Annotated in this window: 41 protein-coding genes and 1 pseudogene; 21 read left to right on the forward strand and 21 right to left on the reverse strand. The window is 70.6% G+C overall.

Annotated features, from left to right (window positions below):
• Positions 1-569 (reverse strand): sigma factor-like helix-turn-helix DNA-binding protein (locus ABZU32_RS37545; protein ID WP_354930633.1); only part of this gene is annotated, 569 nt, incomplete at its 3' end.
• A gap of 168 nt (positions 570-737) precedes the next feature.
• On the opposite strand from ABZU32_RS37545, the gene ABZU32_RS37550 reads away from it, so the two are divergent.
• The 3 genes from ABZU32_RS37550 to ABZU32_RS37560 all read left to right on the forward strand — a co-directional run bounded on the left by ABZU32_RS37550 (position 738) and on the right by ABZU32_RS37560 (position 3,668).
• The gene (locus ABZU32_RS37550) at positions 738-1,469 is read left to right on the forward strand and encodes a helix-turn-helix domain-containing protein (RefSeq protein ID WP_354930636.1); all 732 of its coding nucleotides are present in this window, start codon (positions 738-740) and stop codon (positions 1,467-1,469) included.
• A 33-nt stretch (positions 1,470-1,502) separates the two neighbouring features.
• Complete coding sequence (locus ABZU32_RS37555) at positions 1,503-3,104, forward strand: FAD-dependent monooxygenase (protein WP_354930639.1); 1,602 nt, start codon at positions 1,503-1,505, stop codon at positions 3,102-3,104.
• A gap of 111 nt (positions 3,105-3,215) precedes the next feature.
• Positions 3,216-3,668 (forward strand): hypothetical protein, encoded by a 453-nt coding sequence (locus tag ABZU32_RS37560; RefSeq protein WP_354930642.1) that lies wholly within the window; start codon positions 3,216-3,218, stop codon positions 3,666-3,668.
• 134 nt (positions 3,669-3,802) lie between these two features.
• Here ABZU32_RS37560 and ABZU32_RS37565 read toward each other — a convergent pair whose 3' ends face one another.
• On the reverse strand, positions 3,803-4,576 hold the full coding sequence (locus ABZU32_RS37565; RefSeq protein ID WP_354930645.1) for an SDR family oxidoreductase: 774 nt from the start codon (positions 4,574-4,576) through the stop codon (positions 3,803-3,805).
• 295 nt (positions 4,577-4,871) lie between these two features.
• Here ABZU32_RS37565 and ABZU32_RS37570 point away from each other — a divergent pair, with 295 nt between their 5' ends.
• Positions 4,872-5,750, forward strand: a complete 879-nt coding sequence (locus ABZU32_RS37570) for an RNA polymerase sigma-70 factor (protein ID WP_354930750.1) — start codon at positions 4,872-4,874, stop codon at positions 5,748-5,750.
• 40 nt (positions 5,751-5,790) lie between these two features.
• Here the strand turns inward: ABZU32_RS37570 and ABZU32_RS37575 are convergent, their stop codons facing one another.
• Positions 5,791-6,648, reverse strand: a complete 858-nt coding sequence (locus ABZU32_RS37575) for an NAD(P)H-binding protein (RefSeq protein WP_354930648.1) — start codon at positions 6,646-6,648, stop codon at positions 5,791-5,793.
• Positions 6,649-6,755: 107 nt separating this feature from the next.
• Between ABZU32_RS37575 and ABZU32_RS37580 the strand changes: the two genes are divergently transcribed.
• A complete protein-coding gene (locus tag ABZU32_RS37580; protein ID WP_354853122.1) occupies positions 6,756-7,211 on the forward strand; it encodes a MarR family winged helix-turn-helix transcriptional regulator in 456 nt (151 codons plus the stop codon).
• An 83-nt stretch (positions 7,212-7,294) separates the two neighbouring features.
• Here the strand turns inward: ABZU32_RS37580 and ABZU32_RS37585 are convergent.
• The 3 genes and pseudogenes from ABZU32_RS37585 to ABZU32_RS37595 form a co-directional block, all read right to left on the reverse strand.
• A pseudogene (locus ABZU32_RS37585) lies at positions 7,295-7,417 on the reverse strand (DUF2975 domain-containing protein); the annotation flags it as partial.
• 2 nt (positions 7,418-7,419) lie between these two features.
• Complete coding sequence (locus ABZU32_RS37590) at positions 7,420-7,575, reverse strand: hypothetical protein (protein WP_354930651.1); 156 nt, start codon at positions 7,573-7,575, stop codon at positions 7,420-7,422.
• A 152-nt stretch (positions 7,576-7,727) separates the two neighbouring features.
• Positions 7,728-8,399 carry a winged helix-turn-helix transcriptional regulator gene (locus tag ABZU32_RS37595; protein WP_354930654.1) on the reverse strand — a complete coding sequence of 224 codons (672 nt, stop codon included), beginning with the start codon at positions 8,397-8,399 and terminating at the stop codon, positions 7,728-7,730.
• Between the two features lie 136 nt (positions 8,400-8,535).
• Here ABZU32_RS37595 and ABZU32_RS37600 point away from each other — a divergent pair, with 136 nt between their 5' ends.
• From ABZU32_RS37600 to ABZU32_RS37610, 3 genes are all read left to right on the forward strand, one after another.
• Positions 8,536-9,456, forward strand: a complete 921-nt coding sequence (locus ABZU32_RS37600; RefSeq protein ID WP_354930657.1) for an SDR family oxidoreductase — start codon at positions 8,536-8,538, stop codon at positions 9,454-9,456.
• 320 nt (positions 9,457-9,776) lie between these two features.
• Positions 9,777-11,003 carry a monooxygenase gene (locus ABZU32_RS37605; protein ID WP_354930660.1) on the forward strand — a complete coding sequence of 409 codons (1,227 nt, stop codon included), beginning with the start codon at positions 9,777-9,779 and terminating at the stop codon, positions 11,001-11,003.
• A gap of 119 nt (positions 11,004-11,122) precedes the next feature.
• On the forward strand, positions 11,123-11,704 hold the full coding sequence (locus ABZU32_RS37610; RefSeq protein ID WP_354930663.1) for a DinB family protein: 582 nt from the start codon (positions 11,123-11,125) through the stop codon (positions 11,702-11,704).
• A gap of 45 nt (positions 11,705-11,749) precedes the next feature.
• Here ABZU32_RS37610 and ABZU32_RS37615 read toward each other — a convergent pair whose 3' ends face one another.
• From ABZU32_RS37615 to ABZU32_RS37625, 3 genes are all read right to left on the reverse strand, one after another.
• Entirely contained in the window at positions 11,750-12,814 is a 1,065-nt protein-coding gene (locus tag ABZU32_RS37615) for a ferritin-like protein (RefSeq protein ID WP_354930666.1), read from the reverse strand.
• Positions 12,815-13,259: 445 nt separating this feature from the next.
• Complete coding sequence (locus ABZU32_RS37620; protein WP_354930669.1) at positions 13,260-14,711, reverse strand: SMP-30/gluconolactonase/LRE family protein; 1,452 nt, start codon at positions 14,709-14,711, stop codon at positions 13,260-13,262.
• A gap of 353 nt (positions 14,712-15,064) precedes the next feature.
• The gene (locus tag ABZU32_RS37625) at positions 15,065-15,589 is read right to left on the reverse strand and encodes a CGNR zinc finger domain-containing protein (protein ID WP_354930672.1); all 525 of its coding nucleotides are present in this window, start codon (positions 15,587-15,589) and stop codon (positions 15,065-15,067) included.
• A gap of 88 nt (positions 15,590-15,677) precedes the next feature.
• On the opposite strand from ABZU32_RS37625, the gene ABZU32_RS37630 reads away from it, so the two are divergent.
• Positions 15,678-16,550, forward strand: a complete 873-nt coding sequence (locus tag ABZU32_RS37630; protein WP_354930675.1) for an alpha/beta hydrolase — start codon at positions 15,678-15,680, stop codon at positions 16,548-16,550.
• Between the two features lie 82 nt (positions 16,551-16,632).
• Here ABZU32_RS37630 and ABZU32_RS37635 read toward each other — a convergent pair whose 3' ends face one another.
• Positions 16,633-19,863: a BTAD domain-containing putative transcriptional regulator gene (locus ABZU32_RS37635; protein ID WP_354930678.1), complete on the reverse strand. Its 3,231-nt coding sequence runs from the start codon at positions 19,861-19,863 to the stop codon at positions 16,633-16,635.
• A 325-nt stretch (positions 19,864-20,188) separates the two neighbouring features.
• On the opposite strand from ABZU32_RS37635, the gene ABZU32_RS37640 reads away from it, so the two are divergent.
• Both ABZU32_RS37640 and ABZU32_RS37645 read left to right on the forward strand, forming a co-directional pair.
• Complete coding sequence (locus tag ABZU32_RS37640) at positions 20,189-20,707, forward strand: RICIN domain-containing protein (RefSeq protein WP_354930681.1); 519 nt, start codon at positions 20,189-20,191, stop codon at positions 20,705-20,707.
• A 254-nt stretch (positions 20,708-20,961) separates the two neighbouring features.
• Positions 20,962-21,861, forward strand: coding sequence for an aminoglycoside phosphotransferase family protein (locus tag ABZU32_RS37645; RefSeq protein WP_354930684.1), 900 nt, complete (start codon positions 20,962-20,964; stop codon positions 21,859-21,861).
• 42 nt (positions 21,862-21,903) lie between these two features.
• Here ABZU32_RS37645 and ABZU32_RS37650 read toward each other — a convergent pair whose 3' ends face one another.
• On the reverse strand, positions 21,904-22,965 hold the full coding sequence (locus tag ABZU32_RS37650; protein WP_354930687.1) for an NAD(P)/FAD-dependent oxidoreductase: 1,062 nt from the start codon (positions 22,963-22,965) through the stop codon (positions 21,904-21,906).
• Complete coding sequence (locus ABZU32_RS37655; RefSeq protein WP_354930690.1) at positions 22,962-23,825, reverse strand: NAD(P)H-binding protein; 864 nt, start codon at positions 23,823-23,825, stop codon at positions 22,962-22,964. The genes ABZU32_RS37650 and ABZU32_RS37655 overlap by 4 nt, the downstream gene beginning before the upstream one ends.
• 107 nt (positions 23,826-23,932) lie before the next feature.
• On the opposite strand from ABZU32_RS37655, the gene ABZU32_RS37660 reads away from it, so the two are divergent.
• Entirely contained in the window at positions 23,933-24,862 is a 930-nt protein-coding gene (locus ABZU32_RS37660) for an AsnC family transcriptional regulator (RefSeq protein ID WP_354930693.1), read from the forward strand.
• 166 nt (positions 24,863-25,028) lie between these two features.
• Here ABZU32_RS37660 and ABZU32_RS37665 read toward each other — a convergent pair whose 3' ends face one another.
• Entirely contained in the window at positions 25,029-26,204 is a 1,176-nt protein-coding gene (locus ABZU32_RS37665; RefSeq protein ID WP_354930696.1) for a hypothetical protein, read from the reverse strand.
• Between the two features lie 302 nt (positions 26,205-26,506).
• Between ABZU32_RS37665 and ABZU32_RS37670 the strand changes: the two genes are divergently transcribed.
• Both ABZU32_RS37670 and ABZU32_RS37675 read left to right on the forward strand, forming a co-directional pair.
• Complete coding sequence (locus ABZU32_RS37670) at positions 26,507-26,953, forward strand: MarR family transcriptional regulator (RefSeq protein WP_354930699.1); 447 nt, start codon at positions 26,507-26,509, stop codon at positions 26,951-26,953.
• Positions 26,954-27,079: 126 nt separating this feature from the next.
• Positions 27,080-27,910: an SAM-dependent methyltransferase gene (locus tag ABZU32_RS37675; protein WP_354930702.1), complete on the forward strand. Its 831-nt coding sequence runs from the start codon at positions 27,080-27,082 to the stop codon at positions 27,908-27,910.
• A 104-nt stretch (positions 27,911-28,014) separates the two neighbouring features.
• On the opposite strand, the gene ABZU32_RS37680 is transcribed toward ABZU32_RS37675, so the two are convergent.
• On the reverse strand, positions 28,015-28,476 hold the full coding sequence (locus ABZU32_RS37680; protein ID WP_354930705.1) for a VOC family protein: 462 nt from the start codon (positions 28,474-28,476) through the stop codon (positions 28,015-28,017).
• 170 nt (positions 28,477-28,646) lie between these two features.
• Here ABZU32_RS37680 and ABZU32_RS37685 point away from each other — a divergent pair, with 170 nt between their 5' ends.
• Entirely contained in the window at positions 28,647-29,642 is a 996-nt protein-coding gene (locus ABZU32_RS37685) for a YafY family protein (RefSeq protein ID WP_354930708.1), read from the forward strand.
• Between the two features lie 156 nt (positions 29,643-29,798).
• Here ABZU32_RS37685 and ABZU32_RS37690 read toward each other — a convergent pair whose 3' ends face one another.
• A complete protein-coding gene (locus ABZU32_RS37690) occupies positions 29,799-30,431 on the reverse strand; it encodes a TetR/AcrR family transcriptional regulator C-terminal domain-containing protein (protein ID WP_354930711.1) in 633 nt (210 codons plus the stop codon).
• Between the two features lie 360 nt (positions 30,432-30,791).
• Here ABZU32_RS37690 and ABZU32_RS37695 point away from each other — a divergent pair, with 360 nt between their 5' ends.
• Entirely contained in the window at positions 30,792-31,754 is a 963-nt protein-coding gene (locus ABZU32_RS37695; RefSeq protein ID WP_354930714.1) for a zinc-binding alcohol dehydrogenase family protein, read from the forward strand.
• 182 nt (positions 31,755-31,936) lie between these two features.
• Here ABZU32_RS37695 and ABZU32_RS37700 read toward each other — a convergent pair whose 3' ends face one another.
• Both ABZU32_RS37700 and ABZU32_RS37705 read right to left on the reverse strand, forming a co-directional pair.
• The gene (locus tag ABZU32_RS37700) at positions 31,937-32,893 is read right to left on the reverse strand and encodes a cyclase family protein (protein WP_354930717.1); all 957 of its coding nucleotides are present in this window, start codon (positions 32,891-32,893) and stop codon (positions 31,937-31,939) included.
• A gap of 99 nt (positions 32,894-32,992) precedes the next feature.
• Entirely contained in the window at positions 32,993-33,976 is a 984-nt protein-coding gene (locus ABZU32_RS37705; protein WP_354930720.1) for an AraC family transcriptional regulator, read from the reverse strand.
• A 307-nt stretch (positions 33,977-34,283) separates the two neighbouring features.
• On the opposite strand from ABZU32_RS37705, the gene ABZU32_RS37710 reads away from it, so the two are divergent.
• Together ABZU32_RS37710 and ABZU32_RS37715 are read left to right on the forward strand one after the other, a co-directional pair.
• The gene (locus tag ABZU32_RS37710; RefSeq protein ID WP_354930723.1) at positions 34,284-35,120 is read left to right on the forward strand and encodes an NADP-dependent oxidoreductase; all 837 of its coding nucleotides are present in this window, start codon (positions 34,284-34,286) and stop codon (positions 35,118-35,120) included.
• A 157-nt stretch (positions 35,121-35,277) separates the two neighbouring features.
• Positions 35,278-35,940, forward strand: a complete 663-nt coding sequence (locus tag ABZU32_RS37715) for a GNAT family N-acetyltransferase (protein ID WP_354930726.1) — start codon at positions 35,278-35,280, stop codon at positions 35,938-35,940.
• Positions 35,941-36,020: 80 nt separating this feature from the next.
• On the opposite strand, the gene ABZU32_RS37720 is transcribed toward ABZU32_RS37715, so the two are convergent.
• Positions 36,021-36,470 carry a MarR family transcriptional regulator gene (locus ABZU32_RS37720; protein ID WP_354930729.1) on the reverse strand — a complete coding sequence of 150 codons (450 nt, stop codon included), beginning with the start codon at positions 36,468-36,470 and terminating at the stop codon, positions 36,021-36,023.
• Between the two features lie 85 nt (positions 36,471-36,555).
• Between ABZU32_RS37720 and ABZU32_RS37725 the strand changes: the two genes are divergently transcribed.
• Positions 36,556-37,488, forward strand: a complete 933-nt coding sequence (locus tag ABZU32_RS37725) for a zinc-binding alcohol dehydrogenase family protein (RefSeq protein ID WP_354930732.1) — start codon at positions 36,556-36,558, stop codon at positions 37,486-37,488.
• 263 nt (positions 37,489-37,751) lie between these two features.
• Here ABZU32_RS37725 and ABZU32_RS37730 read toward each other — a convergent pair whose 3' ends face one another.
• On the reverse strand, positions 37,752-38,546 hold the full coding sequence (locus ABZU32_RS37730; protein WP_354930735.1) for a hypothetical protein: 795 nt from the start codon (positions 38,544-38,546) through the stop codon (positions 37,752-37,754).
• Between the two features lie 492 nt (positions 38,547-39,038).
• Between ABZU32_RS37730 and ABZU32_RS37735 the strand changes: the two genes are divergently transcribed.
• Positions 39,039-40,085 (forward strand): helix-turn-helix domain-containing protein, encoded by a 1,047-nt coding sequence (locus ABZU32_RS37735; protein ID WP_354930738.1) that lies wholly within the window; start codon positions 39,039-39,041, stop codon positions 40,083-40,085.
• A 391-nt stretch (positions 40,086-40,476) separates the two neighbouring features.
• Here ABZU32_RS37735 and ABZU32_RS37740 read toward each other — a convergent pair whose 3' ends face one another.
• Together ABZU32_RS37740 and ABZU32_RS37745 are read right to left on the reverse strand one after the other, a co-directional pair.
• On the reverse strand, positions 40,477-40,743 hold the full coding sequence (locus tag ABZU32_RS37740; protein WP_354930741.1) for a hypothetical protein: 267 nt from the start codon (positions 40,741-40,743) through the stop codon (positions 40,477-40,479).
• Between the two features lie 1,184 nt (positions 40,744-41,927).
• Positions 41,928-42,578 (reverse strand): TetR/AcrR family transcriptional regulator, encoded by a 651-nt coding sequence (locus ABZU32_RS37745; RefSeq protein WP_354930744.1) that lies wholly within the window; start codon positions 42,576-42,578, stop codon positions 41,928-41,930.
• Between the two features lie 91 nt (positions 42,579-42,669).
• Between ABZU32_RS37745 and ABZU32_RS37750 the strand changes: the two genes are divergently transcribed.
• The gene (locus ABZU32_RS37750) at positions 42,670-43,629 is read left to right on the forward strand and encodes a 2-dehydropantoate 2-reductase N-terminal domain-containing protein (RefSeq protein WP_354930747.1); all 960 of its coding nucleotides are present in this window, start codon (positions 42,670-42,672) and stop codon (positions 43,627-43,629) included.
• The last annotated feature ends 300 nt before the right edge of the window (positions 43,630-43,929 follow it).

Raw genomic sequence — 43,929 nt, forward strand, 5'->3', positions numbered from 1 at the left:
GAGCGGATGTGCCGGGTGATGTGCGCGCGCAGCAGCCGCGTCGGCGACTCCGCCCACGACCTCACCAGCCCCGGCAGCACCGAACACCGCGGCTCGGCGCCCCTGGCGTCCATGACCGCCGCCAGCCACTGCTCGGCATGACGCCGCCCCGCACGCGCCGCCGACTCAACCGACTCCACCGAGATGTCCAGCACCCGGGCCACCTCGTCGGACTTCAACCCATGACGAAGCGTCAGATCAAGGATCTCCCGCTCACGCGGCTCCAGGCTCGCCAGCACCTCCAGCGCGACCTCCGGGGCGCCGTCGCGTCCCCGCCGCGCGGAGGCGCCCTTGTGCCCCATGCCGTCCTGCCGGGCCTGGCACTCGGCGCGGGCCAGCGAGTACAGCCACGCGCGCAGCCGCGTCGCGTCGGGCAGCCGATGGGAGTGGGCGAGGGCCGCCTGCAACGCCCCGGCCGTCGCCGCGAGGGCTTCGTCGTCGTCCAGCGCCGATCGGCAGTAGTCGTGGAGACGATCGCCGTACTCCTGGCACAGCCGCTCGTACGCGGCCGGATCGTCCCTACTGAGCACAGGGATCAACACTCCTGACGTAGACCAGGACGCTAATGAAACTAGCAAATGAGCGCCGACATCGCCCGGTTCCCGGCCGGTGGATCCTTCCGGCCGTACGGCGGCGTCGCATGCCAGTGTGGGCTCATGCCATTGTTAGTACCAGTACAAAGATGGTACGGTACCACCATGGAGGACAACGCAGGCGGCGCCGGCCGGGCGCAGCCACAGGAGGCGTCCGCGCCGTCCCGGCACGAGCGGCGGCGCCGTGAGACCAGAGACCGCATCGCCCGCACCGCGCTGGCCCTGTTCGCCGGGCGAGGGTACGACGCGGTGACCATCGCCGAGATCGCCCAGGCCGCCGACGTCGCCAAACAGACCGTCGTCAACCACTTCCCGGCCAAAGAGGACCTGCTGCTGGCCTGGCACCGCCCGGTCGAGGCCGATCTGATCGACATGATCGACCAGCTCCCGCTGAGCACCCCGCTGCCGGAGTTCCTCAAGCGGGAGCTGCCGCGCATGTTCGCCCACCTGCCGCCGCTGCCGGAGGCGCCGCACGGCGAAGACCCGCGGGCCGCGGCCGACGACCGGCTCGCGGGCGTCTTCGCCATCATCCAGAACAGTCCCACCCTGCAGGACGCCCTGCGGCTGCGCGGCGCCCGCTACCAGGAGGACCTGGCGGCGATCCTGTCCGACCGGGTGCCCGCCCACCTGGGGCCCGTCGCGGCACGGGCCATCGCCGCCTACATCCTGACCACCGTCGGCGCCATGATCGAGGAGGCGACCCGGCTGCGCGGCGCGGGAGCCTCGCCGGAGCGGATCGCCGCCACCCTCACCGACACCGTCGGCCGGGCGCTGGAGATCCTGCACACCGGCCTCGGCGACGCGGCCCGGCCAGAGAGACCGTCCGGCAACCCCTGACGGTTCACCCACCCACGCGGGCCGAGGAGGGTCATGCGAACGGAAGAGACATCGGTGCTGGTCGCCGGCGGCGGGCTGGTCGGCCTGTCGGCGGCGGTGTTCCTGTCCTGGCACGGGGTCCCCACGCTGGTGGCCGAGCGCCATGCCGCGAGCTCGCCGCACCCACGTGCCGTCGGCTTCACGCCACGCACGATGGAACTGCTCCGGGCGGTCGGCCTGGGCTCGCACGTGCCGCAGGTGCCGCCCGGCGCGCGGCTGCGCCGGGCCCGGGTCCAGAGCCTGGCCGGGCCGTGGTCGGAGGAGACCCCCTGGACTCCGCGCGGCGATGACGGGCCCCCGGATGAGGCGCCCGCGATCGAGTACTCGCCGTGCAGAGGCGCGGCGATCGCCCAGGACCGGCTCGAACCCCTGCTCCGCGACAGGGCCGCCGAACTCGGCGCCGACCTCAGGTTCGGCACGGAACTGCTGACCTGGCGCCAGGACGACGACGGGGTGCTCGCCGTGCTGCGCACCGGCGACGGCGACGAGCGTCAGGTGCGGGCCGGCTACCTGCTCGCCGCCGACGGGACCCGCAGCCCCGTCCGGGAGGCGCTGGGGATCGGCCGAGGCGGCCGGGGCCACCTCGGCACCTCGCGCAGCGTGCTGTTCAGGGCCCCGCTGGAGGAGTACCTGGAGTCGGGGGTCAGCCAGTTCCAGATCGACCAGCCGGGACTCCAGGCGTTCCTCACCACCTACGGCGACGGCCGCTGGGTGCTGATGTTCGCCGACGACCGGGAACGCGACCCGGACACGCTGAAGTCCACGGTGCTCCAGGCGATCGGCCGGACCGACCTTCCGGTCGAGCTGATCACCACCGGCCGCTGGGAGCTCAGTGCCCTGGTGGCGGACCGCTTCGCCTCCGACCGGGTCTTCCTCGCCGGGGACGCCGCGCACACGCTGCCCCCCTCCCGCGGCGGCTACGGCGCCAACACCGGCATCGAAGACGCGCACAACCTCGCCTGGAAGCTGTCCTCGGTGCTCTCGGGCGTGTCGGCGCCCCGGCTGCTCGGCACCTACGACGCCGAGCGACGCCCGGTCGCGTGGCTGCGCCACGACCAGATCTTCGCCCGGGCCGACCACCGCCGGTTCACCGAGACTCCCGGCGACGCCGGTACGCCGATCCTCGACGAGGAGGCCATGGAGTTCGGGCAGTTGTACCGGTCGGCCGCGGTGCTGACGGCCGGCGAGGAGCTGCCGCCCGCGGCGCGGCCCGAGCGGTGGGCCGGGCAGCCCGGCACCCGCGCGCCGCACCTGTGGCTGAGCGGAGACGGCGAGCGGCTGTCCACACTGGACCTGTTCCAGCGCGGGTGGGTCCTGCTGGCCGGCCACGACCATTGGGCCGCCGCGGCCGAGCGGGCGAGCGAACGGACCGGCGTATCCGTGAAATGCCGGCGGATCGGCGACCGGCTCCGGCCGCGGGAGCCGGAGGAGTTCCTCCGCGCCTACGGCGTCGGCCAGGACGGCGCGAGCCTGGTCCGGCCGGACGGCTACATCGCCTGGCGCTCCCGGGACCTGCCCGCCCGGCCCGCCGGCGAGCTGACCGCGGCGCTGGCCCAGGTGTCCTGCGCCGCCCTCGCGCCGGCCCCGTCCAGGTGATGGAGGTCACAACGACAGCGCGTACTTCGGCACGGAATGCAGGACAGGACGCTCCTACCTTGAGCTCATCGGGACTGCAAGAGAACAGTCCCCCTGAGAAAGGAACCGATCATGACTGTTCGGCGGCGAATGACGGCACTGGCGGTGAGCGCCGCTGCCGCGGCGGCCGGCTTAGCCGGGACGGCGGGCGGCGCGCACGCCGCGACCGCCACCATCCACGGCGAGGCAAAGCTCTGCTACACCGGTTTCACCTGCCAGACGGTGCAGTTCGAACACGAACTCACCCCGACCCGCCATGCCTTCCGAGACAGCGTCACCGTGGACGCCGGCCTCCGGAAGATCACGATGCGGGTCGCCAGCGAACTGGGCGACAACGCCCGGCCCGTCTTCCGCATCTCCCAGATCACCATCCAGGATTTCAACGGCAAGACGCTCAAGCGGCAGACCTACGACACCAACAAGGCGGCGGCGGCCGCACCCAACCTCGCCGTCGACAAGCAGACCCTCGACGAGACGAGCACCATCAACGCGGTCGGCACCGCCTTCGCCAACTTCACCTCCTGAGGTCGGTGAGCCGCACAGCTCCCGACGCCGGCGGCCACGGGCCCGGCATCCTGGGGAGCGAGCGATGAGCCGCCCGACGCCGGCCCGCCCACGCGGGGCGGGCCGGTCGCAGGGCCGGGCCGTTCACCCGACGACTACCAGGGCACCGGGCCGTCCTCGCTGAAGAAGCCGCCGGTCGGGCCGTCCGCGCCCAGGGTGGCCAGGTGCACCACGACCGCGGCGCCCTGCGCGGCGGTGCGGTGCCCGCAGAAGTTGTTGATGTCGGTGGCGCAGAAGCCCGGGCAGGCGGCGTTGACCAGGATTCCGGCCTCGCGCAGCTCACTGGCGTACTGCACGGTCAGCGCGTTCAGGGCGGTCTTGGACGGCACGTACGCGGCCGACTGCGGCAGCCCCGCCAGCGGGCCGTCCGGGTCGCTGGTGATGGTCAGCGACGCGCCGGTGCTGCTGAGGTTCACGACGCGCGGCGCCGGTGAGCGCCGCAGCAGCGGGAGCATGGCGTTGGTCACCGCGATCACCCCGAAGACGTTGGTCTCGAACACCGCGCGGACCATGCCGGTGTCCACGGAGCTCGGGATCTCCCCGCGGGCCAGTTCCGGCGCGACCTGGTCCATCCCGGCGCCGGCGATACCGGCGTTGTTCACCAGCACGTCAAGGCGGCCGAAGCGCTCCTCGACCCACGTGGCGGCCCGCTGAATCGTTTCCGGGTCGGTGACGTCCAGGGTGAGGGCGTGCGCGTCGCCGCCCGCCGCGCGCAGGGCCGCGGCGGCGTCCTGGCCGCGCCCGGGGTTCCTGGCGCCGACCAGGACCGTCATGCCCAGCGCGGCCAGCCGTCCGGCGGTCGCGTGGCCGATCCCCTTGTTCGCCCCGGTGATCAGTGCCACCCGCCGCTGTGTGGTGTGTTCGTTCATGACCGAGCTCCCGTCCGAGCGTGTCCGTCTGTGCGAAGTCAGGTGAAGCCGCGTGAAGCCGCGTGCCGCGCGGATCGTTCGCGCGGCGTCCTGACGGACACCAGATGCCGGCGGTCCGGCCGCTGTGACAGCGCACCCGTGTGACGTGCGCCACCGGCCGCGGGTGTCACACATTGGTGCGGGCCGGCGTCTTGTGCGTGTGGCACAGTCGAGAACCGACAGGCGGGAGCCGGCGATGAACGAGGGCAGCGAGCCGACGACGGGCACAGGGGAGGCGCCCGCTCGCGGCGACCGCATGGACTCCGCCACCGAGGTGTTCATCGCCCACCGCAACCTGCTGTTCACCGTCGCCTACGAGATGCTCGGCTCGGCCGCCGACGCCGAGGACGTCCTGCAGGAGAGCTGGCTGCGGTGGGCGGGCGTCGACCTCGGCGCCGTGCGCGACCAGCGCGCCTACCTTGTCCGGATCACCACCAGGCAGGCGGTGAGCCGGCTGCGCACCCTCGGCCGGCGCAAGGAGTCCTACGTCGGTCCCTGGTTGCCCGAACCGCTGCTGACCACTCCCGACGTGGCCGAGGACGTGGAACTGGCCGACAGCGTCTCGATGGCGATGCTGCTGGTGCTGGAGACGCTCGCGCCGACCGAGCGGGCGGTGTTCGTGCTGCGGGAGGTGTTCGACCTGGACTACGACGAGATCGCCGAGGCGGTCGGCAAGCGCCCGGCCGCGGTCCGCCAGATCGCCCACCGGGCACGGGCCCACGTCGCCGCGCGCCGGCCGCGCGGGGTCGTCTCCGCGGCCGAGACCCGCGGCGCCCTGGAGGCGTTCCAGCGGGCGGTCCAGACAGGTGACCTGCAGCGCCTGCTCGACATGCTCGCTCCGGACGTCGTCTTCCTGGGGGACGGCGGCGGGGTCCGGAAGGCCGCGCTGTCGCCCATCGTCGGGGCCCGCCGGGTGGCCCGCGTGCTGACCGCCGGAGTGCGCAAGATCGGCCAGGAGATGTCGGTCGAACCCGTGCAGGTCAACGGCTACCCGGCGCTGGCGCTCCGGCTCGACGGCGAGATCGACACCCTCATCGCGGTGCGCATCGACGACGGCCTCATCACCGGGCTCTACGCCGTACGCAATCCCGAGAAGCTGTCGCGGGTGGACAGGGAGACCGTGCTGAGCCGCTGACCCGCGCCCGCCCCTTCCGGGCGCGCCTGTCCTGCTTCGTTCAGGACGTGCGCCTGAAGGCGCCGGCGTTGCGCGCGCACCAGTCGGCGAACGTGCGGGGCCTGCGCCGGAGCAGGCGTTCCACGGTGTCGGTGCGGAACCCGGTGGTGTCGGCGCGCATGAGATGGAACCCCTCGGCGATGGCCTCGGCCAGCGCGGGGGGCGCCCCGCCTGGGAAGCGGGAGGCGACGGCCTGCTCCGCGGTGGTCACCGTCCGTACCTCCAGGTCCCGGCCGGCCGCCGCGGCGAGGATCTCGACCTGTTGGGTGACGGTGAACAGTTCCTCACCGGTGAGCACGTACTCCCTGCCCTGATGGCCCTCGCCGGTCAGGGCCAGAGCGGCGACGGCGGCGATGTCGGCGGGGTCGATCGGCGCGTACCGGCCAGGGCCGATCGGATCGAGGACGTAACCCGCCTCGCGGATGGTGGGCAGCCAGTCCAGGGCGTTGGTCATGAAGCCGCCAGGCCGCAGGAACGTGGCCGGGATGCCGGACGCGCGGATGACCTGCTCGCGTTCGTGGTGCCAGCGGCCCATGGCGGGCATCGGGTCGCCGAGCACGTTGAAGGAGGACAGGTGCACGATGTGGCGCACCCCGGCGGCCTGGGCGGCGGCGACGGCATGCCTGGTGTGGTCCAGGCCGATGCCGGGGGTGAGCAGGAACAGCCGGTCGGCTCCGGCGAAGGCGGGCGGCAGCGTCGCCGGCTCGCTCAGGTCCCCCACGACCCGTTCGGCCCGCCCGGGCAGCGCGGCGGCGCGGACCGGGTCGCGGATCAGGATGCGCAAGGGCGCGCCGGTCTCCTCCAGCCCTCGGACGAGCTCGCGGCCGACGTTCCCGGTCGCGCCGGTGATCAGTATCATGAGAGCTCCCAAGTCATGTACCGGTTAACGATGGCAGAACGTTAACCGGTACACGATCTGGCCGTCAATCGAACCGCACCGCGTCCCCGACACCGGAAGGCCCTGTCATGCCCGAGTTCCTGGACCTGCACAGCAAGATGTCGAAGGCGCTGCGGGCGGCGGCCGAGGTGGCCATGCGCCGTCACGGGGTGCACCTGGGGCAAGATCACCTGCTCGCGGTGTTGTGGCGGCAGGACGGCCGCACCCCCGGCGAGGTGGCCGCCGCCCTGAACGTCACCACCCCCAACGTGGTCAAGGCGGCCACCCGGATGGCCGCGGCCGGCCTGCTCACCAGGCGCCGCGACGACCGGGACAACCGGCTGGTCCGCTTGTGGCTCACCGACGCCGGAAGCGCCCTGCGGGCGCCCATCGAGAGGGAGCGGCGGTTGCTCGAGGAGGCGGTCACCGCCGACCTCACCGAGGCGGAACGCGAACATCTGCTCAGCGCCCTGGCGAAGATCCACCGCTCGGCGCGCACCCTGCTGGACGCCCCCGTCGCCCACCGTGACTCGGCCACCGCCTGACGCCGTTCAGCCGGACGCGCCGGATCACCCGGCGCGAGCAGGACCGGGAGCGCGAACATCACCAGGGCGGCAGCCACGATGGCGCCGATCACGATGTCCACGTACCGGAAGGCAGCGTGGGAGAACACCGTCCCGCGCCGCACCATCGTGACCAGCCCCCACACCCAGACCAGGACGACCTGGACCGTCACGACACCCAGGACCATGATCACCAGGAACGGGTGCGCAGGTAGGCGTAGTGCGCGTCCAGCTCCTCCTGGTCGATGGCGAGCAACGGCACCATCGCCGTCCGCACGAACACCGACCCGGCGAGCAGCGCCACGGGCACGACGCGCAGCGCGAGCACCGGCAGCCTCCCCGTCATCTCTCCTTCGATCGACTAACGGTGATCATCTGTCGACTATCGATATACGAGGTAAGAGGTCAGGTCGTCGGGACAGGGGCTGGGTGAGGACGAGCACCACGGCCGGCGCGGCCCCGCCGGCGAGCTCGACGGCCGATCGCGCCGGCGGCGGGTTATGCCGGCGGCGCCGCGACGGTCCGGGGCCGGGGGAGTGAGGCGAACAGGCGCCCGACCGCGGCCAGGTCGCCGGACACGGTGACCTGGCCGGCGCTCACGGCCTCCTGGACGCCGAGCTTGCCGGTCATCAGGCCCGCGAACGTCCGGGTGTCGGCGGTGACGGTCGCGTCGGGCGCGGACGGCTCGCCGCGGGCGACGTCGATGCGGCCGCCGGAGACGCGCACCGTGATGTGGTCGTCGCCGAAGACCAGCCCGTAGGTCGCGGTCAGGCCGCCGCTCGCCTCCGCGTCGAAGTCCCCCTGGAGCGCCAGCATGAGCGCGTCGACGCTGATGCCGGCGTCGAGGTCGCGGAACGGGGACAGCCGGCCCCAGTGGCCGAGGTGCATGAGCACCGGCTGGAGCTGCCGCCCCCATTCGGTCAGCTCGTACACCCAGAACCGCCCGGGCGGCCCGAGCTTGCGGCGCCGCACGATGCCGGACTCCTCCAGTTCGCGCAGCCGCTGCGACAGGCGGTTGGGGCCGGCGTTCGGCAGCCCGGCGCGCAGGTCGCTGAAGCGCTTGGGGCCGAGCAGCAACTCGCGCACCACCAGCAGGGCCCAGCGCTCGCCGACCAGGTCAAGGGCGTGCGCGGCGGCGCAGGCGTCGCCATAGTTCCGCGTGCCTCCCACGTCGCCGAGTCTAACCGAGCTTCCGCGTCGGACAGAACCTTCTAGTTCCGAAGTTGTACTAACAGGTATCGATATGTACTGTGCATCGCAGGCCCCCTCGGGCGGGAGGCCATCCTCCGAACAGGAAGAAGAAGCGATGATCCTCATCACAGGCGCGAACGGGCGTCCCGGCTCGGCGGTCGTGCGGGAGTTCGCGCGGCGCGGCCGGCCCGTCCGGGCGCTCGTGCGGGAGCCGGCGAAGGCGGAGGGCCTGCGCGGCCTGCCGGGCGTCGAGATCGTCCACGGCGACATGCTGTGGCCCGAGACGCTGGAGCCGGCGCTGGCCGGGGTCGACCGGGTGCTGATGATCTCCGGTGCCGGTCCGCTGATGCTGGAGACCCAGTGCACGTTCATCGACGCCGCGGTCAGGGCGGGCGTCGGCCACATCGTGAAGTTCTCCGGCAAGGACTCCACCGATGGGTTCGACAACGAGAGGTTCCGGTCCAGCCGCAGTCACGAGCAGATCCAGCGGTACCTGTACGCCTCCGGCGCGCTCTGGACGGTGCTGCAGCCGAGCCAGTTCATGCACGTGTACTTCGAGGAGGTGCCCGACATCGTCGCCTCCGGCGAACTGCGCCTCCCGCTCGGCGACACCACGCTGGCCCCGGTCGACATCGACGACATCGCCAAGGTGGCCTACGCCGTGCTCACCACGCCCGGCCACGAAGGCGCGATCTACCCCATGACCGGCCCCGAGGCCCTCACCATGACCGAGGCCGCCCGGCACATCTCCGACGCCATCGGCAGGCCCGTCCGCTACCGCGACGTCTCCATCGAGGACAAGCAGCGGTCCTGGACCGAGGCCGGGTACCCCGCGCCGCGCGTGACCGCGTTCGGGCAGCTCTTCGCGGAGCGCCGCAGGCTGGGCCGCTCGACCGTCGACCTCGGCACCCACGAGCGCTTCGGCGTCGAGCCGACCACCTTCGCCAAGTTCGCCCGCCGCCACGCCGGGGTCTTCCGCGGCGAGGCCCAGTACGCCGTCACCCCGGCCGGCCGGTCGGGCGACGGCGCCAGGTGAACGGCCGGCGTGAACGGCCGGCGTGAACGGGCGGCCTCGCCCGGCCACGCGGGGCGCATGCCACCTCGGCCATGACCGAAGCGGCCCAGGGACGGCCACCGTCGTGTGGTCCGGCCCGCCGTAAGTGCGGGCCGAAATCGCGGGCCGAAAGTCAGGGGTGATCTCAGGGATGTCCTCCGCCGGTCGGAGGAGCGGCTCAGCCGAGCGGCGTATGGAGGAACGAGGGTCCCGCGCGGCAGGCTGGAGCCAACAGGACCGGCATTCCCGGTGCCGGTTCGTGAGCTCACGGGGGCCATCCCGGTGGAGAGCAGGAGCCCGAAGTGAAGCACACGGCGCTGACCGGAGCAGCCGTCGCACTCGCCACGACACTTCTCGTCGCCGCGTGCGGACCGTCACCCACCACCGGATCCTCGGTGGCCGGGCACGGGACCCCATCCGGCTCGCCGCAGGCGAGCACGGGCACGACCGCCGGCACGCACGCCGGCCACGGGGGACCGTTCAAGGCGCCTCCGCCCCAGCCGTTACGCCCGTCCGAGCGGTTCGTCGACCTTAAGCCGCCGAAGCCGTACACCCCGGCCGCCCCGTCGGGAGGAACCGACGAATACCGCTGCTTCCTGCTCGACCCCGGCCTGACCGGTCCGGCGTTCCTCACCGGCAGCCAGTTCCTGCCGCAGAACACCGCGATCGTGCACCACGCGATCATCTTCCAGATCGGCCCGGACAAGGCGAAGGCCGCCCGTGACCTCGACGCCCGCACGCCCGACGAGGGATGGACGTGCTTCGGCGACGCCGGCGTCCAGGACGGCGCCTGGGTCGGCCACTGGGCGCCGGGGGCCAACGAGACGCTGTTCTCGCAGAAGGTCGGCTACGCGATGGCGGCCGGCAGCCGGTTGATCATGCAGGTGCACTACAACCTGCTCGCCACCGACGGCAAGCCCGGCCAGAGCGACCGGTCGGGGATACGGCTGCGGGTCGCCGACGGCGAGAAGGGCTACACCCCGTTGCAGACCGCGCGGCTCCCGGCCCCCGTCGAACTCCCCTGCGCGAGCGGCGAGTCCGGCCCGTTGTGCGACCGGAAGGCCGCCGTCGGCGACCTGACCCACCGTTTCGGGGCACAGGCCGAACAGACGCTCGGCATGCTCAGCGAGTTCTGCGCCAAGGGCGCGGCCGTTCCCCCCGGCCCGACCCAGCACTGCGACCGCCCGGTCCCGGGGCCGGCGACCATCTACGGCGTCGCCGGGCACATGCACCTGCTCGGCCGGTCCATCACGATCCAGCTCAACCCCGGCAAGCCCGGCGAACGGACCCTGCTCGACATCCCGGTCTACAACTTCGACGACCAGGCGATCCGGCCGCTGCCGAAGCCCCTCGCCGTCAAGGCCGGGGACACCCTCCGGGTGACCTGCACCCACGACGCGGGGCTGCGCAGGATGCTGCCCGCTCTGCAGGGCCTGCCGCCCCGGTACGTCGTGTGGGGTGAGGGCACCAGCGACGAGATGTGCCTCGGCCTGCTGATCTGGTCTCCGGCCGGCCGTTCCAAGGGCTGATCGCGCGGGCCGGCGGCGGGGCACGGTGATGCGCGCGATGAGCGTGTGCCCCGCCACGCGCCTGTGTGGTGCGTTAAATCCGTTGTCGGCCGCCGGGCGCGTCACCGATGATGGCCGCCATGGCCACGACACGACGAGCGGACATGTTCACCGCGGACGGCAAGCCCTCCGACGACGACCCGCGGGAGAACGGGCCGACGTTGGGCGACGAGCGCACCACACTGATCGAGAACCTGCGCTGCGCACGCCTCACACTGGAGATGAAGTGCTCCGATCTCGACGCGGAGGCCATGGCACGGCGGTCGGTCGAGCCGTCCACGATGTCGCTGCTCGGGCTGGTGCGGCACCTGGCCGAGGTGGAGCGCGCGACGTTCCGGGTGCTGATGGCCGGTCACGACGTGCCCCGGCTGTACTGCTCCGACACCGACCGTGACGGTGACTTCGACGGCGCCGTTCCCGACCCCCAGGTGGTGGCGGAGGCGTGGGAGGCGTGGCGCGCCGAGGTGGACTTCGCCGAGCGGTACGTCGCCGGGGCGCCCGATCTCGACGTCACCGCCGACGACCCCGAGAACCTGCACGGCAGCGGCGGGGGACTGATGTCGCTGCGCGAGGTGCTGGTCGGGATGATCTGGGAGTACGCCCGCCACATGGGCCACGCCGACCTGCTGCGCGAGCGCATCGACGGCCGCATCGGCCAGTGATCATCCCTGCCGCAGGCTGGGCGCGCCGTCGAGGTGCGCGCTTGGTCAGCGTGACTCGGGCGGTAGGTACTCGAAGATCGGCCCGGCCGTGGTGCCGTCTTCGTCGGGCGTTCGCATCAGAGCCTGGGCCTGGGCCTTGAGCGCGTACATGGCGCGCGTGGCCTGCCCGAGCAGCTCGGGGTGGCCGTTGAAAGCCTGTTGCAGCACCTGCAACAGGTCGCGGTAGCCGTGGCCGAACTCCTCCTGCGCCGCGCGTATCGGGCTGCCCGGGGCGTGGTCGGCCAGCCGCGGGTTCCGCCGCATCGGCAGGACGCCGGCCGGGTCCACGGAGATCGTCTCGCCGGTGGGCCCGGTCTGCGGGGTGTCGCCCCGCTGGTAGCGCCGGCCGGCCTTGAGCTCCTGGAACCGGTAGTAGTGCGCGACCTCGTCCCGTTCGGGGTGGAAGACATCCTGGTCGCCGTCCCAGACCTCGCCGCCCGCCGCACCCTCGCCCTGCTCGACGATCTCTTCCAGCGCCGCCAGCGCGGACTTCAGACCGTCCACCGCTGCCAGCCGCCCGGCGGTGTGCCGGAAGTGGCCGGCGCTCACCTGGCGGGACGGGTCGCCGCAGAAGACCGCCTGCTCGCCGAGCCGGTCGCACAGGTCGCGCAGTCCTTGTTCGATCGCGGCGTAGAACTGGCCGATCGTCTCGTAGGCGTCTCCCTCCGCCGGACCGCCGGGCGGTGCCGGCCGTTCGAGACGCAGGAACATTTCCAGCGCCTCGGCGCCGAAGGGAAGCAGTGACAGCTCCAGGGACCTGTCGCCGTGCGGCAACCGCCGGGGGTGCGGTGGCAGCATCTCCGGCCTGTCCAGCCGCGGCCGGCCACCGACGGCGTTGAGCAGGTTGGCGGCCAGCACGAGGTGCAGCATCTCCTCGACGAAGACGCCGCCCACCACCTCGGCGGCCTCCGGGTTGCGGTCCGGATCGAGCGAGTAGAGCGCGCACAGGTACGGCGGCAAGGTCGCGTGCTCCAGCTCGATCGCCCACTGCAGGTGCTCGCGGAGACTGTCGAGCGTGTCGATCCGTGCCGCCGAGGCGGCGGCGGACTCTGGCGGTCGCGGGTGTTCCATGGGTGTCCTGCCTCGGTGTTCGGGAAGGGGCGGATCGCACCGCCACCAAAGGGACGCTCGGGACGGGTCACGCACCTGGACGCCGGACCCCGATCGCCAGCTAAGACAGGACAGCCCACCGGCCCTGTGACAGAACCCGCGAGAAAATCAGCCGGCCCACCCCGCCCGCGCCGGGCTCGCGGCGACATACGAGCACTCGGCTCGCCCGGGCCGGCCGAGGCTCCTTGGGACCGCACGACCATGCGGGCCGCCGGACCGGGATCCATCACGGGCGGAGCGGAGAAAGCTCAGAGGACACTCGACCCGATCGCGGCGAGGTAGTCCGACACCGCGGACGAGCGGCGACCGGCGCGCCCACCAGCGCGGCGAGATCCCCTCCCATGCCTGACCAGGCGCGACCGTCGGCCCGGGCAGGGCACCCGGCCCGGGCGAGGTGACGGCGAGGTCAGTACGGCCAGCCGGGGACGTTCAGCCGGACGCGGTAGAGGCCGAAGTTGCCGCTGTTACCGCCCCGGGAGGGCGTGCCCGAGGTGATGTACAGCGTCCGGCCGTCGGAGCCGCCGAAGGCGACGTTGGTGGTGTTCAGCCCGGCGGAGATGGTGCCGAGCTGGGCCCCGGACGGCGCGTACACGTGAACCTTGCCGTCGTTGTAGGACACCTGGTAGAGGTTGCCGGCACAGTCGATCGTCGCGCCGTCAGAACCGTTCAGGGACGCGAAGTCGGCGCGCGTGCCGACGCTGCCGTCGGCGTTGACCGGCCACTTGTAGACCTTCCCCGAACCGTTGCCGCCGACGTAGAGCGTCTTGCCGTCGGGGGAGAGCACGATGCCGTTCGGCTCCCGGATGGTGTCGTCGATCAGCGAGACGACGCCGTTCTTGACCCGGAACACGCCGGTGCGGCCGGACATCTGGTCCGTGCGGTTCGCGCGCTGGAAGTCGGGGTCGGTGAAGTAGACGGTGCCGTCGGCTCCGACGGTGAGGTCGTTCGGCGAGTTGAAGGCGTGCCCCTGGTAGGAGGAGGCCACCACGCCCCGCGTCCGGTCCGACAGGCGGAAGGAGGAGACGCTGCGCTGGTCGTGCGTCGCGGCCAGCAACGTGCCTCCGTCCCGGCTGAGCGCCAGGCCGTTGCTGCCGGAACCGGCGATGAAGGTCTCGAAGGTGTTCGGCTCGGTGAAGCGCAGCACGTCCGCGGGCTGGACGCCCTCCGAACCGGTGCCGTCACGCATCAGCGACAGCAGCAGGGTCTGGGTGGTGGCGTCCCAGACCGGGCCCTCCAGGAAGTTGAACCCGTCGCGGATCTTCGTGGCGGACACCGACGTCGACGGCAGCGGGTTGGGGTAGCTCGTGCCCGGCGTGCACGGCCCGACGCCGGGGCGCGGCGTCCCCGGCGAGGGGGTGGGCGTCGGCGTGGGCGTGGGCGTCACGGTCGGCGTCGGCGTCGGGGTGGGCGTGACCGTGGGGGTGGGGGTGAGGGTCACGGGCCCGCTGCACATGACGCCGTTGAGCCAGAAGGTGTTGGGCACGGGGTTGGCGCCCGTGAGGCTCGCGCTGAACCCCATGCCACTGGCCGTGGCGTTGGTGGCGATGGAGCCGTTGTAGGACATGCTGGTCGCGGTCACGTGCGCGCCGGACTGCGTCCACGTGGCGTTCCAGCCGGACCCGATCCTCTGGCCGGAGTCGGGGAAGTCGAACTCCAGCTTCCAGCTGCTGACCGGGTCGCCGAGGTTGGTGATGGCCACATCGCCCTGGAAGCCGCCGCCCCACTGATTGACGATCTTGTAGGTCACCTTGCACCCGGCGGCGGCCGCCGCCGGCATCGTCACCGCTGCGACTCCACCGGAGACGACCAGCGCGGCGGCCAGTCCGGTGACCGCGAAAGTGGCGAGACTCCGTCTCATCTGGGCGTCCTTTCGGCAACGACGACGGGCAGCCGCCGCCCGCCTCAGAGCGCCGGTCGGGGACGGGGTCCACCGGCACGCCACGCGGCGCACCGCCGACCGACGTCCCGGGATCAAAGATTAGGTGGAGGGTCGCGATCGGTCGCCCGTCACGGCGTCCGCCGGGTGAGACGCCGCCTGATCACCCTTCGCGCGGCGGCCGGTCGCTGCCGCACCGACGCCCGCCTCAGCCTGGGCGAACGCCACCGCCTGCCGGTCCCGGCGAGCCGATCGGCGACCGAGAAGAGCCCGGGCCGCGGCGCTGAAACGTTCAGCCCGCCCCCGAGCGCCATGGCCGTCATGGCGGTGGGATGTCAGGTGATGGTCGGGGCGTTCTTCCGGCGTTCGTAGTGGCGGCGCGCTTTCATGCGGTTGCCGCAGCCGGCCATCGAACACCATCGGGCGCTGTTGCTCTTGGAGTGGTCGACGAAGAAGAGCGTGCACTCGTCTTTGTTCTCGCAGGCGCGGAGCCGGCCGGGGGCGGTGCGCCGGAGCGCGTCCCAGGCCACGATGGCTCGGGCCGCCAGGATGTGCTCGCGAGGCGTCGCGAGCCGCCAGCTGATGCCGGTGTCGCTGATGAACGGCTGGTAGCTGACGCCGTGGAGCGCCGGGGCGAGCGCCGCCGGCGTGGCCTGGTCGTGCACCAGTGCCTGGAGCGTGTCGCGGGTCGAGCGCAGAAGTGCGAGGTCTTCGCCGAGATGCGCTTCGCCCGCGTGTTCCGCGATCCAGGCGCCGGCCTCCTCGGGGTCGGCGAGACGATCGGTCACCTCTCCGGCGACGGTCGGGGTCGTGTTCAGCAGGGCCAGGAGCAGCCCCTCGTCCAGGCTTTCGACCTTCATCGTCGTTCTAACCTCCATTCTTGTTTGACAAGGTTACACTCCCATGCTTACCGTCTAACCAACAAAGATGACTATGGGGGTTAGGGCGATGAGTGCGGTGGTGCACCACAGGTACGCGACGGTCGAGGGGCACCGACTCTTCTACCGGGAGGCCGGAACGGCGGGCATGCCGACGATCGTGTTGCTGCACGGCTTCCCGACGAGCTCGTTCATGTTCCGCGACCTGATCCCCCGGCTGGAGGGGTACCGGGTCATCGCCCCCGATCACCTCGGGTTCGGGCTCTCCGACGCGCCTCCGGTCGAGGAGTTCGACTACAGCTTCGACGCGCTGGCGGACCTCACCGCCGGACTGCTCGGGCAACTGGGTGTGACCCGCTACGCGATCGGCGTCCAGGACTACGGCGCCCCGATCGGCTGGCGGCTGGCGATCCGCGACCCCGACGCGGTCGTCGCGGTGATCAGCCAGAACGGGAACGGCTACGACGAGGGCTTCGTCGCCGACACCTGGCAGGGCATCTGGCGCTACCAGCGGGAGCAGACCCCGGAGAACGAGGCGGCGCTGCGCGGGCTGTTCACCCTCGAGGCGATCCGGGACCAGTACGTGACCGGCGTCGAGGACCCGAGCATCGTCAGCCCGGACACCTGGCACCTCGACCACGCCTATCTCTCGCGGCCGGGCAACGCGGAGGTCCAGCTGAGCCTGTTCTTGAACTACGCCACCAACCCGCCCCTGTATCCGGCGCTGCACGAATGGCTGCGCAGCAAGCAGGTGCCGGTGCTGGCCACGTGGGGCAAGTACGACCCGTTCTTCGGCCCGGACGGGGCCCGCGCGTTCGCCCGCGACACCGCCAACGCGGAGATCCACCTGTTCGAAGGCGGCCACTTCCTCCTGGAGACCGCCGGCGAGCAGGTGGCGGCGCTGATCCGCGACTTCCTCGCCAGACACCTGCAGGCGGCCTGAGATCCGTCGCGTGCCTGACCGAGGACGATCCGTACGTCGACTTGATGGGCCCGATCGGCGTCTGCGCGGGTCGAGCCCGGGGTCAAATCGTCGCCAGCACGGTCTGCCGGTCCTCGTCGGGAGAGGGGGCGCCACTCGACAGGGTGGACAGTCGTTGGACGAGCCGGGCGCTGAGGCCGGTGCCGTCGCCGCCGCTCAGTGTGCTGACCAGATGGAGCGCCTCCTGCCACGCCGCCTCGGCGCCGTCCCGGTCTCCGGTGGACCGGCGCAGCAGTCCCAGCGCGTCCAGAGCCGAGACCTGCCACAGGACGAACCCGTTGTCGCGGAACACGGCAAGTGCCCGCAGCATGAGCGGCTCGGCGAGGTGGTGCCGATCGCCGGCCGCGTGCACCTGGCCGAGCGCCAACAGCAGACGACCATGCAACACCGTGATGCGGAGCGGGCGGGCCGTACCCAGTGCGGTGGTGAGTTGCGCCTCCGCCTCCGCCATGTCGCCCATGCGGGCGGCCGTGCGGCCCAGCGTCAACCGGATGTGAAGTTCACCGATCTTGTCGCCGACGGCCTGTGTGCCGGTCAACAAGGGGCGAAGCACCTCCGTCGCCCGCGCCCACTCGCCACGCTCCAGATAGACCTCGCCGAGACGATGCAGAAGCATGAGCTTGACACGCCGGTCGGTGCCATCGCCCGCGATCGCGAGTCCCTCAAGCAGTGGGGCTTCCGCGCGATCGAGCCGGCCCTGGCCGATCTCGATCAAGGCGAGCTTGTAGAGGATGTGCAGTTTGGTGCTCGAGTCGTCGATGGGAGCGATCAGGCGCTGAGCCGCGCGGAAGCCGTCCGCGGCTTCGTTCAGCCTGCCCAGGAGGAGCATCGCGCCGGCCGTGCCACGCACGGCCATCGCGTGGCCGTGCCGCTCGCCGATCGCTTCGAAGAGCCGGGCCGCAGCGGACATGTGCCGCAGCATGGTGTGCGGGTCGGAATGCAACGTGGCCAGTTCGCCCAGCGCCAGCTCCATGACGGCCTCCCCGCGCCGGTCTCCGGCGCGCCGGGTGGTTCGCAGTGCGATCGTCGCGCTGGACAGCCAGTCGTTGAAGTACGCCCCCAGCTCGAACAGGGTGAGGCTCGCGTTGGCGATGTCCCAGCACAACTCGGTGAGCCCGGCCCGGGCGGCCTGTGCGACCGCGGCCACCAGAAGCGCGCGTTCGCCTTCCATCCACCGCAACCCGTCGGACAGGAGCGCGTCCACCGATGCCCGGTCAAGGGGTATACGGGTGGCGTCGCTGTGGATGATGCTGTCGTGAGGGCCGCCGTAGTACCGCCGATGCGCCTCCTCGGCCAGATGCAACAGGCAGCCGAGCAGCCTGACCAGGGCGAAGTTCCGGTCGTCGGGCGACTCGTCGGCGGCCAGCCGCTCGCGGCTGTACACCCGCAGCAACTCGTGCATCCGGTACCGCGGGCCCCGTTGCTCGTCGCCGCCGACCTCGACCAGGCGGGCGCCGACCAGATCCTCCAGCACTTCGGCGGCCTCGTCCATGGTCGTGCCGAGGAGCGGTGCGGCCACCCAGGCCGCGAAGTCCTCCACTTCCAGCAAACCCAGCCGGCGGAACAACCGGCGGGCCGGCGCGCCAAGGCCCTCATAGGAAAGCGCCATGCTCGGACGGACAGCGAGGTCGCCGTGCGCCAGTTCGTCAAGGCGGCGCCGCTCCGACTCCAGCCGCGCCGCGAAGCCGGCGACGGTCCAGTGCGGACGGGCGGCGAGCCGGGCGCCGGCGATCTGCAGTGCCAGTGGCATGCCTCCGCACAGGTCGACCAGGCTCCGCGTCGCGTCGAGTTCGCCCGCGCCGATGCGGCGACCGGTCAGGTGGAGGAGAAGCCGGACGCCCTCGGATGGCCCCAAGACGTCGACGTCGACGTGCAGCACATCGTCCAGGCCGGTCAGGCGGGGCCGGCTGGTGACGATGGCCGCGCAGCCGGGTGTGGCCGGGAGCAGCTCGCGGACATCGCCCTCGTCGGCCGCGTCGTCCAGGACCAGCAGCAGCCGCCGGCCCGCGATGATGGTCCTGTACAGCGACAACCGGTCGTCGACCTCGTGCGGGATGCCCGTGCCCGGCACGCCGAGACTGCGCAGGAGCCGCTCCAGCACATCGACGTCGGTCCACCGGCGGCGCCGGCCGCCCCCGCCGAACGTCACGTACAGTTGACCGTCCGGGAACCGGTCGCCGATCAGGTGCGCCACGTGGATCGCCAGCGCGGTCTTGCCCGCACCTCCCGGTCCGTTGAGCGCGGCGATGGGCGCGGTCGTGGCGCCCGACGACAGATGCGCGCGCAAGCGCGCGACGGCGTGCTCCCGGCCGGTGAGGTCGCCGGCGAACCGGGGCAGTTGCCTGGGCACCGCCGATGTGACGGCCGGCGCGACCGGTGACGCGACCGGTGGGGCGACGGCTGACGTGGCCGGCGAGGTGGCAGGCGAGGTGACGGCCGAGGTGACCGGCGGGGACGGCGGGGACGGCGGCCGCGCCGACCGTGCCGTCCACTGGCCGGCGTCGTGCTCCAGGATCGCGCGCTGCACATCCTGGAGCTGTGGACCCGGCTCCACACCCAGCTCCTCGACGAACAGGTCCCGGGCCCGGCGATAGGCGGCGAGCGCGTCGGCCGTACGTCCGGCCCGGTACAGCGCGGTGATGTGCTGGCGCAGCAACCGTTCACGCAGCGGATGCCGGATGACGAGCGCCGCCGCCTCCAGGTAGACCTCCTCGACCCGGCCGAGCGCCAGCAGCGCGTCGAACCAGTCCTCCGCCGCGGCGCACTCCGCCTCGGCAAGGGTGAAGGTCATCTTCCTGACGAGCGCGCTGTCGATGTCCGCCAGTGGCCGTCCACGCCACAACCCCAGCGCCTCACGCAGGAGCCGTTCCGCCGTGGCCGGATCGTCGGCCAGGCTTCGCCGGCCGGCCGCGACCAGCGCGTCGAACCGGCTCTGATCGACCTGCCGGTCCTCGACCAGGAGGCGGTAACCCGGCCGCCGGGTCTCGATCACGTGGACGGCGCCGGCCAGTGCCAGACTCCGGCGCAGCAGCGAGATGCACGTCTGAACCTGCTGATGGCACGTCGACGGCGGGTCGTCGGCCCACACCGCCTCGATCAGCCGATCACGCGGGACGACCTGGTTGCGCTCCAGCAACAGCATCGCCAGGGCGGTGCGCTCGCGCGGCCCGCCGATCACCCGCTCGACACCGGCGGTCTCGACCGCCAGGGGCCCCAGCATCCGAAAGTCGATGGGCGGATCGCCGGCCGAACGCTCGAAGGCGTCGATCACCACAGCTGCACAGTAATACCGATGCCGGGCGCCATCCAGGGGCGGCCGCCGATGACGACGCACGCGAGCGCCGGCCCGAGCGTGGACGACCCTACGGCCGGATCACCCTGCTACGGCCGGGGTCGCGATCGCCGGACGAGCCTGCGCGCATGCCGCGCTCATTTCACGTACGTACCGCCTGAAAGCGGCCCTGACCTGCGCGTCCGGCGTCCAGGAGTGCATCAGTAGGCGCCGAGGAGTGTGTCGGTAGCGGTCGGTGCCATCATCGGGCCGCACGAGCACCTGCCGCCTCCGGCAGATCTCGAATCATGAAAGGAACCACATGAGAATGCATCGTTCCATCATGGCGTTGTTCGGTGCCGTCGTCCTCGGTGTCACGGTGCTGGCCGCATCGTCTCCCGCGAACGCGGCCACCTACTGGGTCATCCGCGGCTTCGGCTCGCAGAAGTGCATCGACAACCCGAACTACGCCAGCGGAAACGTCCAGCTGGACATCTGGAGCTGCGTCAGCCCGAGGCAGAGCAATGAGCAGTGGGAATGGGTACCCGCCGGGGACGACAGCTTCATCATCGTCAATCGCTCCAGCGGGAAATGCCTGACCGTCTACGGCGCATCCTATGACAACAACGCCCCCATCATTCAGTACGCCTGCAACTACGGCGCCAACCAGCGGTGGTTCCAGGACAACGCCAGAACCACCCAGGGGGGATACGACTACTACATGATCAGAAACGCGAAGAGCCAGAAATGCATCGCCGTCCAGAACGCCTCGACCGCCAATGGCGCGAAACTCCTGCAGTACACCTGCAATACCGGCCCCAATGAGATCTGGACCTGGCTGGGCTGAGTCCCAGACCTCATCGACGCGTTACCCACGCACCGGCGGCTTCCCAGGAGCCGCCGGTCTGGCGGGGGCGGGCGACCGCGACCCCGCCGCGGTCGTCCGTCGTCGTTCGGCGCCGATCCGACCAGGGGTCAGGTCGAAGGCGATCCGGCCGAGGGCGCAGAGCACCGTGACGGGCGGCGCGCCCCGGACCGCGGATCACAGGCTCGGCGTCAACAGCCGCCCCCCCGTTCCCGGCGCCGTACTAGAGTCGCGGGATGCAGAGCCGGGGCCGCGATCATGCCGGAGACGTCCAGGATGTCGTGGCCATGCGGCTGCCCGGCTATCGGGTCCACTCGATGGTGCTCCTCGGCGAAGGTCAGGACAACATCGCCTACGAGGTCAACGGCGAGTTGATCGTACGCTTCTCCAAGGAGCCCGACCCGGCGGTCCGGGCCGCGCAGGTGAGGGACGAGGCCGGCCTTCTGGCGACCGTCGCGGACATCTCACCGCTGCCCGTCCCCGAGCCGAGCTTCACGGTCGCGGAGGAGGGCTGCCTGGCCTATTTCAAACTCCCCGGCACACCGCTCATCGATCTTGCCGCGTCGCGGCGATCGGCCGACACCGCCGCCATCGCCGCGACGCTGGGCGAGCTGCTGAACGCGCTGCACGGTGTTCCGATCGGGCGGATGGCCGAACTGGTGGACACCGATGACCAGCCCAAGGAGCTGTGGCTACGTGAGGCCGCGGAGACCTACGCCATGGTCGCCGACCAGGTGCCGCCGGTGTACCGCCACGCGGTGGAGGCGTTCCTCGACGCGCCGCCGCCCGCCGACGGGCACGCTCTGGCGTTCTCCCACAACGACCTGGGGATCGAACACGTCCTGGTCGACCCGGCCGGGCGGGCGGTGACCGGCGTCATCGACTGGAGCGACGCCGCGATCGTCGATCCGGCCTATGACTTCGGCCTCATCCACCGCGACCTCGGACCCCTCGCCGTACGTGCGGCCCTGAGCAGGTACCGCACCGGCGCCCACGAGGCCGAGGCGATCAGCGCACGCGCCGCCTTCTACGCCAGGTGCAGCGTCTTCGAGGACATGGCCTACGGAATCGACACCGGCCACGGCAGCTACCGCACCAAGAGCCTCACCGCACTGCGGTGGCTGTTCCCGGCGTAGTGCCACACCCTCGGCCAGACGTTCGACGGGGGCCATGCGCCGTCAACCGGGCAGAGGGTCCTGGCCGAGAACACGGGCGCCGTTGGCGGCGGAGATGCGGACCGCGGCGAATCCGGAGTCGATCATTTCCTGCTCGTAGGAGCGTAGCGCGGGGACGAGCGGGCCACCGTGGGCGAGTGCCGCGGTGAGCGCCGCGGCGTCGCGCAGGGCCAGGTTGGCCCCGGCCCCGGCAGCCGGGCTCATGGCATGGATGGCGTCGCCGAGCAGCGTGACCTGGGTGGTCCGCCAGGGTGGGATCGGGACGCTGGTGCGCAGCTCCAGCGGGAAGACTTCGTGCCACTGCGCGATCATCCGCCGGACGAGAGGGTGCCAGCCGTCTGTCATGTCCATGACGAGGGCCCTGAGCTGGTTCTGCGTCATCGTGTGCAGGCCGGGTGGGAGGTCTTCGGCGCGGGCGCCGAAGGAGCAGGTGGCGTAGTCGCGGGTGGGCGCGACGCCCACTACGCGATGACCTGGACCGATGATCGCGGTGAACACGTTGTCCATGCCCTCGGCCAGCTCGACCGGGATCTTGCCGTAGAGCTGGACGAGGCCGGTGCCGACGATGCGGGCGTGCGGCAGGTACTGGCGGCGGACCGCGGAGTTGATGCCGTCGGCGCCGACCAGGACGTCGCCTGTGACGGTGGTGCCGTCGTCGAAGCGCGCCGTCACGTGGTCGGCCTCGACTTCGAAGCCGGTCAGCCGCATGCCGTACGTGATCGTCTCCGCCACCTCGCCCAGTAGTGCGTCGCGGAGCGCCTGCCGGTCGATCGACAGGTGGAGTCCGCCGTGTTCGAGGACCTCGAACTCCTCGAGCATGGGATCGAAGCGGACGAAGCGGGGCGAGGGTATGTGAGCGGTGGCAAAGAAGGCGGCTCGCCGTTCCGGGGTCATCACGCTGGTGAGCGCGTCGATGCCCACGTCGCTGAGATGCAGCCGATAGCCCTGGCGACGGACGAGTGGCGACTGGTCGCGCTCGTAGAGGGCCACGTCGATGTCAGCGCCGCGCAGCCCGGTGGCCAGGGCCAGCCCGCCGAGGCCGGCGCCGGTGACGATCACCTTCATCGCCGGGCCCCGCCGAAGGCGGCGGCGTGCTCGGCGGCCCACGCCGACAGTGTCGTGGCGGGTGCCCCCGTGATGTCGGGCACCGCGGAGGTGACCTGCGGACGCGGGGCGGCGGCCATCGTGGTGTAGCCGTCGAGCAGCTCGTCGACGAAGCCGGCGGGAAAGCCGGGATCGGCCAGTAGCCGGGCGCGTTCCTGCTCCAGCGTCAGCTCCTGCCAGCGCAGTGGGCGCCCGATGGCCTCGCCGATCAGCCGCACCTGCTCTGCCTGGGTCAGCACCTCGGGCCCGGTGAGGGTGTAGCGGTGTCCTTCATGCCCGGGCTCGGTCAGCGCGTGTACGGCTACCGCCGCGATGTCGTCCTGGTGGATCGGCGTCATCGCCAGCGAGCCGAAGGCCCCGCGGACGCTGTCGCCCGCCTTGATCTGCGTGCTCCACCACAGGGCGTTGGCCATGAAGGTGCTGGGGCTCAGCACCGTCCAGTCCATGCCGGACCGCTCGATTAGCCGCTCGACGGTGGCGTGCCAGCGGGCGACCGGGTTGGGTTGCTCCTCGGGCGCGACTCCGGGCAGTGCGCCGCCGCCTGTCATGAAGACGACGTGGCGGACGCGGCGCTTGAGCGCGTCGACGAGGGGGCGGGCGGGTTCGGCCGAGTGGAAGGGCCACATGAGGAACGCGGCGTCGACGTCGTCGAGGGCGCCCGGCGCCTCCAGATCGGGAGTGATCACCTCGACGCCCTGGGGTGGCTTCGCGGCCTCAGGGTTACGGCTCGTGGCCCGTACGGCGGCACCACCGCGGGCCAGCCGCTCGGCCACCCTCCTGCCCACGTTGCCGGTCGCGCCGAAAACCAGGTAAGTGCTCATGCGTCAAGAGTCCCGTCATGCCGGCGACCACGCACCTCACGTGCCACTTCGTCGCGATAAATAGCCTGTAAGAATGAAATATGGCGATAACTAGCACATTGGATGCAGTGGACTACGCTCTCGTGCACGCGCTGCAGATCGACGGCCGCGCCTCCTTCCGCACGATCGCCGACGCGCTGGACGTCTCCGAGCACACCGTCGCCCGCCGCTACCGCAAGCTCCGCGCGCACGGCGTCCTGCGGGTGGCCGGCTGGCTCAACGGCCGGCGCTTCGGCCGCACCTCCTGGTCGGTGCGCCTGGTGTGCACGCCCGACGCGGCAGGCCAGGTGGCGGAGGCCATCGCCCGGCGCGACGACACCGTCTGGGTCCGCCTGCTGTCCGGCGGCACCGAGATCGCCTGCGGCGTCCAGGCGGGCGGCGACCAGGACGATGACGCCCTGCTGCTGAAGAAGCTGCCGCGGACGCCGCGCATCGTGGCCATGTCCGCGCACGCGACCCTGCACATGTTCGCCGGGTGGCGCAGCCGGGTCGCGGTACTCACCGACGAGCAGGCCGAGCGGATCCGGCCCGCTCTGCCGCAGGGGAAACAGGTCTCGCTGAGCGTGCGGGATCACGCCATGGTGCGCGTGCTGGCGCAGGACGGGCGGGCCGGGTACGGCAAGTTGGCGGCGGCCACCGGATGGTCGCACACGACCGTGCGACGCCGCCTCGGCGAACTGCGGTCCGGCGACATGCTCAGGTTCGACGTCGAGATCTCCCCGCAGGCCCTGGGCTACCACGCCGAGGCCTGGCTGTGGATGAAGGTCGAGCCGTCGGCCCTGGTCTCGGTCGGCGAAGCCATGGCCGCCCACCCCGAGGCCGACGTGGTGGCGGCCACCACCGGCCCCACCAACCTCATGGCCGGTGTGACCTGCCGAGACACGGGCGACCTCTACCGCTACCTCACCGAGCGGGTCGCGCCGCTCCACGGTGTGCGCGAACTGGAGACCGCGCCGGTGATCCGCACCGTCAAGCGGGTGGGCACCTTCCTGCCCTGACGCTCAGCCCTCACCCGGCCGATGCCCCGCCGACACCACGACACGATCACCGCCGCCCGCGCGGCCCCGGCCGCGGTCAGCCTGCGGCGACATCTCGGACGGCGACCGGCCGGCGCGCCGCGTCTCCAGGTCGACGGCTCACCGGCTGGGACCGAGACCCTCGAACTCACCGGTCAGGATAGAGGCCCTCGAAGGCGCGGGCGACGATCTCTTCGTGAGACAGGGCCTGTCGTCCGGCTCTCGCCGACGTCGGCCATCCTGAACCTGTGGCCGTGCTCTGCTTGACCACCTCCTCGGGCGCTGTGAAGGAGTGGGCTCTGTCTTCGAACTCCGCGGAGGGTTCTATCTGGTCATCGTCGCCAAGGGCCAGCGGGTTGGGCTGGGCAGGACGTGGGCGGTCATCGTCGTCCGGCAGCGGAGACTCCAGAGGGTTGCCGTCCTTGTCCACCCGTGTGGTCTTCACATCAGGCTGGCGACCCGGTTCTCGGCTGATCGTCTGGATGGTCGCGCCGCCGTCGCTGTGATATTCGACCGCGGTCGTGCTCTGATTGCCTTGGCCTGGGTTGTCGGGCTTGTCGGTGAAACTGGCGCTGCGGTCGGTCATTTTCCCGTTCACGAAATGCTCTCTGACCTCCAGCAGGCTCTCTCCGTCGATCAGGCCCCCTGAAAGCATCGCCCGGTCGTCCTCATATCGGTCGGTGACCACTTTGCCGACGTCGTCGATCGTGGTGACCGTTTTGTCGCCGATAATGTGATAGCGACCATCTGAGTCCGTCTTTTCTTTCTGGGAATATTGTGACGTGGTCACCAGGCCGGACCTGTCGGTCGTGATCTCGCGCCGTTCCAGTGAGTCCACGCCACCGGGGACCGCGGTGCGGATCCACGATCCAGACCCCGTCGAGATCGTGCTGCAGGTGACCGGGTCGATGTTCCGTAGGGTGTACTGGTCGATGGTGCTGCCTGATCCCTCCGACACACTGCCTTCTTGCACCCGCACAAGGCGCCCGCCGCCGTCATAGGTCAACTGCCGGTAGGTGCCATCGTCGTTGGTCCAGCGGACGACCGTGGGGTCCCCGGGCAGAGTGGACGGCTGAGTGATGTTGGTCCGGCAGCCGGGCTGGGGAATGAACGTCATGATCGCCTCTAGGGAGTAGGCCAGCGAAAGACTCCCCTTCGTATCGCCAGGGGCACCTTGCGCATTACAGGAGTTTCCGTAGTAACCGGCGAAGAGGCGGTAACGGCCAAAACAAGATGAACACGTAGAATTCGGGTGATTTCCCGCATTGCTGACCTGGCGTCCGGCGGCGATCTCCCTGTCCTGTCGTCGCCATTCGGCGAGCATGCCGGCGAATCCGGGCTCCAGGTGCCGCCGTTTCGTGTACGCCAATCGCTCCCCGGGTTTCCACGCCTTGCTCGACGGCGGAAGCCCCGACGTTCTCCAGTGGCGTCAGTGCGCGGCTCGCCTCATCGCGCCGGAGCATCGCGGCGGCGGCCTGGCGGAGCCGGGTCACGGCGACGCGGGCAAGCACCTCATCCGTAACGGGCCGGCGCCCCCGCCTCGGCGGGCAGCCTCGCAGGGTGTCCCGCATGGCCCGGATCACTTAAGGAGTTGACTGTTAAGTCCTTAATGGTTACGGTCGAGGTATGGATCAGCCCGAAGACCTCCCCGCCAGTCCCCTGAAAAGTCTCAGGGTCATCAACTGGGCCCAGGTGCGGGCGGGGCAGGAGTGGATCCGCGCGCGAGGACTCAGCTTGCAGCAGGCCTTCGTGCTGAGCCATCTCGCCGCCAATCCCGGCGCCATCCAGCGCGACATCGCGCGGGCGACCCGTACGACCGCGGCGAACGTCTCCGGCGTCCTGCGCGGCCTCGAAGCGCGAGAACTCGTCGAACGCCGCTTCGAGGACGGCGACGAACGCAGCAAGCGCGTCTTCGCGACCGACGCCGGGGTCGCGCTCATCGCCGGGCGCGACGAGGCCATGGCCGCGGCGGACGAATCGATCCTCGCGCCGCTGACCGAGTCGGAGCGAGCCACCCTCCAGGTGCTGCTCGACAAGATCACCGCCGGTCTGCCGGACCCGGGTGACGCGTAGCGCGCCCGGTCCGGGCCCGTCGGACCGCTCCTCGTTCCCTATTCCTCGTTCCTCGCCGTGGCGGCATGTGCCGCCGCGCGATCGCACCTGCCCGGACGCACGCGTCCAGCACCGAAGGAGCAGACCATGACGCGGGAGAATCCGCTGCTGACGATGATCCGCGAGGTGTGCGCCCTCGGGCGCGCCGAGTTGGAGCGGCCGTCCACCGCCGAAGGCGACCCCGACGCCGGGCGTGCGCTCGTCCAGGGGTTGCGGGCCATCGGCCCGGACGGCGAGCCCAGCGACATCTCCTTGTCCCTCGCACTCCTGGCGCCTCGCGCCGCGTACTTCGACCAACGCGTGCTGCACGCCATCGCGGCGGGGGTCACCCAGGTGGTCAACCTCGGCGCCGGCTACGACGACCGCGCCCTGCGGTTGCGGCACTCCGGCGTGCGCTTCTTCGACCTCGATCTGCCCGGCATAGTCGCGGACAAGGCTCGCCGCCTCCACGTGACGGGCACCGACACCGCGCACCTCGCCCTGGTCGCGGTGGACCTCCACACCCACGATGTCGCCGAGGTCCTGGCGCGCGCCGGGCACGACGCCCACCGGCCGACCCTGTTCCTCGCCGAGCACCTCGCCCTGTTCCTGGAACCCGGCGACGTCGCGTCACTCCTGGCGGGGCTCTTCGACCGCGCGGCGGCAGGGAGCACCCTCGCCATGACCGCCGAGGTGCACCCGGCCGACCTCGACTCCGACCTCGTCGTCTCTACTGTGGACGACGTCATGTTCGGCGGCGCCGGACCGCTGCACACCATCCAATCCCGCGACGCCTGGCTGGCATTGTTCGCCAAGACCGGTTGGCGGGTCGACAACGCGGACGACGCGGACGAGGTGGCGGCGGTCGACCACTTCCAAGTGACCGTGGCCGATCGCCCCACCCAGATCCACACGGAGTTCCTCACCGCGACAGCGTGAGGAATCGCCCCTGTTCCGGCAGCTACGGCCAGGTTCGACGTCCCTTCGTCGTCGAGGGTGGTGCCGGCACCGGCGAGCACGTCGCTGGATGCGTGCGGCAGTGGTCAGCCGGCGTACGGGGCGGCGACGTCCAGGACCCAGGTGACGCCGAAGCGGTCGGTCAGCATCCCGAAGCCCGGGGCCCACGGCGAGGGGCCGTATTTCTCGATGAGGTCGGCGCCGTCGGCGAGCTTGTCCCACAGCGCGCCGACTTCCTCGACGGTCTCGCCGCGGACGGACACGAAGAACCGCTCACCGGTCAGCGTCAGGCCGTGCTCGCGCGTGGTGGCGGCGGGCGCGGCAGCGGCCGGCGCCTGGCCGGGCACGTCGTAGGCCATGATCCTGAAGCCGTCGTCGGCCGTGACCTGACCGAAGACGATTTTGTCGGCGTCGGGCAGTTCCTTCGGCATGCCGAAGTCGCCGTAGGTGATGGTGATGAGGTGGCCGCCGAACACGGTCCGATAGAACTCCAGCGCCGCGCGGGCGTCGCCGCGGAAGTTCAGGTGGGTGGTGGTGGAGATGGCCATGCGGGTGACTCCTCATTTGATGTTTCAGGTCCGGTAGGCCCGATATAGATCAGTTGAAAGGCCTAGAAAAGGGGGGTCAGCGGGCGAACCGGGTCGCTGACCGCCTCGATACGAAGGTTCGCAGCGATAGGTGCCAGGGTGTGGCACCTACTTCGGGCAGGATCAGGTTCATGCCGAGAACCTCCGCCCGACTGCTGGCCCTGCTGTCTCTGCTGCAGACCCGCCGTGACTGGTCGGGCACGGTGCTGGCCGACCGTCTGGGCGTCAGCCTGCGCACCGTGCGCCGCGACGTCGACCGGCTGCGCGAGCTCGGCTACCCCATCGCCGCCGTCAAAGGCCCTGACGGCGGCTACCGGCTCGGCGCCGGCGCCGAACTACCCCCGCTGCTGTTCGACGACGAACAGGCCGTCGCCCTCACCATCGCCCTGCAGATCGCCGCCACCACCCCGGGCAACGGCCTCGCCGAACCGAGCGAACGGGCACTGAACACCATCCGGCAGGTCATGCCCTCCCGGCTCCGGCACCGCATCGACGCGCTGCGCGTCACCGCCGTCGAACGACCCATCGCCCGGCCGGCCACCCCGGTCGACGGCGAGGTGCTCCTGGCCATCAGCGCCGCCGTCCACGCCCGCGAGATCCTGCGCTTCGACTATGGCGCCGAGGCCTCCGACGTACCCCCGCGCCGCGTCGAACCCCACCACCTCATCACCTGGGACGGACGCTGGTACCTCATCGCCTGGGATCTCGACCGGGACGCCTGGCGCACCTTCCGCGCCGACCGGATCACCCCGCGCACCCTCAACGGACCCCGGTTCATCCCACGCGTCCTGCCCGGAGGAGACGCCGCCACCTTCTTCGCCAGCACCTTCCGCGGATCCGGCGACGCCTCGGGCGACTGGCCCTGCCAGGGCACGGTGATCCTCGACCTGCCCGCCGCCACCGTGGCCCTCTACTCCCGCGACGGCCTGGTCGAGGAGGCCGGTCCCCACCGCTGCCGGCTCACCCTCGGATCCTGGTCCTGGCCCGGCCTCGCCGCCGCCATCGCCCGCTACGACGCCGACATCGAAGTCATCGGCCCCGACGAACTCACCGACGCCTTCGACCGCCTCGCCCGCCGATTCGCCAGGACCGCGGCCGGCCACGGCATGACCTCACCGACTTCCTGAGGTGCCAGTCCTGCGGAGGAAGTCCAGCATGTTCCCCGCCGGGACGGCCGTCCCGCAGGCGAGGGCCTATGGAGACGGCGACGATGCCGGCCTGCTCTGCTGGGCGACCCGGGGCGCTCGTGTCAGGGCTCACTCGCCTGCGGAGCGGCCGACCGGTCAGGACGTGGGGCCGGACTGCGCGGCAGGGCCATGGATGATCTGTTCCAGGCAGTCGCGGAACAGATCGTCGACGGTGCGGCCGGGTTGGAAGTACTCGGCCACCCCGGCCATCACGGTGGGGTACGCCGTGGCGTACGCGGCCATGTCGAAGCCGTCCAGGGCGTCGGCGTCGGGGCGGCCGGCCTGTTCCTCCAGGACGTAGCCGACGGTGAAGCGCAACACCGTCAACACGATCAGGCGAGCCTGCCGCAGGGAAATGCCCCGCCCGACCAGTGTGCTCATCGCCAGTTCGGAGATGGCGGCCATTTTGAGGGACAGCTGGGAGGCCGCGATGATCCGGGCTCCGTCCGGGTGGGTCAGCAACGCACGCCGCAGCCGCCCGGCCAGCCCGATCAGCCAGTCCTGCCAGCACTCCTCCGGCGCGGGTGATGCCAGCTCGGGGAACTGCTGATCGAGAATCGCCTCGGCGATCGCGGTGACCAGCGCCGCCTTGTTCGGAATGTGCCAGTAGAGCGTCGGCGACCGTATGCCGAGCCGGGCGGCCAGTTTGCGCGTCGTCACGCCGTCCAGGCCCTCGGCGTCCAGTAGCGCGACGGCCTCGGTGACGATCCGCTGCTTGTCCAGAACCAATTCCGCTACCTCCCTTGCGCACTCTATCAGTGATAGAGTTCTCTATCAGTGATAGAGAGACACGTCAGAGGGGGCAACGATGAGACACCGGCACTCGCTCCGCGACCTGCTGCACTGGGCGACCCATCGCATACCTGGCATTCCCGTGCACACCGAGCGGCCGGCCGGCCATCAGGGCCAGGTCCGCCACGACCACGGGTGGCGGCACTCGCTCCCGCACCACCGTTCGCACGGTGGCGAGCCCCACAGTGCGCACCACAGTGCGCACCACCACGGGTTCAACCACGCTCCGGCCCGTCCGCCTCGCGTGCTCGCGGCGTGGCAGACGCGGATCGCCCGCTTATTCGGTCAGGAGCTGGGATGAAGGCGGCGGTGCTCCACGAGGCCGGCGGCATCCCGCGCTATGAGGACTTCCCCGATCCGGTGGCCGGCGACGGCGAGGTGATCATCGAGGTCAAGGCGGTCGCCGTCGAGAACGTCGACAAGGCGATCGCGGCCGGCACCCACTACGCCGGCGAGAAGTACCTCGGCCGGTTCCCGGTGATCCCCGCCTTCGACGGCATCGGCGCCCTCCCGGACGGCACGCTCGTCGGGTTCGGCGACATCCGCCTGCCCTACGGCGCGCTCGCCGAGAAGGCCGTGGTGCCGAAGGGCTCCTACGTGCCGATCCCCGACGACGTCGACCCGGCCGTGGCGACCGTGATGGCCTCGGCCATCACCGCGATGTCGATGAAAGCGGCCGCCGGGTTCGTTCCCGGAGAGACGGTGCTGGTGCAGGGCGCCACCGGGGTGGCCGGGCGGCTCGCGGTCAAGGTGGCCCGGCTGCTGGGTGCCGGCCGGATCGTCGCCACCGGCCGCGACGACGACCAGTTGCGCCAGGTACAGGCCATGGGAGCCGACACGGTGATCAACACCGCGGTCTCCGACGAGGCTCTGGCGCAGGCGTACCTCGACGCCAAGGGGGACGGCGGCTACGACGTCGTCGTGGACTACCTGTGGGGCAGGCCCAGCGAGATCCTGCTGCGCGCGCTGGTGCCGAGGTCGTTCGCGTTCGGCAAGCCGACCCGGGTGGTCCAGATCGGCGAGTCGGCCGGCAGTGAGCTCGCCCTCGCCGCTTCGAGCCTGCGCACGTCCGGCGTGGAGATCTACGGCGCGGCCAAGGGGCTCGACCCGCAGACGATGGAAGAGCTGTACCAGCAGATCGTGACGTGGACGCGGTCCGGCGAGCTCACCTTCGACGTGGAGAAGGTCCCGCTGAGCGACATCGAGACCGCCTGGCAGCGAACCGACCTCAAAGGCAGGCGACTGGTCGTGATGCCATGACCGGCCACGGCATCAGCGATGATCACCGGTCGGCGATCCGTCGCCGTCCTCACCCACGGCGTCGACGGACCCGTCTCGAGCGGCGGCGCCTGGTGCCGTGACAGGAACCGACCACCGGCTTCGCGCGTAGCCGGCCGCGCCGATCGGATGTGCCGCACAGGTCCGAGCGGCGCGGGCCGCGGTCAGAATGTGGCGATCGGGTTGACCGGGCTGCCGGACGTACCGGCGAAGCGGACCGGCGCGACCGCGAGGTGGAAGTCCCACTGGCCGAGGTCGGCGGCCGTCGTCGCGCACGCCTCCAGGTCGCAGTTGTCGAGCATCCACAGCCCCATGGCGACCAGGCTCACGGCGTGGACCGGCATCAACACCTCTTCGTACCCCGACGGCTGCACGTCCTGAGGGGTGTCGGCGCCGATCAGCGCGACCTGCCGTTCATGCAGCCACGGCAGGCAGGACGCGTGCCAGCCGGCCTGCGTGAAACCGCCGGCCGCACCGGTCTCGTGCCGGACGCGGCCATGGCCGGTCCGCAGCAGTACCGCATCGCCGGGTCGCACCCGCACACCCTGGCGGCGCTCGGCCTCCTCGAGATCGTCGGGGAACACGCCCTGCCCCGGTTCCAGCCACGGCACATCTCGCGCGCTCGCGATGTCCAGCAGGACACCACGCGTGATGATCCCGTTCGCCGCCGCCGTGACGGACGCCCACGACGAGCCCGTCGCGGCGTCGACCAGCGAGTGCGACCGTCCGTTGTACATCGTGCCGTCCCAGTAGATGTGGCACGGCGAGTCGAGGTGGGTGAGGGTATTGCCGTGGAAGGTGATGCCGAGACGCTCGGTCGAAAAGCCCCAGCGCCGGTCGTTGCGGAATCCGGGCGCCGGCATGTTCTCGGCACCCGGCATGTCGGCGGCGCACGGGCACGTCGTCGTCGACCGCTCCATCTCCTCCGGCACGGCGACCTCCCACGCGCACGAGACGCTCCTGCCGTGGCGCACGGCCCTCGCCGCCGCCAGCCGGACGTCGTCGGTGATGTGGTTCAGAGTGCCGAGCTCGTCGTCGTCACCCCACCGTCCCCAGTTCGACAGCGTGTCGAAGTACCCGAGCACGTCGTCCTGTGTGGGCATCGGTCGCTCTGCCGTCATCCCAGCATCGGCTCCTCCGGTCAGGCGGTTCGAGACACCGGAGGCAGCCCGTCCCGCCCTCTCCTCTGACATGCCAAGGTCCGCTGAGCCGGCATGCTACTAGATCATCATGTCGGTCGCGTCCAGGTTCGGCCGGCCGGACGAGCGGCTGTCGCGCCGGTAGCGTCCGGGCGCGAGGTCGAATTCGCGTTTGAACGCGTTGGCGAAGGCGAACTCCGAGCCGTATCCCACCTGTCCCGCCACGACGCTCAGCGGAGCGTCGGAGTCGCGCAGCAGCCGCATCGCGGTCGTCAATCGCCACCAGGTCAGGTAGGTCAGCGGTGGCCGCCCCACGAGCGCTGTGAAACGACGGGAGAAGGCGGCCCGCGACAGTCCCGCGTGTGCGCCCAGGCCGGCGACGCTCCAAGGGTGCGCGGGATCGCGGTGGATCGCCTCAAGGGCGGCGCTGATGGCCGGGTCGGCGAGCGCGGCCGCCCATCCGGTGGCCCCGCCGCCCACCGGTTGGTCGGCGAGCCATGCCCGCAGGATGTAGAGCAACAGCGTGTCCAGCAGAGCGGGCACGAGGGCGCCGGTGCCCGGCTGGGGTTCTTCGAGTTCCGCGCGGAGCAGATCGACCGCGGCGCGCAGCCGGGGATGGTGCCCGGGCCGTGCGGGCAGGTGCAGCAGCGGAGGCAAGTCGTTCAGCAGCGGGTGAGCGCGAGCGGCGTCGAGTTGGTAGGCCCCGCACAACGTCACCGTGACCGGGGAGCCGGCGCGCGCCCGGCCGGCCGGTGCGGCGGCATATCTGCGTTCGAACCTGACGTCCTCCTGCGGATCACAGACGTGGTCGGCCACGGGCGTGGACGGAGCGTCGGCCAGGCCGTGCCGGCTCTCATGCGGGAGGAACACCACGTCGCCGACGGCCAGCGGGAAGGGGGCGCCGTCTTCGGGGATGAACCAGCAGGGGCCGCGCAAGACGATCTGAAATCCCGCCGCTCCCGGCACCGTGCGGAACCACTGCCCCCACGGCACCGGCCATTCGACCAGGGCCGATCGCGGCTCACCGGTGCGCATCACGGCGATCACATCGCTCAGCACATCCATCCCCGGAGCCTAGCGACGCTTCTCACCGCGAAGACGCTCTCTTAAGAATCCGAGATGAACGCGCATTGTCCGTCTCAGGCATCGGTCCTACGGTCGAATCACTCAAAGATCAGCAAGGAGCGGTACCCGTGCGGAGCGAGGGCCTGGTGCCGCTTCAGACAGGAACACTCATGACAGCAGAACCCGTATCGGGCCGGCCGTTAAGAGTCCGGGCGCGTCGATGATGGCGGCGCGCGTCCACGCCTTCGGCGGGCCCGACGTGATCCGCCATGAGCAGGTACCCCGTCCGTACCCTGGACCGGGGGAGGTGCTGGTGCGTGTGGCCGCCGCCGGGTTCAACCCCTCGGACGTCGGCTTCCGTGCCGGCATGATGCAGGGCTTCGTCCCGCATGACCTGCCGTTCACCCTCGGCTCCGAAGCCGCCGGGACGGTCGTCCGGACCGGAGACGGCGTCGAACACTTCAAGATCGGCGACCACGTCGTCGGCCGTCTCGACGAAGGCGGCGCGGCGGCCGACTACCTCACCGCCACCGCTGCCCGGCTGGTACATGCTCCCTCCACGCTTCCGATCGCCCATGCCGCGGCGATCCCCGTCGCCGGCCTCACCGCCTGGCAGGGACTGTTCGAACACGCCCGCATCGAACCAGGCACCCGGATCCTCATCAACGGCGCGGGCGGCGGCGTCGGCATGTTCGCCGTCCAACTGGCCCGCCATGCCGGCGCGCACGTCATCGCCACCGCCGGCCCCCGCAGCGCCGAACGAGTCCGCGCCTACGGCGCCGAGCAGCTCATCGACTACACACGGGTCCCGCCGCATCAGGCGCTGGACCGCCCGGTGGATCTGGTGTTCAACCTCGTCCCGATACCGCCCGACGCCGCGGAGGCGCTGTGCCGTGCCGTCCGTCCCGGCGGTTCGATCGTCTCGATCACCGTCCCGGTGAAACCCCCGGCCGGAACCGGCGTGACGGCCACGCACTTCGTCGCCCGCAACGACCCCGCCCAGCTCGCCGAACTCATCACCCTCATCGACGGCGGCATGGTGCGCGTGGACATCACGGCAGCCCGCCCGCTCACCGAACTCCCGGCACTGCACCGCGACGCCGAAGCCGGCCACACAAGCGGCAAGACCATCCTCATCCCCTGAAGAAGTGCGCTCTGATGCCCACCACCTTCACCCGCTCGGCCGCCCCGAGCCTCCGTCGCCCCGAGCCTCCGCCGCCACGCATACGCGATCGGCGGTGCCGTCCTGGCGACGGCCCAGGCTGTGGGCTGCTGCCGCAGCCTGGGCGTGGAACTTCACGTTGACCCCGGCGACGGACGCCCGGCCCAGGTCGTCGGCCCGCCTCATCCACCTCAACCGGTCGGCGCGTCTGCTCGTCCCGGCGAGAGTCGACAACGGTTCGGCTCTGCCCATCCTCGCGGGCATCATGGTCACCATGCCAGAATTCGTCGATCCGACCGGCAGGTTGATGACATCGTTCGTGGCCGCGCTGGCGGAGTTCCGCGCCGACCTCGATCATCCGGTTCCCTGGTTCGTCGATGACGTCGACCCGCGGGCTCTGGTCGACTCGGCGGCCTTCGAGGCGTACACCGCGCGCGTGCTCGGGGAGCGGAACCCATCGGGAGTACGGCCCGGATTCGTGCCGATGACCACCTTGTGGTGGGCCGACGGCGATCACTTCCTGGGCAGATTGGCCATCCGCCACAGACTCACCCCGGCACTGGAGAAGCTCGGCGGTCACATCGGCTATGACGTCCGGCCCGGTGCACGCCGCCAGGGTCACGCGACGGCCATGCTCGCCGCGGCGCTGCCGATCGCCCGATCTATGGGCATCTCCCAGGCATTGGTCATGTGTGACACCACCAATACCGCCTCGCAACGGGTCATCGAAGCCAACGGGGGACAACTGCTCGATGTCACCGGGCACAAGCGCCGATACCGGGTCCCGACCACGCGGTCCTGATCTTCGCTTGCGACTGTCCCCTTCAGCACCGAGGCCGGCGACGGCGAACTCGTCACATCGCGGACGGGGCGGGGGTCACGCTAGCGGCCGAGCATGCGCTGCAACAGCCGGGCGACCGTTCGGCGCTCGTCGGCGTTGAGCCGGGAGGTCACGGGGGCCAAGGCGTGTTCGAGGTCCTTGCGGACCCCCTCGGCCAGCACCAGGCCGGCGGCGGTCATGGACACGTCGATGGCGCGGCTGTCGACCGGGTTGCGAGCGCGCTGGAGGAGCCCGCGCCGTTCGGCCCGTTCGACCAGGCCGGACATCGTCGATCGTTCCAGCCCGAGGAAGTCGGCCAGCTCCGACATCTTGAGCGTGCGGTCGCGCAGGATGCCGAGGACCCGCAGCTGGGTGAGCGACAGGTCGTGCTCGGCGCCCACCCTGGTGAGCGCGCCCGTCACGACGAACGCGCACTGGGCGAGCGCGTCAACGATCGCCTCGCCGCCGGGCTGGGTCTCGGCGGCCCGCGTCGTGTGTGGTTTCACGCTCACCCGGCCAGCGTACTTGACTCAGTTGGTATTACGAACCATCCTTGAGATGGTTCGTAATACCAACTATCGAGTCGGGAGCCCTGTCATGCGCGCAGCCGTCGTCACCTCGTTCGACTCCCCACCCCGCTACGGCGAGTACCCCGATCCGGTGGCCCACGGCAAGGACGAGGTGGTGGTGGAGGTTCTCGCCGCAGGACTGCATCCGCGGGTGCGTTCCCAGGCCGACGGCTCGCACTACACCAGCACCGACGAGCTGCCCCTGGTGCCCGGCGTGGACGCTGTGGTGCGCGACCCGAAAGGTCGCATCCGCTACACCGTCATGGACGACACCACCCTGGGCACCATGGCCGAACGCACCGTCATCGACCTCAACCGCAGCGTCGTGCTGCCCCACGGCATCGATCCCGCGCTGCTCGCGGCCGCGATGAACCCCGTGATGTCGTCATGGGTCGCGCTGCGCCGACGCATCGACTTCCCGCGCAAGCAGCGGGTGCTCGTGCTCGGCGCCACCGGCAACGCCGGCCGCATGGCGGTCCAGGTCGCCAAACGCTTCGGCGCCGCCCACGTCATCGCCGCCGGCCGCGACGAGGCCCTCCTGGCGCAGCTGCCCGCCCTCGGCGCCGACCAGACGTGCCGCGTGGACCAACTCGCGGCCGCCTGCGACGTCGACGTGGTCATCGACTACGTGTGGGGCGAGCCCAGCGCCCGGGCCATGGTCGACATGCTCACCGCCCGCCGCGACCGCGGCGCACCCATCACCTGGATACAGATCGGCTCCGTCGCCGGCCCGACCGCCCCGATCCCGTCCGCCGCCCTGCGTTCGGCCCGCCTGAACATCGTGGGCAGCGGCATCGGCTCGGTCCCGGGCCGCGACTTCGTCAAAGAGCTACCCAAGCTCGCCTCCGCGATCGCCGGCGGCGCGTTCGACGTCCGGGTCCGCGCCCTGCCTCTCGCCGACGTCGAACAAGCCTGGACCGACGCCGCCACCACCCGCGACCGCATCGTCCTCCTGCCCTGACCCACCACGCCCGAGCCGAGCCGGAGGGTCGTCACAAGGGGTGTCTCCCGAGGGTGGCGTTACTCCTGAGAAGGAGTTCACCACTCACCCCAGGAGCAAGCAGGGCAGTTCGCTACTCAGCTCGCTGCGGGTTGTCTCGTACCGCTTCGGTCGGCGCGGTCGGCGGGTGGTCACCGCCCAGCACCCGCTCACAGTCGACGAGCGTCGCCTCGAACAACGGGTTATCAGGAGCCGAGTCAGGACGGCGGGAACGACGCGCCCGCTCAGTCGTCGTCGGCTTGTGCCGCGGCGGCGATGGGCTGGAGCCCCGCGGCCAGCTCGTCGAGCTCGTCAGCGCTGAGCGCGTCGTACGCCGGGGCTGCCAGCTCGTCGGTGAGGGCTTCGATCCGCTGCTTGATCTCCCGGCCGGCGTGGGTGAACCGGCCGGCGGCGTCCACCAGGCCGCGGCCGCGCAGCCCGTCGACGACAGCGGCCAGCTGTGCCGTGGGCAGGTGGTGGATCCGGCCGAACTCCTCCGCCCTCATCCCGAGGGATAGGGCCATGAGGACGTGGGACTCGGTGCCGCCGATGCCGTGGGCGAGCAGGGCGGCGTTGTGGCCGTCCCCGCGATGCTCCCGCAGCAGCGTCGCCGCGTGCCAGAGCCTGGCCACCGGCTCCTCGGGCACATCCAGCGCCCGGAGCCCGGCGTACAGCGCTCGGCCCTCGGGCGGCGCGCTGCCCGCTGCTCGGGTGGCGAGGTCGGCGACCCGCACCAGACCGGGGGAGTCGGCGAGCTCTCCGATCCTCTGCCGCAGGGCGGCGGCGCTGCCCCGCTCGCGTACGGCGATAGCCTCCTGCGGAGTGATCTTCCCCCACACCCACGGGATGTGGCGCGCCACCTCGCCGTCGGCGAAGTTGTAGAAGACCGCGTGCACCACCTCGGCCGGCACCGGCCCCAAAGGCGCGGCCCGGCCGGCGAAGTATCCGTCCCAGTAGTTACGCATGCCCAGGGCCAGGAACTCCTCGGTGGGCACCTCGGAGAAGGTGACGGTGGCGATCGGCTCGACGAGCTCGAACATGCGGTGAATCTCGGCCTGTGGGTGCGGCATCGTTCGCATCTCCCTAAGTCGTAACAGCGCCCTGGTGGGCCTGTTCTCACCCCAGCTACGAACAACATGGCCCGGATCCGACAACTCCGGTCGATTCCGCCGGGCAGCGTCGCAATATCATCCAGACTCGGTCACCCGCTCGGTTGCCGCGGCCTGGTCGCGCACCGTGCCCGCGCCGATGCGCTGGCCGAGACGCTGGCCGTGGTGCTGGCGCAGATCCACGCCACCCAGGTGATGCTCCTCGAGGCAATGAGCACGGCGCGGCTTGAACGGCGTGCGACCAGGCGGAGATCGCCGACAGCTTGCGGGCCACGGTGGCGACGCGGTCAGCGCCGGCGAATCCGGCGACCTCGAACGCACCCCCGACGTGGCCCCCTCGACCTGAGCCCCACGCCACGCGCTGGACGTAGCCTTGCTTCTAGAACCGGCCGGGGGCTCGGGGGCCGGTGAGGGGAGAAGCCGGTGCAACTGATCATGTCCACTGACGGGTTACCTCGTGCAGAGCGATTCGATGGCTGGCTCGACCACATGTCGCAGCTCGTGGTGCCAGTGCGATTCAGATCTGACAATCCGACCGACTTCCACGGCAGGATCGAGGCGATGGACCTGGGGGCCGTCCAGATCTCCTCCCATGTCCTCGCCCATTGCGACGCGTTCCGTACGTCCCGGCTGATCCGCCGGTCGGACCCGGAGATCTTCTATCTGCTGTGCAATCAGGGCGGCCCGATCGGCCTCACGCAGGACCGCAGGCACATCACGCTGGGTCGCTACGACATGGCCCTCTACCACACCTCGCGCCCTTACCACGTCGGGACGGCCAGGGGACAGGTCAACCATGCGGTCCTGGTGTCATTACCCGGCAACCTGCTGCCCTTCGCCGGTCACGCGCTCGAGCGGAGCGTCGCCAGCGTGCTTTCGGGAGCTCACGGCATCGGCGCATTGGTCGCGCGTTTCCTCACAAGTCTGACCTCCGTCACAGGCTCCTACTCATCGGCCGATCTCGGGCGGCTGGACGTCACGCTGACCGACATGGTCACCATGCTGCTCGGCCATCATCTGGACGCCGTCCTGCCTCGCGAGACGATGCGCACCACTCTGCTGCTGCGCATCCACGCCCATATACGGCAGAATTTGGGCGACTACCAGCTGTCTCCAGCGGCGATCGCCGCCGCGCACGGCATCTCCCTGCGCACCCTGCACCGGCTGTTCGCATCCGAGAACACGACCGTCGCCGGATGGATCCGCAGGCAGCGGCTGGAACGCTGCCGCCGCGACCTGGTGGGCCCCGCCGCCGAGCGGCGGCCGATCCACTCCACGGCGACCCGCTGGGGCTTCTCCGATGCGGCCGTCTTCACCCGCGCCTTCCGCGCCGCGTACGGGATGAGCCCGAGGGAATATCAAGCCCGGCAAGCCCCGCCCCGATCGACTGACGATCGCCCCGCGCACGACAGCCGCGCCGCCGGTCCGGAGCCGAGTTCCGGGAAGCGGAAGAAGGGATCATCACCGTGAACTTCCTGCGACGTACAGGCTTACCTGTGTGCATGCCATGGCCGACATGCTCACCGCCCGCCGCGACCGCAGCGCACCCATCACCGGGAAACAGAAGCGGCATCGTACGGTCGTGCCCGCGGGCGGTGCCGCAGACGGCTCAGCGCCGTCCTCGGGTGCTCTGCTCGCGACCAGCCGGACGGCGACCGAAACGGAGGTTCCTCGACGTCGACGAGCCGGGGACTGCCTCCACCAAGCCACACATCGGCACATGCCAGTGTTCCGCAGGTCACTCGAATACCATGCAGCGCGGCAAGGTCCACGATCAGGGACACCGTTTCCGAGACTACGCGAATTTCGAGGATCAGCGTGGCGAGCACCCCCCACACCGCAACCGCCACTCACGCCTGGATCAGCCACCGCCGCTGAGATCGAGTAAGGCCATCGGACTCGTCGACGGAAGCGAGTCAAGGGCGGCACATAGGGTGGACAGGGTCACCTGGGCGGTTGCCACGGTTGTGCGCGTCGCGTCTGCGGGATCGCCCTGCGCTCTGGACATGGCAGGGAACCGCAACGGGCCGGCGGCCCTGACATTGGCCAGGTGAGACGCCTCGTTCAAGATGGCGAGCACCGCCGAGACCCGATGCCGGACATCGGTGACGAAGAAGGCGTCGCGCATTATCGGTCGGTGCGAGCGCGCTGGCCCGATTCTCGTACTCGCGGCGGGCCTTGCGCTGGGCCGGGACCGCTGGGGTGCCTTGGTCGCCGTCGAGCGCGCGCTCGGCGGTGCGGAGGAAGTCGGCGACCTTGCCCGGCATCTCGAAGGTGACCGGCAGCTCCGGAGCCGGGCCGTCTTCGTGCTCGATGGCGGTGGGCCCAGGGCGGGCGGCCAGGTCATCAACGTCCGCCGGGCGACGGCCGGTAGGGAAGCGGCCAGTGACGGCCCCGAACCACTCCGAGCCGACCGACTCGTCTCATCCTCGTCCACCTCTGGCGCATCAGGGTTCCGAAGCGGGCGCAGGGCGCCGGCGGCCGGAACGCTGGCGGTGAAGCTGTAGCGACACACTCTCCGGGAATGCAGAATCACTGAATTCCGGCCCCCGCCTTCAGGTCGAACTCGACTCTGGCCATGGTCCATCCTCGCTCGTGGGCGAACTCGTCCGACTCCATGCAGATCTGCTGATCGGCCTAGGTAGCTGACTCAACGGCCGAGGTCGACGCCGGGATCGATGATCGGACGGGAGCGCTCCGTGCCTGCTGTGGCTTCGCTGCAGGAGCGTGAACGCGGCAGAAGTTGGCACGCATAGACAGCGGATTGGCACTCAAGCACAAGGACATCCGGCAGCCCCCTCGTAAGGTCAGCACGTGACGGATATCCAGAAGGGAAACCACGCATGCTTATCCGCAAAACCCTCGCCATCCTGACCATCGCCGAGGCCGCGTCCCTCGCCGTGCTTGTGCCGTCGACGGCACAAGCGGCCGCTCCATCACAAGCCATGGCCCCCGCCTCGATCGGCACCTGCAATAGCCGCGCTGACACCGCCGGTACTTACTACACGGCTTACTGTCAAGGTGGTGGCGGGTCTACGTTTTGGGCCGTCGTCACCTGCAGGTACTCGGACGGTAGCTACACAGGGAGGAGCGGTCCCGAGCGATTCGCCGGCCAGGGTGTGTGGTCTCGAGCCGACTGTCCCGCCGGGACCGTACGCTCAGGTAGCTACACACAGAAGGTTCCGTGAGCTATTTCCATCTTCAGGCGGCTGTGCGATGCGGTGTCTACAGGGCGGTAATGGCCTCGCAGAGGTCGGCCAGCCTTAACCAGGATCCCGGCTGGCAATCGCGGACAATCCAACAAATCCAATATCAACGTGCACGGCCACTATTCCTTTCAACGTCCGCAGCTGGGTGGCGGGCCTTGCGTGATCCTGACGCCGACGACGCCGATTGATGGGACCGGCGCAGCCCGTCCAGCACGAGGGTGATGACACTGTCGGCCTCGGCCCGCCAACCGGGGCGGTCATGGGCCGCACCGATGCCATGCAGTGCCATCATGACGGCACCGGCACCCACGTCGTCGCGGACGGCGCCGTCCTTCACAGCGGCGGCCACCAGGTCGGTGACAGCCTGCTCCAGCGCCCGACTGCCCTCGGCGAGCGCACCCGAGCCGGTGGCCATGAGCGTGGCCAGCGTCCGGGCGAGGCCCTGGTGGGCATCCATGTAGCCGACCATGCCATGCAGGAAGGTCGCCAAGGCCTCCTCCGCGGGCAGTGTGGCCTGCAACTGGCGGGCGCGGTCGCACAGCGTGGCGACCTCCTCGTGATAGACCGCCTCGGCCAGCGCCTCCCGGGTGGGGAAGTGGCGGTACAGCGTGCCGGTGCCCACACCGGCCAGGCGGGCGAAGTCATCGAAGCGCAGGTCGAAGAAGTCTCCGGCGTCGAAGACCTCCCGGGCCTTGGCGAGCAAGGCCTCGCGGTTGCGCTGGGCGTCGGCACGCAGCGGCTTGGCGGCGGTCATGCGATACCTCGCGTTGACAAACGGAAACTACCTCCATATTTTTCTAAAGTGGAGATGACCTCCGATTCGATTGTATCCCACGAGGTGCAGCTTGAAGATCCTGATGTTCGGCCGAGGCGTGATCGCCACCGTCTACGGCTGGGCCCTGCAACAGGCGGGACATGACGTCGAGTTCTACGTCCGCCCGGGCCGCGCGGCGACGTACGGGGAAGCGGTGGACCTCGATCTGCTCGATACGCGGCGCCGGGTGTGGGGGCAGCGCGTCGTCCAGAAGTGGCCGGTGCGCTACCGCGAGGAACTGGAGCCGAACCACGACTTCGACCTGATTGTGCTCAGCGTGCAGCACTACCGCTTGGCGGAGGCGGCGGCCTTCCTGGCACCGAGCGTCGGCCAAGCCACGGTGCTGGTCTTCGGCAACATCTGGTCCGAGCCGCTGGCCGCGATCGGTGCACTCCCTGTCGACCACGTCGCGTGGGGCTTTCCCCAAGCCGGCGGCGGGTTCGGCGAGGACGGCGTGCTCCGCGCGGCGCTGCTCCCGGCGGTCATCTTCGGCACCCTCGGCCAGCCTCTGACCGACCGTGAGCGGGCGGTACGCCAGGCGTTTCGCGAGGCCGGGTTGCGGCTGCGGGAGCAACCCGACTTCCGCGGCTGGCTGTGGATCCATTTCGTGTCGAACGCGGGCCTGCACTCGCAGGGCCTGCGGCTGGGCTCGTTGGCCAAGCTGGCCGGGGCGACGGGCGACTTGCGCGAGGCGCTGCTGGCCGGCCGCGAACTTCTGCCGCTCCTTGAAGCGCGCGGCCTTGACCTGCGACGTCACCGGGGCGGCGGGCTGCTGTTCCGGGCGCCCACCTGGCTGACGGCCCCCGCGCTCGCCTGGCTGACCGCTCATGTCGCCCCGGTGCGCGTGAATTTCGAGGCGCACTCCGACCCCGACGCCGAGGAGCCTCGTGAGGTCTGCCGAGACACCCTGGCCGAAGCACGACGGTTGGGCATCTCGGTACCGCGACTGGAGGCGGCGGAACCGAGCTTCGCCCGCGAGGTGACAGGCTGAGCGGGCGGCTACGAGACTTCCCCGCAGTTCCGCTGTGATCCTCCCTTGGCGGCGAGGGTAGGAACCTGCACGACCTCGTCGGTGGGTCCAGGAAGAAGAACCTCTCCAGCTCGGGGCGGGTCGGCTCCCCGGCGAATTTCCGTACGCTTCGGCCTGCTCATCAGTCAGAAATTCACCGGCACGAATCGGACCGTAGCCGGCCCCGGTGAAGTTGCCCCGGTTGTGTGGACAGGTCGGGGTTTGCGGCTATGCGGCAGCGTAGCGGTTGTGTTCGGCGTCGTGTCGGCGTTCGTATTCGGC

This window comes from Sphaerisporangium sp. NPDC005288 (assembly GCF_040607475.1).
In the GTDB taxonomy this organism is placed as follows: domain Bacteria; phylum Actinomycetota; class Actinomycetes; order Streptosporangiales; family Streptosporangiaceae; genus Sphaerisporangium; species Sphaerisporangium rhizosphaerae.

Coding starts and splice junctions, on each gene's coding strand:
- ABZU32_RS37550 (WP_354930636.1), top strand. CDS start 738: ATGGAGGACAACGCAGGCGGCGCCGGCCGGGCGCAGCCACAGGAGGCG.
- ABZU32_RS37555 (WP_354930639.1), top strand. CDS start 1,503: ATGCGAACGGAAGAGACATCGGTGCTGGTCGCCGGCGGCGGGCTGGTC.
- ABZU32_RS37560 (WP_354930642.1), top strand. CDS start 3,216: ATGACTGTTCGGCGGCGAATGACGGCACTGGCGGTGAGCGCCGCTGCC.
- ABZU32_RS37565 (WP_354930645.1), bottom strand. CDS start 4,576: ATGAACGAACACACCACACAGCGGCGGGTGGCACTGATCACCGGGGCG.
- ABZU32_RS37570 (WP_354930750.1), top strand. CDS start 4,872: ATGGACTCCGCCACCGAGGTGTTCATCGCCCACCGCAACCTGCTGTTC.
- ABZU32_RS37575 (WP_354930648.1), bottom strand. CDS start 6,648: ATGATACTGATCACCGGCGCGACCGGGAACGTCGGCCGCGAGCTCGTC.
- ABZU32_RS37580 (WP_354853122.1), top strand. CDS start 6,756: ATGCCCGAGTTCCTGGACCTGCACAGCAAGATGTCGAAGGCGCTGCGG.
- ABZU32_RS37590 (WP_354930651.1), bottom strand. CDS start 7,575: ATGACGGGGAGGCTGCCGGTGCTCGCGCTGCGCGTCGTGCCCGTGGCG.
- ABZU32_RS37600 (WP_354930657.1), top strand. CDS start 8,536: ATGATCCTCATCACAGGCGCGAACGGGCGTCCCGGCTCGGCGGTCGTG.
- ABZU32_RS37610 (WP_354930663.1), top strand. CDS start 11,123: ATGGCCACGACACGACGAGCGGACATGTTCACCGCGGACGGCAAGCCC.
- ABZU32_RS37615 (WP_354930666.1), bottom strand. CDS start 12,814: ATGGAACACCCGCGACCGCCAGAGTCCGCCGCCGCCTCGGCGGCACGG.
- ABZU32_RS37620 (WP_354930669.1), bottom strand. CDS start 14,711: ATGAGACGGAGTCTCGCCACTTTCGCGGTCACCGGACTGGCCGCCGCG.
- ABZU32_RS37625 (WP_354930672.1), bottom strand. CDS start 15,589: ATGAAGGTCGAAAGCCTGGACGAGGGGCTGCTCCTGGCCCTGCTGAAC.
- ABZU32_RS37630 (WP_354930675.1), top strand. CDS start 15,678: ATGAGTGCGGTGGTGCACCACAGGTACGCGACGGTCGAGGGGCACCGA.
- ABZU32_RS37640 (WP_354930681.1), top strand. CDS start 20,189: ATGCATCGTTCCATCATGGCGTTGTTCGGTGCCGTCGTCCTCGGTGTC.
- ABZU32_RS37645 (WP_354930684.1), top strand. CDS start 20,962: ATGCAGAGCCGGGGCCGCGATCATGCCGGAGACGTCCAGGATGTCGTG.
- ABZU32_RS37650 (WP_354930687.1), bottom strand. CDS start 22,965: ATGAAGGTGATCGTCACCGGCGCCGGCCTCGGCGGGCTGGCCCTGGCC.
- ABZU32_RS37655 (WP_354930690.1), bottom strand. CDS start 23,825: ATGAGCACTTACCTGGTTTTCGGCGCGACCGGCAACGTGGGCAGGAGG.
- ABZU32_RS37665 (WP_354930696.1), bottom strand. CDS start 26,204: ATGCTCGCCGAATGGCGACGACAGGACAGGGAGATCGCCGCCGGACGC.
- ABZU32_RS37670 (WP_354930699.1), top strand. CDS start 26,507: ATGGATCAGCCCGAAGACCTCCCCGCCAGTCCCCTGAAAAGTCTCAGG.
- ABZU32_RS37675 (WP_354930702.1), top strand. CDS start 27,080: ATGACGCGGGAGAATCCGCTGCTGACGATGATCCGCGAGGTGTGCGCC.
- ABZU32_RS37680 (WP_354930705.1), bottom strand. CDS start 28,476: ATGGCCATCTCCACCACCACCCACCTGAACTTCCGCGGCGACGCCCGC.
- ABZU32_RS37685 (WP_354930708.1), top strand. CDS start 28,647: ATGCCGAGAACCTCCGCCCGACTGCTGGCCCTGCTGTCTCTGCTGCAG.
- ABZU32_RS37695 (WP_354930714.1), top strand. CDS start 30,792: ATGAAGGCGGCGGTGCTCCACGAGGCCGGCGGCATCCCGCGCTATGAG.
- ABZU32_RS37700 (WP_354930717.1), bottom strand. CDS start 32,893: ATGACGGCAGAGCGACCGATGCCCACACAGGACGACGTGCTCGGGTAC.
- ABZU32_RS37705 (WP_354930720.1), bottom strand. CDS start 33,976: ATGGATGTGCTGAGCGATGTGATCGCCGTGATGCGCACCGGTGAGCCG.
- ABZU32_RS37725 (WP_354930732.1), top strand. CDS start 36,556: ATGCGCGCAGCCGTCGTCACCTCGTTCGACTCCCCACCCCGCTACGGC.
- ABZU32_RS37730 (WP_354930735.1), bottom strand. CDS start 38,546: ATGTTCGAGCTCGTCGAGCCGATCGCCACCGTCACCTTCTCCGAGGTG.
- ABZU32_RS37740 (WP_354930741.1), bottom strand. CDS start 40,743: ATGCGCGACGCCTTCTTCGTCACCGATGTCCGGCATCGGGTCTCGGCG.
- ABZU32_RS37745 (WP_354930744.1), bottom strand. CDS start 42,578: ATGACCGCCGCCAAGCCGCTGCGTGCCGACGCCCAGCGCAACCGCGAG.